Below are 55,678 nucleotides of genomic sequence, written 5' to 3' on the forward strand. Positions count from 1 at the left end.
TGGCATCGGGTTGCACCACAGGCGTATTATTCATGCGCACCTCCTATGTGCATGAACCATGCACATAGTCTGCCATATTTCCCGCACGGACATAGCTTCAGACGGACATTCTGTCCCTGAAATTTTAATAGAAGGAATATGCCCCCGCACGCGGGCAGGCTCGTCCAGTGCCTCAACTGGTGTGAGGCAGTCCAAAACAACGGTCTGAATAATTAATTAACATAATGTTTTCTGGCGCTATCATCCAGCCCCATCAAGACGACTGCGGGTTGCGGTAGTCAAGCTTGACGGCACCGATCGGCGGCGCGAAGCCAGGAATGCATGTCAGATGACCTCAAAAAACCTCGCTGCGAGTGAAGATTACCGCCGCTGGCTGTACGAGTTGAAGCTGCGCGTCGAGCGTGCAACTGCGAACTGACTAAGCTGTACTGGTAGCCAGGGATGGGGAGCCGGCATCGTCGAACAGCTTGCACGTGACCTGAAGGTCGCCTTTCCGGATATGCGGGGTTTCTCGCCGCGCAACCTGAAACACATGCGCGCGCTCGCCCAAGCCTGGCCGGACCCGCAATTTGTGCAGCAGCCTGCTAAACAATTGCCCTGGCGGCACCTTTGCACCTTGCCTGACAAGGTCAAGGACCCCGTCCAACGCGATTGGTACTCCACCAAGACGCTCGAACACGGTTGATCGAGGGCTATGCTCGTCGCGCAGGTCGAAACGGATGCATGTAGCCGGGCTGGCAATGCTGTTACGAATGTCGCCGAACGCCTGCCTCCACACCTCAATCCGCTCTTGCCCGAGAAGCATTGAAGGATCCCCACATCTTTAATTTCCTGGCGTTGGCGGAAGGCGCTCAGGAGCGCGCGGAACCAGCTTGCCGAGCATCCATCAGATCGAGGCCGAATTGCGCCCTGATCTTCCGGGCACCGCGGCACAGTCTTCGTTGATCAGCAGCTTGTCTTTCTGGCCATCCTCGAGGGAACAGGACGGACCATCTCCGCTTGAACCGCCGAACCGAATTGCCCAAGCGTCAACTGGATGATGGGGCGCGATTCTTATATTCGTTGAAAAATTTTGGGCAACTTTGTCTGTCTGCGTTCGAGCCAAATCGCCAATCGACGATCTCCGCAGGTCTTGGCACGCCATCTTCGGCATGGGTTTCTCGTTGTTAACGCCCCCACGCACCCCGATGCGCGTGAAGAAATCCACCATACGGGTTTTCATCAGTCCATGAGGCAAGTTCATGCACCTCATGAAAACTTATCGATTGTTCGCACCCACGCCGGCGCTGAAAATGGCCTCAGCAAAACGGTGTACATGCTCAAGGCTAGTGGACTGGCATCCATCGCGCGTGCATGCGCCCCTGAGCAGGTATCGGGCAATATCCACCGGCACCCCTGCCGGCTCACACCAGACAGGAACGCGACAACCGATGAATTACCCCGACAACCCTGCCCGCCTGGATGAGGCCGGCAATCGCACGACGAATCGGCTGCCTATACCCGATCAAACCTGTGGCGAAGCACTGGTCTCCCTACTCGAGGCGTATGGCGTCGAATACGTGTTTGGGATTCCCGGCGTGCATACAGTCGAACTGTATCGGGGCCTCGCAGCCTCGGCGATCCGGCACGTGACGCCACGCCACGAACAAGGCGCGGGCTTCATGGCCGACGGTTATGCGCGTGTGACCGGCAAGCCGGGCGTGTGCTTCATCATTACCGGACCGGGCATGACGAACATCGCAACGGCGATGGCCCAGGCCTACTCCGACTCGATCCCGATGCTCGTGATTTCGAGCGTCAACGCGCGACGCGAGTTGGGCACGGGAGCCGGACGTCTGCACGAGCTACCGTCACAGCGCGACGTATTCGCGGGTCTTGCGGCGTTCTCTCACACGCTTTTCGATGCCGCCGAATTGCCTGAGGTTCTGGCCCGCGCGTTCGCCGTATTCGAAAGCGCGCGGCCAAGGCCGGTGCACATCGAAATCCCCCTCGATGTGATCGTTGCGCCGGCGCCCCGCGTTCCCGGCCGCCGCGCCGCATTGCCAGCGAGACCCGCGGCGAGTGCAGCCGCCCTCGCCGCGGCCGCCGACCTGCTTGCCAGTGCGCGCCGGCCGCTGATCCTCGCGGGTGGCGGAGCGGTAGGCGCCGCGGCGGAACTGCGTGAACTTGCCGAACGCCTGCAGGCGCCAGTCGCACTCACGACCAATGCCAAGGGCCTGCTGCCCCCTTCCCATGCGCTGCTGGTTGGCTCGACGCAGTCGTTGCCACCCACCCGCGCATTGATCCGGGAAGCGGACGTGGTGCTCGCGGTGGGCACCGAACTGGGCGAAACCGACTATGACGTGGTGTTCGATGGAGGCTTCGCGATCGACGGCCGCCTGATCCGCATTGATATCGACGCTCAGCAACTGGCGCGCAACTTCCGTGCGGACGTGCCTATCACAAGCGACGCACAACAGGCGCTTGGCAGTCTCTCGATGAGGCTGCATGAACGCACGGTGCGCGCCGGGGAAGGCGGCGACTGGGGGGCGGCCCGCGTGGCGGCCGTTCGCGGCGCGCTTGCCGCTACGTGGGATGCCCCAACGATTGCGCAGCGGCGCCTCATCGACACCATCGTCGACGCGCTCCCCGACGTCATCATCGCCGGGGATTCGACGAGTCCCGTCTACGCCGGCAACTTCGTGCATGACGCACCGGCACCGCGCTCCTGGTTCAATTCGTCGACCGGCTACGGGACGCTCGGCTACGGCCTGCCCGCCGCCATCGGCGCCAAGCTCGCGGCACCTGAGCGACCCGTCGTATGCCTGATCGGCGACGGCGGACTGCAGTTCACGTTACCAGAACTCGCGAGCGCAGTTGAAGCGAGAGTCCCGGCCGTCGTGGTGCTGTGGAACAACTTCGGCTATGGCGAGATCCGTAAGTACATGACTGCACGCAACATCGTTCCGGTTGGCGTCGACATTCATACGCCCGACTTCATCGCGCTCGCGCGCGGCTTTGGATGCGCTGCCTGCCAGGCAGACAGCCCCGACTCCCTGGCCGCGCAACTGCGGCTCGCGGCGGTGCGTGATGTACCGACGGTGATCGAGGTCAGCGAAGCCGAATGGTTTGCAAAGGTGCCGGCATGAACGCCGAAACTTTAGCGCGGGCGGCTCTAGAGCCATCAGGCTCGCTGCGCACCCAGCTCTATATCGACGGCTGCTGGTGCGCGGCAGAAACCAGGCGCCGTCTGCCTGTCGTCAATCCGTCGACTGAGCAGATCATTGCCGAGGTCGAGGCCGCCGGCCCCGATGACGTCGATTGCGCGGTACGGGCCGCGGCCCGTGCGCTGCCTGCCTGGAAGCGCACGACTGGTACCGCACGGGCGTCTGTCCTTCGGGCGATCGCGCACGGCGTCGAGGCGCGTCGCGCCTGTCTCGCCTCGCTTCAGTCGCTGAACAACGGCAAACCCTTGGCCGAGGCGCAGATCGATGTCGATGACGTCGTCGCCACGTTCAACTACTACGCGGAGCTCGCGGAACAACTGGCTCAAACCGGCGCATCCGGCGTAGCGATACCCAGCAGCGCCTACCAGGCGCAGATCCGCCGAGAACCGGCCGGCGTAGTCGCGCTGATCGTGCCGTGGAACTTCCCGATGGTGACCACCGCCTGGAAGCTCGCGCCGGCGCTCGCCGCGGGCTGCACCGTGGTGCTGAAACCCTCCGAGGTGACGCCGCTGCCCGAACTGGAGCTTGCCGCCATCATCGAGCAGGCCGGTGTACCTCGCGGCGTCGTGAACGTCCTGACCGGCACCGGAACGGAGGTCGGCGCCCCCCTTGCGGCGCACCCGCTCGTTGCGAAGGTCTCGTTCACGGGCAGCACCGCTGTGGGTACGCAAGTGATGAAGACAGCAGCCGATACGATCAAGGGCGTCGGGCTCGAACTCGGCGGCAAGTCGTCAATCATCGTGTTCGCGGACGCGGACCTCGAGCTGGCCGCCGATCTCGTCATGGCGGGCGGATTCTTCAATGCGGGGCAGATGTGTTCTGCGACGTCGCGCGTGCTCGTCGAGCGATCGGTCCAGGCCGAGCTTGTCGCTCGTCTCGCCGATCGTGCGACGCGCACCGTGGTCGGCGATCCGTTCACGGCAGGTGTGCAAATGGGGCCGCTCACGAATCGCACCCAGTATGAGCGCGTCAAGCGATTCATCGAGCGCGGCAAAGCCGACGGCGCGCGCCTCGTCATCGAGGGCGAGGCGCCGGCCGGTCCCGGATACTTCGTGAAGCCGACGATATTTGTCGACGTCCCGGTCGACAGCGTGTTGTGGCGCGAGGAGATCTTCGGGCCTGTGCTCTGCGTGCGCAGCTTCGACACGGACGAAGCGGCCGTCTGCGCCGCGAACGACACCGAGTTTGGCCTCGTCGCGACGATCGTCACCGGGGACGCCGAACGCGGCAAAAAGATCGCCGGCGAACTCGAAGCCGGCGTCGTCTGGATCAATGCACCACAATTGATCTTTCCTCAGACCTCATGGGGCGGCTACAAGCGCAGCAGCGTTGGCCGCGAACTGGGTCCGTTCGGGCTCGCGGCGTTCCAGGAAATCAAACAAATCCTGATGCCAGCAGCGGAGCCGCCTCGCGCGGCGCAGAACAGCGGCGGCGCATGAGCTTACATCATGGCGCGCATGCAGAGATTTCGTTTGCTGCGTGTTTTTGACCCACCTACAGTTGATTGACCCGCCGCGTTACCGAATGGCGGCCAGAGCGGACACCCAGACACACGATTGATCCAGGAGACAATCATGCAGGACTCCAAATTGACTAGAAGGCAAGCCATCAAGACTTTGGGGGCTGCGCTGGCAGTGTCCGCGCTGCCGATGCCGTTTATCCGCACCGCGAAGGCACAGGAGAAGCACTTTGCCGGCAAGACGCTGCGACTGCTGACGTGGTCCGACGACACCGGTGCTGCCGCCCTGCGCAACATAGCCAACACATTCAGCGCGAAAACCGGCGCGCAGGTGATCGCCGACCGCGCGGACGGCACCTCCGGCATGGTCGCCAAGGTGAAAGCCTCCGGCGATCGGCCGACCTACGATGTGATCACGCTGGCCGGCGTCGGCGCGTCGGGTCTCGGCGAAGCTGGCCTTCTGACGAAGCCGGACCTGGACAAGCTGCCGAACCTCAAGGAGGTCGCGCCGCAGTACCGCACGGGCGCGAACGGATTCGGCGTGGGCTACCTGCTCTGGTCGGACGGGCTGATCTACAACACGTCGACCGTCAAGGCGCCTCCCGCGAGCTACGAGGCGCTATGGGATCCGAAATATTCAGGACGCCTGTTCCTGCCGCCACCCGAATGGGCCGAGGCCGTGGATCTCGCGATCATCGCGGCGAAGATGAACGGGGGCTCGCAGCAGAACATCGAACCTGGGTTCGCGAAGCTCGCGCAACTGAAGGATCGCGTCATGACGCTCGGCGAGAACCCGAACCAGGTGGCCGACCTGTTCCGCACCGGCTCGCTCGATATCGGCGGCATCTATTCCCCGGCGTTCTTCCCCGATCAGATCCGCAAGCCGGAGTACAAGATGGGCGTGACCTACGGCATGAAGGAGGGCTTCGCGACCCAGTTGATGTTCACGGTGATTCCGAAGGCGCACCCCGGTGACATTGACCTGATTCACGCGTTCATCAACCATTCGCTCGATGCGGGCGTCCAGGGCCGCATGGCCGCGGACGTGCTCAACGGTCCCGTGAACGGCAAAGCGATGATCCCGGCGGAAAGCCGTGCGTTCGTGCCCTCGCCCCAGCAGATTGCCGAGAAAGCGGTGCTGCACGACGACAAGGCGCTGGCCGCCGTTCAGTCCGCGTGGATCAAGCGCTATACCGAGCTCTTTGCGGCCTGACGGTCATGCCAACACTCTCTTCGAGCCGCGCGGGCGCAGCGGCTTCCAGCGACGACGCCCGCGCGCAACACGACATGCCGCCTGCGCTTCCCCGCGTGCCGCCGTTGCTGCTGCTCGCGCCCATTCTCGCGTTTCTCGCCGTGCTCGTCGCCGCCACGATCGTAGTCCTGCGCATGAGCTTCGGCGTATCGGGCAACGAGTGGCATACGTGGACGCTGCAAAACTATGCGGACCTCGGCGACACGTACTTCCTGCGCTCGCTGTGGCTCACGCTCAAGCTCGCGTTCCAGAGCATGGTGTGCGCCGTGGTGCTCGCGATTCCGGTCGCGCTGGCCATGGCGCGCACGCAGTCGCGGCTCGCGCGGCGGCTCCTGCTGGCCGGTGTGCTGTTGCCGCTGCTCGTCAACCTGCTGCTGCAGGGTTACGGCTGGCTCGTCATGCTCGGGCCGGCGGGGCTCGTCAATCACGTGCTGCTGTCCGCCGGGGTCATCCAGCGGCCGATACTGTGGCTGTATCGCGAGAACGGCGTGCTGCTCGGCCTGATCCAGACCGCGTTCCCGCTCGCCGTACTGCCGATATCGAGCGCCATGCGTGCGATCTCGCAGTCGTACGAAGAGGCGGCGGCGACCCTGGGTGCCACGCGCTGGCAGACGCTGCGCCACGTCATGCTGCCGCTCGCCATGCCGGGGCTCGTGTCCGGCGCGCTGCTCGTGTTCGCGTATAACGCGAGCGCATTCGCGGTGCCGCTGCTGCTCGGCGGACGCCGTGTACCGATGCTTGCCGTGCTCGTGCACGACCAGGTCGCACCGCTGCTGAACTGGCCCGCCGCGTCGGCATCGGGCGTCGTGCTGATGGTCGCGACGCTCACGGTGATGGCGATCTCGCAGCGGCTCGCACACAGACTCCAACGTCATGGGGAGTCCCGCGCATGAGCACCCTTCGTATTCCCGCGACGATGCCCGGCCGGCTCGGGCGAGTCACCAGTCTCCTTGCGACGATCGTGCTCTTTCTCGCCGCATTGCCGATACTGACGTTGATCACCATGTCGTTCGGCAATTCAGACACGCTCGAATTTCCGCCGCAGAGCCTCAGCCTGCGCTGGTATCACGCGGCGTGGCACACGTTCGTGTCGCCAGACGCGGGGGACGCGCTTTCGATGGGCACCGCGTTGACGACCAGCCTAATCGTCGCCGTCTCGACGATGCTGATCGCAACCGCCGTATCGGTGCCGGCTGCGTATGCGCTGTCGCGCTACCGCTTTCGCGGCAAGGCAATCGTCGAGCAACTGGTCGCGCTGCCGCTCGTGTATCCGCTGGTGATGCTGGGCCTTTCGCTCCTGCTGGTCTTCAATGTGTTGCCGACGGACCTCGGCGTGCTTCGGCTCATCATCGCGCACGTGATCCTCGCCCTGCCGTTCACCGTGAAGAATTGTGCGGCATCGGTCGCGTCAGTCGGCGCCGAGTTCGAGGAAGCGGCATTCGTGATGGGCGCAAGTCCGCATCGCGCACTCCTCGATGTCGTGCTCCCGCTCATGCGACCCGGCATCCTGGCCGGCATGCTGTTCGCGTTCATCATCTCGTTCAACGAATTCACGGTGACGTTCTTTCTGTACAGCATCAACACGATGACGTTGCCCGTGTGGCTCTACAGCCGGACCGTCTCTTCGCTGGACCCGACCGTGTTCTCGTTCGCCGCTGTGATCGTGATGGTCGACTTTGCTCTGATCTGGCTGCTGGAAAAGCTCGTCGGCGACAAAGGCGTCGCAATCTGATCCGCGCCCGTACATGAATGCGCAATAAGGAGTTCTCATGACCCAACTCTCACTCCAGGCCGTCACGAAGCGCTTCCACAACACGTTTGCCGTCGATCACGTCGACCTGAGCGTCGCGGACGGCAAACTGGTCTCTTTCCTCGGACCGTCCGGTTGCGGCAAAACGACGTTGCTGCGGATGATCGCGGGGCTCGAGACGCCGACCTCGGGCTCCGTGATGTTCTCGAACCGCGATCTGACCCACGTGCCAGCGAACCGGCGCGACTTCGGCATGGTGTTCCAGTCACTCGCGCTGTTCCCGCACATGACCGTCGCCGAGAACGTCGCGTATCCGTTACGACTGCGCGGCGTCGAGCGCGGCGCACAGGCGAAGCGCGTCGCCGAACTGCTCGAGATGATCCAGCTCCCGCATATGACCAACCGGCCCGTTACGCAGCTCTCGGGCGGGCAGCGGCAGCGCGTCGCGATCGCACGTGCGATCGCCTCGGCGCCCAGACTGCTGCTGCTCGACGAGCCGCTGTCGGCACTGGATGCGAAGCTTCGCGAAGCGATGCAGGTCGAGATCCGCTTGTTGCAGCAGCGGCTTGGCATCACGACGATCATGGTCACGCACGACCAGCGCGAAGCGATGACGATGGCCGACGAGATCGTCGTGATGGAAAATGGCCGCATTGCACAGGTCGGCAGGCCTCTCGACATCTACCGCGATCCCGTCAATGAATTCGTCGCCGACTTTATCGGTCTCGGCAACATCCTGCCGGTGACGCTCGATGGCACCGACCGGATCGCACTGCCCGGCGGCCGGACGATCGCCGTGAGCGCCGCCTCGCGTGCGCGGGGCCCGGCAGGCGACATCCGCCTGCTGATCCGGCCCGAGGACATCTGTGTGCGCCCCGCGGCTTCGCCCCCGGGGGCGAATACGGTTGCCGGCAAGGTCTTGTTCGTGCGCGATGTGGGCGCATCGATCGAGGCGACGATCGACTGCGACGGCTTCACGCTGACTGCGGCGACAACGCCGCGCGAGACGCCCGACATCGCGATCGGCATACCGGTGCTTGCGGAGTTGCCAGCCCACGCCTGCAGGCTGATTGCGGCGCGCAGCGTCCACTGAACGCTATTTCCCCTCAATAGAGCAGTCACAGGAGCCATACCGTCATGAACACCCCGGCCTTTATCACTCTTCCCATGCAGCGCCTGCTGGCGCGCACTGCAGCCTGCGTGGCGCTTACCGGCATGGCCGGCCTCTGCACGTTCGCCCCGCTCGCGCATGCCGACGCGCTCGATACGATCGCGAAATCGGGCGTCGTGCGCATCGGCGTCTTTGAGGACTATCCGCCATTTGGTTCGATCGGCCCCGACATGAAGCCGCAAGGCTACGACATCGATGTGGCCAACCTGATCGGCAAGGCGCTGAACGCGAAAGTGGAACTCGTACAGGTGACAGGCGACAACCGCATGGCGTACCTCGCGGATCACAAGACCGACCTGCTGCTTTCGGTTGGCCAGACCCCTGAGCGCGCCAAGGTGATCGACTTCTCGCAGCCTTACGCGCCCTACTATCTCGCGGTATTCGGCCCCAAGTCGCTGCCCGTGAAGAATGCGGCAGACCTGGCCGGCAAGACGGTTGCTGTCGCGCGCGGCACACTCGAAGACCTGAGCGTGTCGAAAGTGGCTCCGCCCACTGCGACCATCAAGCGCTTTGACGATCCGAACGGCGCGATCTCCGCGTTTCTGTCCGGTCAGGCGCAATTGCTCGTGGTTGGCAACGACGTCGGCGCAACCATCATGGCGCGTCATCCGGCCAACGATCCCGAACAGAAGTTCTCGCTCTTCAGTTCGCCGGATCACGTCGGCATGAACAAGAACGAGCCACGCCTGATGCAGAAAGTCGACGAGGCCATCGCCACTTCGAAGAAAGACGGCACGATGAATGCGATTTCGCAGAAGTGGCTGCGCGCTCCGCTGCCGACGAATCTTTAATGTTGGACGTGTTTTCCTCCCCTGAAATACGGAAGGCGCCGCGATGACCTATACGTTTGATTTCAGTGACTTCGGTCTGTACGCGGGCATGCTCGCGCGTGGCGTCGAGGTAACGCTTGGCCTCACGGCCGTCTCCACGATACTGGGCGGCGTGGTCGGCATCGTGGGCGCGAGCATTGCCGTCGCGGGACCGAAGTGGAGCCGCGCGTTGATTGCGTCCTATGTCGAGCTGATACGCAATACGCCTTTTCTCGTGCAGCTCTTTTTCGTATTTTTCGGACTGCCGAGTCTTGGGGTACAGATCGACGAGATGCAGGCGGCGGTATTGGCCATGACGGTCAATCTGGGCGCCTACGCGACGGAGATCGTGCGTGCCGGCATCGACTCGATTCCGCGCGGGCAGAGTCAGGCTGCGATGGCGCTCGGCCTGCGGGGCCGCCAGGTGTTCCGCTACGTCGTGCTGCCTCAGGCGCTTGCCAACGTCTTCCCGGCGCTGCTCGGCCAGGTGTTGATCGTCATGCTCGGTTCCGCCGTCGTGTCTCAGATCTCGGTGCCCGACCTGACCTACGCAGCAAACTATATCCAGTCGCGCAATTTCCGCTCGTTCGAGAGCTACGTGATCGTCACAGTCATCTATCTCCTGCTCTCCATCGTGATGCGGCTGTTGATCAACCGGCTGGGCAAAGGCCTCTTTGCTGGCAAGGCGCTTCGCGGCGCGGGCAGCACACCGCGCGGGCGTCTGCGCACACTGCTTTCGTTGCGCGCCCGCGCGGCAGCCTCCCCTCTTCCAACGGAGCGTTCGTAATGGTCGAGTTCACCTTATGGGACATCGCGCGCAATCTGCTGTTCGCCGCGCGCTGGACGGTCCTGCTTTCGCTCGCTGCCTTCGTCGGCGGTGGTTTTACGGGTCTCGTGCTGCTGGCAATGCGAGTGTCGCCGGTGCCGTGGCTGAGACGCGTCGTGATGCTGTACGTCGAGGTGTTTCAAGGCACCCCGCTGCTGATGCAGTTGTTTCTCGGATTCTTCGGCTTGCCTCTGCTCGGTGTCGACGTGTCGCCCTGGCTCGCCGCCACCGTGACGCTCACGTTGTATACGGGCGCTTATCTTGCCGACATCTGGCGCGGGTGTGTCGATGCCATACCGCGAGGGCAATGGGCGGCGTCGGCCAGTCTCGGTATGACGTGGCCCCAGCAGTTGCGCTACGTCGTGTGGCCGCAGGCCTGGAAGATCGCCGTGCCGCCCACCGTCGGCTTTCTTGTGCAGGTCGTGAAGAGCACCGCGCTGACGTCGATCATCGGGCTCACCGAGTTGACCAAGACCGGCACCATGATCACGAACGCCGCGTTCCGTCCGTTCCCGATCTACGCGATGGTCGCGCTGCTGTACTTCGCGATGTGCTTTCCGCTTACCTGGTACGCGCGCTCGCTCGAGCATCGCTACCAGGCCGGCCGGCATCGGTGAAATCAACGTAAAAACGCGACACTGCCTAGCCAACACTCCCAGACGCAGGTTTCAAAATGATCTCTATCAGCAATGTTTCCAAGTGGTATGGTCAGTTTCAGGTGCTGACCGACTGTACAACTGAAGTGAAAAAGGGCGAAGTGGTCGTCGTATGCGGCCCGTCGGGCTCTGGCAAATCTACGCTCATCAAGACGGTCAATGGACTTGAGCCGTTCCAGAGCGGCGAGATCAGGATCAACGGCGAGTCAGTGGGCGATCGAAAGACCAACCTCTCCCGGCTGCGCTCGAAAGTCGGGATGGTTTTTCAGCACTTCGAACTGTTTCCGCACATGTCGATTACGGGGAACCTGACGCTGGCGCAAATGAAGGTCCTGGGCAGAGGGCGTGATGAGGCGGCCGACAAGGCACTACGGCTACTGCACCGCGTTGGCCTGCGCGCCCATGCGGACAAGTATCCCGCTCAGCTCTCCGGCGGACAGCAGCAGCGTGTGGCGATTGCCCGCGCGTTGTCGATGGATCCCATTGCGATGCTGTTCGACGAGCCGACTTCCGCACTCGATCCTGAGATGATCAATGAGGTTCTGGACGTGATGGTAGAACTGGCGCAGGAAGGCATGACGATGATGTGCGTGACGCACGAGATGGGCTTCGCCAGGAAGGTCGCGCATCGGGTGATCTTCATGGATCGCGGGAATATCGTGGAAGACGACCTCAAGGAGGCGTTCTTTGAGCGCCCGAAATCCGACCGCGCGAAGGATTTCCTCTCGAAGATACTGCACTAGCGCGAGCAGGAATATCGACCGGCCGAGGCCGGTCGTCATCTGCTACGAACTGTGTGATTTTTCAGCCCGCGTGGCTTGTGTCTGCAAGAACGGCAACGCCATCTGCCACCCGCACGCCCTGCCCTTCGGCAAGCACGAAGATCGGGTTGATTTCTGCCTCGAGCAGCGTATCGCCGAGTAACGCGATCTGCGAGAAAGCTACGATCGCCGACGCGAACGCGGAAACATCGCCATTCTGCCGCCCGCGACAACCATCGAGCAAAGGCCCTGTTTTCAGCTCGCGAATCATCACGTTCGCTTCGTCGAGCGAGAGTCCCGACCCGCGGTCAACGCGCCACATCGTCGCGTGTTGCTGACGTCCAAAGGCGCCAGCGGTCCTCTTCCTGTGCTTCCCGGGCCGCGCGCTGGCCACGTCAATGTTTTGTCGATTGGCGTCGCGCAATCAGCGCGCTCTCACCAGTGACCGGGAGAATGCGGCCAGCGCGAGTCGACCCGCCGTTGCACTGCGGGCCGCAACGACGCAGCTTCATTCTGGAGCATCACGGGCCTGCGTAACGCGCGGAAGTCAACGAAGCTTTAGTGGGTTGGCTTGACGCAATACCGGGTACCGGCCTTGCGCGTTGACGAGACGCGCATGCCGGGTTGATGCAGTGCAGGCGATCACTCGCGCTTTTAATTATGCGGTGCTTTATAGGCTACGCAATCGACTTCAACCTTGCAGTCGATCACCATGCTCGAAACGACCGCCGCGCGTGCGGGTGGATACTCGCCAAAGTACTCACGAAACACCTTGTTGAAAGAAGCGAAGTCGCGCGGGTCATCGAGCCAAACCCCGCAGCGCACGACGTGTTCCGCACCATAGCCCGCTTCGTGCAGGATCGCGAATACGTTCTTCAGCGCCTGATGCGATTGCTCAACGATGCCGCCGTTAATGACTTCGCCGTTTTCCATCGGCGTCTGACCGGAAACGAATAGCCAGCCATTCGCCTCGACAGCACGTGCAAATGGCATGTGCTGGCCACCCGTTCCTTTACCGCCTTCTACGCCATAACGCTTCACACTCTCACTCCTTCTCACATTGTCTGATTGATGGCCGAGCTGCTTTCAACGCACCCGGAACTACCTAAGCGATAACGCCTTCGCGGACTGTAGAAGGTCTTCGAGCATCGCGGATCGCCTCTCCGGGCTCGTATCGCGACTCGTCATGAAACAGAGCGCCGCAATCGGAAAGCCTGCGCGGTCGCGGACAGGCGCCGCCATGCAGAGCCGAAAGGCATTCGACAAACCCTCTGTGCAGCAATAGCCCTGCTCTTTCGCGAGCTGCACTTCCTGAAAGAACCCGTTAAAGTCGATACGAACCCCGTTGTCGAGGACGAAATCGTCGCCGGGAATTAGCTCCCGGATCTCGTCCGCATTCAGGTGGCCAAGCAACAGGCGTCCGGTCGCGGTCCATGGAATCGGCACCCTCACGCCAATGTCCGAACTAATGTTGAAAGGACGCGCGCTGCTCTCCGACAACACGACGGTATATTTATTGCCCTCGAGCATGCACAACTGCGTAGTCTCCTCATACTTCCTGACCAACGCCAGAATGGCTTGATGAGAGCGGCTGATCAAATCGTTGTGAGTTGCATAGTCAGACCCGTAGTAGTGCATTTCGCGCCCAAAAAACACGCTACCATCCGCGGTGGTCTCGAGCCAGCCAACCCCGGTGAGAATCGTAACCAGTTCATAGATGCTCGAACGAGGCGCACCGGTTGCATCGATCAACTCGCGCATCGTCATTGGCCGCTGGGCTATATGCAATTGCCGAAAAATTTCGACGACGCGGTCTACGCCTCTGGCGCGCGATGATTCTCCAACAGCCATGCATTCACTCCATCAAGGCGTTCGTAAAGTCGATTCACTGAAAACACAGCTGAGTTTACCGTACGCGAACCTTCGCAAGAGCGACGTGCGGGTTTCAGCGTCAATGGTCGAGTACCCTGTGAAGAAACTGTTTCGTGCGCTCGTTCGAAGGATTGACGAAAATCTGCTCGGGCGCGCCCTGCTCGGCGATCACGCCCTTGTCCATGAACACAACGCGGTCCGCGGTCTTGCGAGCAAAGCCCATTTCGTGGGTGACAACCACCATCGTCATGCCGTCGCGCGCCAGGCCGCGCATGACTTCAGTGACCTCGCCAACCAGTTCCGGGTCGAGTGCCGATGTCGCCTCGTCGAAAAACATGATGCCTGGCTCGACCGCAAGCGCTCTGGCAATGGCTACCCGCTGTTGCTGGCCACCCGACAACTGGCTCGGATAGTGCTCTGCGCGTTCCGCGAGACCAACACGGTCAAGCGCTTCCATCGCGCGCTTGCGTGCGTCGGCGGGATTCATCTTGCGAGCCTTGATGAGCGCGAGCGTGACGTTCCCAAGCGCAGTCTTGTGCGGAAAAAGATTGAACTGCTGGAAAACCATGCCTACGTGACCACGAATTTCGCGTGCACGGCGCGGGTCATGAAGCGGAACGTCGTTGACCCAAACTTCGCCCGAATCCGACGTTTCGAGTCCCGCCATGATGCGCAGCACCGTACTCTTGCCGGAGCCAGACGCTCCGATCAGCACCAGAACTTCGCCTGACCGGACATCGAGATTGATTTCCTTCAGCACCCGGGTCGAACTGAACGACTTGCTGACGCCCGTGAGTGAAATGATGGGCCTGGTTTGAGTTTGATCGCTCACGACAGTCTCCTGCGGTCATGGTGGCGCACCCACTGTGAGAGCGGGAAGCACACGGCAAAGTAAATGAGTGCGACGAGTCCGTAAATTTCGACAGGCTTCCCAACCCGGTCCACGATGGCCTGGCCACCGTGCATCAGTTCGGACATACCAATCATGCTGACGATCGACGTGTCTTTGATGAGCGAAAGATATTGACCAACGAGCGGGGGCAGCACAATCCGCCCGGTCTGGGGCAGCACAACTGAGGAAAACGCCTGGACCTTCGAGAGACCGAGAATTTGCGACACCTCCCACTGCCCTTTGGGCACGGATTCGATGCCGGACCGGAACACCTCGGCAATGTAGGCGCCCTGATACACGCTCAACCCGATTACCCCGGCCGCGAACACGTCGATGGCGTACCCGAAGTAGGACACTCCGAAGTAGATGAACATCAAGGTGATGAGCACGGGTGTACCGCGAAACAGCTCCGTATAGAGCTTCGCGATGCGGGACGTGCCCCACGGTCCGAACGACCTCAAAACAGCGGCGAAAAGGCCAATCAGGGTACTGCATACGATGGCCGCCACGGAAAGCAGCAGTGTCGTCACCAACCCTTGCAGCAGGATGGAAAGACTGGTTTTCAGCAGTTCAACGGACATAATCCAGCTCCGATGCGAAGATCAAGCTCGGTTGGTTCGGCGGATCCAGAAGCCCCCTGAACGGGCGCGAGGCCGGATGAGAAGGGGGGGATGAAACATGCGCGCTCCGAGTTGGCTCGCCAACCAGGACAGTGCGTTGCTGAGCACGAGATAGGCGACAAGCGTCACAGCGAACGTCTGAATGTAGAGAAGGGTTCGCGAGTTGATCACGGTCGCGGTTCCAGTCAACTCCGGAAGCGCGATGGCGGACAGGAGCGATGTGCCGAGCAGCAACTGAATCAGGTAGTTGACGATGGCGGGATATACCGCCCGCGCGGCTTGCGGCAGCACGATTTCCGTGAAAATTTGCCTGCGCTCCAGCCCGAGAATGCCGGCGGCCTCCAGCTGGCCACGCGGCACAGACTGGATGCCCGCACGAAACACTTCCGACAGGTAGGCGCCGACGTTGAGCCCCAGCGCAATCACACCAGCCCAGTACGCGTCCAGTGAAATGCCAGCCGAAGGCAAGCCAAAGAACACAATGAAAATCTGCAACAGGACAGGCGTATTGCGGATGATTTCGACATAGCCGCGAGCGAACCATCGAAACGGCGCGACCGGACTGATGCTGGCAAGCGCGGCCAGCAGGCCGAGCGACACCGCCAATACGAACGCAAGCAGGGTCACCTGCAGCGTCAGCCAGCCTGCCCGCAGAAAGTCAGGCACGTAGCCCCATAGTGTCAGCCATTCGTAACTCATTTCCCTCTCCAACTCGTTTGAGTCTCTTGCGCTGCTAGCATCACGCGCCACTTAGAGCTGCGGATTCAGCGCGTAGCGCGGGTCGGTGCCGAACCACTTCTTGTAGAGTTGCGCGTTCAGCTTCGACGCATTGATGTTGAAAAGGAACAGGTTCAGGTAATTGACCCACGCCTGGTCTCCGGACTTGACGCCAAACGCGTTGTACTCGAGCGGAACGAGAGATTCATTGGTGACGGCGAGTTCAGGGTCGAGCTTCGCCTGATAGGCCAGGAAATTGTTGTCTTCGATCATCGCGTCAGCCTGGCCCTGCTTCACGGCGAGGATCGCGGCCTGCGAGCTGTCGTATTCCTGAATCTTGACCGCCATGTTCAACGCCCGCACTTCGTCGCCATTCGTCGAACCCTTGACCGTGGCGATCGTGCGATTGCTCATATCCTTGATGGACTGAATCCCGCTGCTCTTCTTGACCAGCAACGCCTCACTGGCGACGACATAGGGCGTCGTGAATTCGACGACCTTTGCGCGCTCGAGATTGCGCGTGAAATTGCAGAACACGACATCGACCTTGCTCGTCTGCAGGTTCGGAATGCGGTTCGCGCTCGTCGTGTTTACGATCTCGAGCTTTACGCCCATTTCTTTGGCGAGTTCCTTTGCGAGATCCACGTCGTAGCCGTCGGGTTGACCGTCTTTGTCATAGAAACCGAAGGGCGCGAACGTCAGGCAATCGCCAACGCGCAGCGTGCCACGCTGCAGCACGGCCTGTAGCGTCGACGAGGAGGCCGCCCCGGCTTGTCCGGGCGTAGACACCTTGGTGCAGCCCGTCAACGCGAGCAGTCCAGCAAAAGCGAACAGGAAGGCAGTCTTGACGCCGTGTTTTGCAAGTTTCATGTACAGGCCCTAATCGGAGGTGGGTATTCCGGCACGGATGCGTCGGTTCCAGCGCTCTCGGCAGGCCTCGGAACCCACTGGCTTATGCATCCACATTGTCCGATATACCGGACACGTGTCTGATTAACCGGATTAAGGCGCAGTTTTAGGCACTGAAAATGGTGAGGCAAGTGGCCTGAACCCTAATTGCATTTTTATTTTTGTTCGGGCATCGGATCCGATGGCGACCAGGGGCACGGGACGTGGAGGCTATGTCAACCCGGTGCGGCGGCTCCGGGTTGTACCATGCGTTAGATCGTCAGTTCTTCCGGTGAGCGATCCGAGCCGCCTGTAACACCCACTGGACCAGCAGAGGTACCGACGTGAAATGCCACCTGCTCTTGCTGACATTCGCTATTGCCGCCTGCTCGCCGATCCATGAAACGGGTGCCCCGGCTACGCCAGCGATAACGTCTGCTTCCGCCCCCGCCCCCACAAGCGCGACGTCGACAGTCGGCACCGGGATCCTCACCCAGTACCACTGGCAACTCAACGACGCATTCGATAGCAAAGGCAAACGCATCGATGCGTTGTTCGCCGACACGAACAAGCCCGTGCAGTTGGACTTCAGCGCTGACCGGCTGAACGTGCTCAATAGTTGCAACAACATGGGCGCCAGTTACAGCATCAAGAAAGGACGGCTGCAAATTGGCCAGATGGTGAGCACCATGGTGGCGTGCCCGGATCCCGCCCGCGCCGCGCTCGATAGCGCCATTGCACAGCGGCTGCAGGGCAGCCTCAGCATGAACCTGCTGACACGTGGCAACACACCGCGCATGCAGCTAGTTACCGACCGTGGCGACACGTTGAGTTTCACCGGCGTACCCACGGCGCAGACGCGTTTCGGCGGCCCCGGTGAAATGACCTTCCTCGAAGTGGCCGCACAGTCCGTACCGTGCCAGCATCCACTGATTCCGGACAAGCAATGTTTGCTGGTACGCGAACGTCACTTCGACGAACAGGGTTTGGCCACCGGCACGCCTGGTGAATGGCAATCGCTGTATCAGGATATCGAGGGCTATACCCACACCCCTGGAATTCGCAATGTCCTGCGCGTAATGCGCTACACCGTCACTAACTCACCCATCGACGGGCCTTCGGTCGTTTATGTGCTGGACCTGGTGGTCGAATCGGAGAAGGTCGGGAACTAGCCGGCCTTCTCCGATCCATCAAATGCAATCCGTAAATATGCCTTATATTGAAAACTACAATTGATTACCCATCGATACAGCCTCGCACGCGACAGCGGCCGCGTGCGGCCTGGCACACCTGCGGTATCGGTGACCAGCCGGTGCACCGGCGCCGTCCCGTGCTCGACCAAGTTCTGCAGCGTTGTGAGCGAATCCCACGAAGCGTTGAACTCGGTGCCCACTGCGTGCTGCAACCCGGCAATCCCATAGAAACGCACGAACGACTCGAAGCCCATCCTGATCAGCAAGCACTGGTAGTAGATCCCTGTTGCCCGCGTGCTGACGGTCTGGTCCACGGTGCCGTGCGTTGTCAGCAGCTTTGCCGCCATGGGTGTCACGGACGAACTCGTTGCCGATCTGCCGTATAACGCCAGCATCAATATTCCGCCTGATCTGGACGCCTCGTCCGGCACCGTCGTCAAGCTCGCCGATGGCACGACCGCGACGGGCACCTTCAATCAGCATCCATTCATTCTGGCGAACATCGGTCAGTTCGGGAGCTTTTGGCATGAGCGGCGCGGCTCGGCCGTGGTGTTCTTCGCGCTCGTCGGTTTCGATGCGGTGTCCCACCCCCGCAGAGGAAGCCGGACGTCCAGCTATCGCCCCTCGTCGGGCGACTGCACGGTGCTAACCGGCCGTTCGCCCGATCCGGCTCCAGAGCGGCGACTCTCACATCGGCGAACGCGTACTTACGCCCCATTGCCGACAGTCGGCTCGTCGTAGTTTCAAAGGCAGGTACCCGAGGCCGCTTTTCTGCGACCACGAACGCCAGGTTTCAATGCCATCCGTTCGTCACCCTCGAGCAGCAAAAAAACGCCGATGCTACGGCAAAACGCCGTGTGTCGAGGTCGCGGAGGTCGGAGCCGTAATCGAAGTCACAATCATCTACAACCCAGCCGCAGTCGAAATGGGTCATTCAATGTAGAACGCTTCGATTCAATATTAAATACGTACTCCGAATAAAATATCAATGCAAGTAATCCCTGTAAATATCAAGTGGCATGCTTCTGCAAGCGCATACATGTTTTGACGGTTTTCATGCAATCCCCGTACCACGCCAATCGTAGCGGGGGCGCCATGTGATGAATCGGAATCCGTAATGAATTTTTCACACAAATGCTGCTATCGCGACCTAGTGTGTGTTTGGTAGATGCATCGCTGCATGTCCTGGTGGACGGTAGCAAGCTCTGGTTTTGCGGTGGGCAATGCACAGGCGTTTTCCCCTTTTCGCGAGGCTCAGAATGAAAATCAATATCAGACGCTTATCCCGATCAACTTTCAATGGCATGGCAGGCGGTTGCGTCATTGCGTTGGTGTGCTCGATCGGCCCAGGCGCACATGCGCAAACGCTGGGTTCGCTAGTACAGGTAGCTGCGGGCGACCCATTTAGCGGGTGCACGGCAGACAAGGTGAACGCGCAACAGTCGGCATTCGGCAGCGTCCTGTATCCTGCAACCTCAATCGAGCCATGGATTGCGGTCGATCCGACCGACCCGTCTCGCCTCCTCGTCGGCCACCAGCAGGATCGCTGGATCGACGGCGGATCACGCGGGCTTGTCGGCGTCGTCTCCAGCGATGCGGGCAGTACCTGGTCGAATTCGATTCCGTCCGGCGTGACTGCGTGCACCGGAGGCAATTTCCGGCGAGCTTCCGATCCCTGGGTAGATTTTGCGCAAGACGGCACGGCCTTCTTCTTCTCTCTGGTACTGGACCCCGCGCAGCCGACGACTCCTTTCGGAGCCCGAAATAGCGGGATGCTGGTCAGCCGCTCCACCGACCACGGCGCGACGTGGCAGCCTCCCGTTACGCTGATCCGCACCAACTCGCCGCACATGCTCAATGACAAGAACTCGCTCACTGCGGATCCGACCGCGAACAAATACGTCTATGCGGTCTGGGATCAGCTGAGCGTGTTCCCGCCAACGAAGGAAGGCGCCCAACTGCTCGCTCAAAATGACGGTGTTGAGATCGCGCGCCAATTGGCGGGCCTTTCTTCGACATGTGGGACCCCGCCGTGCGCGGGTGGTGCCCCCTTCTCCAAATTCAGTTTCACCGGCCCGAGCTTCTTCTCACGGTCCACCGACAATGGAGTGACATGGAGCACAGCCGCACCGATCTACCAGCCGGGCACGAACGCGCAGACAATCGACAACATGGTGCGCGTGCTGCCTGATGGTACCCTGCTCGACTTCTTCACCGCGATCAACGTCACGCCATCGCCCCTGAGCATCGGCTATATCAAGTCGACGGACAAAGGCGCGAACTGGTCGGGGCCGACGTTCACCAACGATATTCATACGGTCGGCGGCGTGGTCACCGGCGTGGTGACACCTGACAGCGGTCAGCCGATACGCGACGCCGCCATTCTCTACAGTGTCGCTGTGAACCCGGTTTCGGGGGCTATCTATCTTGCCTGGCAGGACGACCGCTTTTCGTCCGGGACCTGCACCACACCCACCGGATCGATTCCGATCGTCGGGATCGTCTTCAGCGAGTCGGATGACGGTGGGGCGACCTGGTCAACACCCGTGATGATCAACAAGACGCCGCCGAACAGTACGAACCCCTGCCGTCAGCAGGCTTACATTCCGGCGATAGTGCCATCGGGCGACGGCAATACGATCGTGGTGACCTACTACGACTTTCGTAATGACACGAACACGCCTGTGGGCTTCGAGGGCAGCGACTATTTCGCGGTGTTCTGCTCGACCGCCACTGTGTGTACGAGCTCTGCCAATTGGGGTAACGAACGGAAACTGACTGACGCCTCGTTCAACATCCTTGACGCACCCGTAGCGGGTGGCCATTTCCTCGGCGATTACATGGGTCTGGCCGCTAGTGGACCCAAAACTATTTACCCGTTATTCGGCGTCGCCACGAGCGCCAACGTGACGGCCGAATTCACCCGCGAGATCACATTGCCGTGAGCACAAACGGCGGCGACTGAAGCAGAGGTCGCCGCCCAGTCTCCCAGGACAGTCAGGTTGCCGGCATTCACGCAGTGGGCAAGGACGCGCGAATTTCTGCGCGCATGTTGGTGCCTTATGCCGAAGCTTTGCTGCGCGATGAGACTTATCATTGAGCATCTGGTGCCGCCGATGGTCCGCCACCTGTCTCCAACCGCTGGCTTGCTCGCGCGGTCGCTAACAGCCGGTGCAGAACCCCGTCTTGCTTATCCGCACCGGGTCGAGAGTACGCATCGGATCACAGTGAGAACTGACATTCATAGAGTCGCACCGGTGTGATTGACTGAAGAGCGACCTGATGCGGCCTTACGAACGGCGACATTTGAACGTCCGCAATCGATGACCCGTCGTCGATCGACTGTACGCAATGGCCGCCCCTCCCCCATACCCGTCCCACTGCGCGTCCGTCGCCTTGCAAGCCAGCAGGCGTCCAGACCGCCGACTCTCCTGGCGTGCATGACGCCTCAAGCTGTTCACCATGCGAATCTCCACATTACAGATCGCTCGTCAGGAGAACCCAGGAGAAATGCTCAGGTCAGAGCCGGCCGCCCTGCCAGGTGAACGGGAAGAGCGCCTGGTCGCATTCGTCCAGCTGGCCCGGCGCGAATGGCGCCAAATACGATGCGTTTGCCCATTCCACGAATGAGGCCAGCCCCGCGTAAACCGGCTTCGGGGACGTGCGACGGTGCGCGTTCGGCAGTTGCCGGGGAATGCCTGCCGCCGAAGGCGCCACCTTTCTAGCGGGCCACCGATTGTTCGTTTCAATCAACCGTCCCTTTGCGCCTGGCACCTCGCGCCAGCTTTGGCCGGTTCACGCATTGCATGATTTTTTCTATCTAAATACAAATTTTACCGACAGAACATCGAATAAATCATGCGCCGTTCGTCCCGATCGAATACACTGATTACGCGTCTCCCGGACGTCGGCACAGCGATCCATCTCCGGATTTTACATGATTTAATTTCCTTAACTGCTGATTTCTTTGTGTAGTCACAAAAAAATCATGCCCCTCGACGATTATGGCCAGCAAAACACTCCAGCGGCTCATGGAAGGCGTCCCCCGAGGACAGCCGCTTGATCCACAGATGCTCCGCGACTGCGGCGTCAGCGCCCAGCAGACCACCTACCTGGTGAGCGCCGGGTGGCTGCAGCGCCTTTCGAAAGGCGCCTACCTCCTTGCGGGTGACACGCCGACGCGCGACGGCGTACTCGCGTACCTCAGCCGGCATGTGAAGGGCCTGCATGTCGGCGGCAGGACGGCGCTCGACTGGCAGGGCGTGCGGCACAACATGAGTTTTCGCGAGCGTGTCGTGCTCTGGGCCCAACGTCCCTACGTCATGCCCGAGTGGGTCGGCGAGCACATGCCCCATACGCTGCAGACGACGCGCCTGTTCGATGACAATCTGCCGGAAGGCTTTGCGATCTCGCCGCTTCCCAACCAGGATCCCTCGATCCTCGTTGCCGAGCCCGAGCGTGCCCTGCTCGAGCTCGCGAGCGATGTCGGCAAGCGCCTCGCAAAAGGACAGTCCCTCGAAGAGGCCATCAATATCGCATCGTCGTTGCGCAACCTGCGCCCAAAGGTACTGGATACCCTGCTATCCCATTGCACAAGGGTGAAGGTCGTCAAGCTGGTGCGGGATCTTGGAGAAGCCAGCGGCTTTGCCTGGGGCAAGGATCTGCAGCGCCACGTCGACAGGCTTGGCCCCGGTAAGCGTTGGTCCAGCAGCCGCAGGGGCACGCCCTCATTGAACCTGAAGGCGTAACGTGCCCACTTCCAGTCAAACGTGACCCGATGAACGATCAGTACCTCAACACCGTGCGCCTTATGCTGGCGATCGCGCCCGACGTTTTCGACACACCGCATTTCGCCATGAAGGGCGGAACGGCAATTAACATGTTCGTGCAGGACCTGCCCCGCCTGTCTGTCGATATCGACGTGATCATGCGCTCGCACGACCCCGACCGGGCCGAAGCACTGGCGATCATCAACACGGAACTTGCGCGCGCAAAACAGGCGATTGAGCGGCAGGGCTATCACGTCACTGTCGCTGGCGCCAGCGGCAAAAACAAGGGCGATGACGTGAAATTGACAGTGGCTTCCGCCGATACCCAGGTCAAGGTGGAAGTGAAATATGTCTTCCGGGGCACCCTGATGCCAACCGTCATGCGCCCGGTCGTTCCGCGCGCACAGGAAATGTTCCGCGTCGACTTCGAAGTGCCCACGCTCGCCGACGCAGAACTGTACGGCAGCAAGCTGGTTGCGGCGCTGGACCGCCAGCATCCGCGTGACATCTTCGATGTGCAGCACATGTACGAGACGTACGGTGGCCTACGCGATGATTGCGTTGCCGCGTTCGTTGGCTACCTCGCTGGCCACAACCGCCCCGTTCACGAAGTTCTGTTTGCGAAGCCACATTCACTGGCGCACGAATACGAGGCAGGATTCGTGGGCATGACCGTCGACGAGGTCAGCCTTTCCCGGCTCGAGGAAGTCCAGGCACAGCTTCACCACGATCTGCCACGCGCGCTGAGCCCGAAGCAACGTGAATTTCTCCTATCCCTCGTCAGACTGGCCCCGGACTGGGCACTGATGCCCTACGCTCATCTGAGCGACATGCCCGCGATACGCTGGAAGATCGAAAACCTGCGCAAACTTCGCACACGCGACAAGCAGCGCTTTGCCGATCAGGAAGCGCGACTCCAGGGAGCATTTTCAGCACTGGATCGCGAGAGCAGACGCGGATAGGAGACCGCGCGTCCCTTACGTCCGCCAAGTCACGAACCGGGCCATGACCTGCCGTTCCGCAAGCGGGGCAACCTGCCGTTTGAATCGCTGCAATACTCAGGCGGAACCTGAACGGATGCGATACGCCCGCCATCGGCCAAAGCCGACGGCCGCCGATCAACGGCTGTGCGGCGGCTGAAGTTCGCTTCACGGACATTCGCAAACCCGTGCCAGCGATTGTCTCCTCTCTATATTGACGAGTGAATCTGCACGGCCAGTTCCCGTCGTTCGCCCGAAGGGCAAGTGAAGCACTCGAACGTCCGTTGCGCACCAGATCTCTGCCTTAATTCGACCTCTAATCCGGTCAGGAAACATTCGTCCCGACTGCGTGGGCAAGCTCCGCGATGACGCGGGATTGGATCAGGAAGTCAAGAAAGGCACGCAGCGGCAGTGAGGTTCGACGAGCGCGTTCATATAACGCGCTCACCGGCACAGGGCTCGGTTCATATTCCGCAAGGATACGTCGCAGTTCTCCCTGCTCACACAATCCCGCAACCTGCCACGATGGGGCGCGGATGATACCCACACCCGCTCGCGCGGCCACCAAGAGTACATCGAGCGCGTTCGCCCAGAGCCGCCCCGTCACTCGAGCAGAATGACGGACACCGGCATGGCTATAACGCCAGTCAACGGGGCCGGGGCTGTCGGAAAAGACCAGGCAGTCGTGCAGACTCAGTTCACTGGGTGAATTCGGTGCGCCCCGGCGTTCGATATATGACGGCGCGGCACAAGTCACCATGCGGACATCGCCAAGCTTCCGTGCGACAAGCGTCGAATCAGGCAAGCGGCCCACGCGGATCGCGACATGAACATCTTCCTCCGCGAGATTCACGCTGCGCTCGACGAGGACCATCTCTACCGACACGCCGGGATGCGATGCGAGAAAGTGTGGAAGCAGTGGCGCGATGAGCATGCGCCCGAGCAACGATGGAGCGGCGATACGCAACCGGCCAGAGGGCTCGCTACTGCTACCACCGATAAGCGTGCTCATCTCGTCGAGATCCGCGAGGATAGCCTTCGCGCGCGCGTAAAACAGGCGTCCTTCGTCAGTCAGCGCTGTATAGCGTGTCGTGCGCCGTAACAACTGGGTGCCGAACTGCTGCTCCAGAGCCGAGATGTGACGGCTTACCGAAGTCAGCGACATCGGAATTGCGCGGGCGGCGGCAGACAGACTGCCGGCCTCGACAACCCGGACAAACACCTGCATGGCATCGAATCGGTCCATCGAAATGTCCTTCCGGAAAACGCAAGACTGCTTGCCGTTTGGCGCGGGTACCTCCTGATTGGGAAATAGTCTACAGTCCGACGCATGCGGTCCGCAAACAGTGGTCCGGTTATCCCGGCCGTTGCGCCGCGCTGTCACGATCCAGGGTAACCAGTCACCGGGGAGTCCAGATGAGGCAATCGCTCTATTGGGTCATGGCGCTCTCGGCCGGGCTCGTTGTCGCGAACAACTACTACAACCAGCCGCTGCTGATCGACTTCGCACATACCTTTGGGACGAGCGAACGTCAGGCCGGCGCGGTGGCCATTGCGGCGCAAGCTGGCTACGCCCTTGGTCTGGTCTTGTTCGTTCCGCTAGGCGACAAGGTCGAGCGTCGCAAGCTTTTCACGATAACGCTGTCGGCGGCTGTGGTTGCCCTTCTTGCGATGGCTGCCGCGCCGACTTTGTCGTGGCTCATTGCGGCGAGTTTCGTGGCGAGCATGACGAGCGTGGCACCGCAACTGCTCACGCCCTATGCCGCGCAACTCGCCGGCGCCGATGGCCGCGGGAAAGCGGTTGGAATCGTGATGCTGGGCCTGCTAGGGGGCATCCTTGCTTCGCGCACCGTATCCGGTACGATGGCTGCGCATCTTGGCTGGCGCGTTGTGTATGTGTCGGCAGCTGCAACGACCGCGCTCGTCGCCGTGATGCTCGCCCGGATACTGCCACGCGTTGCACCAACATTCCCAGGTAGCTATCGTGCATTAATGGGCTCTCTCACACAGCTACTGCGCGAGGAACCCGTCGTGCGGCAGACATCTTTCGTCGCCGCGTTGCAGTTCGCAGCCTTCAGCGCTTTCTGGACGACGCTCGCATTTCACCTGCATAGTCTCGACACCCGTTATGGTAGTGAAACCGCAGGACTGTTCGGTTTGGTTGGCATCGCGGGCGCCAGTGGGTCGTATGCCATCGGCAAACTGACGGATGCGCACGAACCCCGGCGTATCATCCTCGCCGCAACACTCGTGTTCATCGCTTCCTATGGAGTGCTGGCCTGGACGGGCGAGAGCATCGGCGGCCTGATTGTCGGCGTCGTACTTCTCGACCTTGGTTTGCAGAGCGCCCACGTTTCCAACATGGCGCGTAACCTTGGTGTCCGAAATCATGCCATGAGCCGCTCGAATACGATCTACATGACGATCCGCTTCGCAGGGGGTGCCATAGGCTCGGTACTCGGCAATTATGCGTGGAGCGCATGGCACTGGCCCGGCGTGTGCAGCGTGGGTGCCGCTTGCGCCTTCATATCGATGGTGTTACAGATCGTGCCTGATCGCAAAGCACAGTGCGCCATGCGCTGACCGTCTGGATAGGGCGTGCGTAGGTGTGAAAGTGCAAGCGTCCCCATCGACGCGAGATACGCCTCATACTCCAGGTAGAGCTCCGCCGCAGGACGCCTGGCCGGCGTCGTGCGTATTCGGCCGATACAGATGTCGGCCTTTTTTTGCACACGCCGCAGGTCATACTCGGTGGGCGTCTGCGACGCTTCCGCGCCGCAATGTCCGAAGCAGATCCTGGAGCAGCCACTGCGGGCGGCTCAAGCTGAAGGACAGAAGTGGGGCGTTACGACTCATTCAACAGCGATGAGAGCAGCTTCACGCAGGGCCCACCATGTGGGCCCTGCGTGCTGTCGCACAGCAAAGCTTGCAGCCCTAGCGGCGTTGCCGCGCGTGGCGGACACGAAGAATCTGCACTTGTTTGCCCGAAACGCGGTACACGACAATATAGTTAGGCATCACGACCATCTCACGGGTCCCCCTGACGCGGCCCGTCCGGTAGCGGTTCGGGTACGTGGCGAGCGTGGTGGTCTTTTCACGGATGGACTGTCCGAGCTCGACGGCGGCGGCCGGACTGTCCTCGCTCACATAATCGATAATCGACAGCAGCTGTTCCACTGCACGCGGCAGCCACTCGACGATCATGCGCGGCCCTTGCGCGCAGCCTTCTTCGCGGTCGCGGCAAGCTTCGCATCGAGCTGCGCCATCACCTCATCGTGTGGGACAAACGACGTGCCGGGACTGTCGGCCTCGGCAACCGCCTTCAGGACGTCGGCCTCGAACTCGGCTGCGTCGTCGGCGAGCTGGTTGCGCCGCTTCATGTGCGCGCTCTGGTCCGGACGCGTCCAGGCCGGGGCCTTCGGAGCACGCGTGTCCCACTCCTCGAGCGCGAAACGGCCGGTCGCCACGCCGAGATCGCGCACGACCTTCAGGGCCTGGCCCGGATCGCGGAATTCCCGTCGCTCGCGGCCGTTCGAGGTCACGAGTTCGGCCACGCCCGATTCGCGCGTTTCCAGCTCGATATAGAAAGCGCCCTTTTCGGCACGCAGGATCGCCGACAGGACACCACCGGCCTTGACGGCAGCGCTGGCCTGGGCGACATCAAAGGAAACACGTCGCATGATGGCTCCGGGGGACGGGAAGGGTCACGCCTTATTATACTCGTTTCCACGAAATATAATATTTCGTGGTTGTGAGGAGGCCGTGGAATGATCGGAGCGGGCGCAAAGCCTTGCCGGACGGGGGGTGGCGGCCGGTACCTGACATAAAAGGCGTTGTCTGCCGGTTGGCACTCAAGCTGTTGTGGAACCCAGGCCCTTCGTCTTTTCGACACCGCGGCATCCCGCCCGTCTTCCGAGTCACATATCCCGGCGATTCTGCGTGAATGCGACCCCGTTTTAATCGGGGACCAGTGTCGCAGTTCCAGACGACGAAGGGAAAGCCATCCCTCTCCACACCTGTCTGTGGCCAGGTCAGAATGGCGGCCCGTCAAGAGGCGGCACATACCTTGCACCGGTCGGCCCGGTTCCTGAATCCACCAGGGATCCCGCTGCCTGTTCGCGGTTCCTCGACTGGTGCGCCGGGTTGGTCCCGCGACTGCAGAACGCGTCCCGTTTCGATACCAGGGCGCCCTTCCGGAGAAAGCCGTACGAGAACCGCGACAATCCCGTCGATACGGTGTGGGCGGCGGCCCGGGCCGGTCTGGTGTGAGATCCCATCGGCACCCGTATGCCTCCCTGCGCTTCGCCCGGTACAGGTGCAGACGGCTCGATCCTTGCGCTAGTATGGACGGGTAAAAAGGAGGATCGAAGACAACATCGACCTGGTGCTGCCGTCAACTCCCCGCTTTGTCTTGCTGTTCAGCCGCTAGCATCGCCGCGTTCCGACGGAGGTCGAAATGAACGAACAATCCGTGCTCGGTATCATCCATGCGCAGGAACTACTGATGGTGTCCCTCATTCGCATACTTCCGCCCGACGAGCGTCGCAAAGTTTTCGACGAGTTCCATGGCCAGGTCGAGCTGGCCGAAGCGCCGCATCTGAGCGACGGCCATAACCGCGAAATGACCGAAGCGTTCATGGCGCATATCCGCAAGCTGTCGATCTTGCTGGCATCGTTGAGTTGATCGGGCGGAGGTTCGCGCCGCCGGACTTACCGAGCGCAAGCGGGAGAGCAGAGGGCAAGCTTGTGCGCGGCGATCATGAATGCGTCGGCGGTCTCCACCGTATCAAGGACGACAACTCGGCGGCAAAAGTCACGAAACGGGTTTTGTCGCGATAAGGCGTTATGGATACAAGCACACCAGAACAAATAGGATGCCGTATTTAACGAGCGAGTAGAATTGGGCGGCAGGTGTCTGGCTCAAGCCGCCGGTCTGCATTTGCCCCTTGGCGATCATATGCATCAACTCAATGCCGCCGAGCAAAATACGCGCACATCGAAAACTCTTGAAGCCCATCATCGGTTGCGTACACCTCCTGATGTCCGCTCGTCGTACCGATTCGGCCGCTCGATCGCGCGATTGAGAACGCGTGGAGTCGTGGCACTGCCCGCCAAAGCTCGCTCGATAAGGTATTTTGTCCGACCTAAAATCGCTCTTCGCCCACGTACATGCCCGTCGAAACCACCGGAGAGCCGAGTGACAGTCATTGCACAAGTATCCGATATTCACGTCCGTTCACACGGCGCGCTGTACCAGGATGCCGTGGACTCAAATGCCATGTTTTCGGCAGCGGTCGATTCGCTGAACCGCGTGCGACCCAAGCCGGACCTCGTAGTCATCTCAGGCGATCTCACGGACGAAGGTACCGCCGCTGAGTATCTGAAGCTTCGAGAATTGCTTGGCGCGCTGAAGCATCCGTTCGTGGTTTTACCAGGTAATCACGATAACCGTGACCGTCTGCGGGCCGCGTTTTCGGATCACGCGTGGCTACCCAAGGAGGGGGCGCTGTCGTTCGCGATAGACGTAGGCGAACTACGCCTCGTGGCACTAGACACATCCGTTCCAGGGCTACATCACGGTGAACTGGACGCCAACACCCTGACCTGGCTGGACACTGAACTCTCCGGGCATCGAGATCGACCGGTCGTCGTCGTCATGCACCACCCGCCGTTCATGACGGGCATCCCCTATCTGGACGTCTACGGTTTGCGAAGCACGGACGCATTGGCAAAGGTTCTTGCACGCCATGACAATGTCGATCGGATTCTCGCCGGGCACGTGCATCGGTCCATGCAGACGCGCCTTGGGAACGTTCCCGTACTCACGTGCCCAAGCACGACAACGCAGATCGCGTTGCGCGTCGAAGCAGACGCGGAGCCCGCTTCTTATCTCGAACCACCCGCATACCTGCTGCACCGTTGGGCTGGACACGGCCAGCCAGCGGTTTCGCATCTGTGTTACATCGGGCTTTTCGAAGGCCCGTTGCCATTTGCATAGCAGGGTCGATGGACTCGCATCAGCGTCACGGCTCCAGCAGCCGCCACTGACGTATCGCCTATCTGCATCGCATTTCGGCGGACGAAGCAGTCAATCAGCTGCAGTGATTCAAACAGGCAGGAGCAGCTTCACACTGGCGCAGATCAATACAACACCCAGCAAGACACGAATTTGACGAGTCGATAGCCAACGGCTACCTAGATGTGCTCCTAACCAGCTTCCCATGACCACCATCAACGCCAGCCGAACAATTCCATGTGGAAGGTGATTTGTGGCGCTCCAATTGCCGGCCAGCGCCGCTATCGAATTGCAGAGGATGAACAGCGCGGAAACGGATGCAGCCGCACGCATGGTTGACCACCGACAAAAGATCAGGAGCGGTGCGATCAGGACGCCGCCGCCAACTCCGGTTAGCCCCGAAGCAAGGCCGATAATCGCACCGCAAGCCACTGCGACGGGCTTAGGTGGTGGTCGCACAATGTTGTCGCCCATTGGCCTGCGCCACAGCGACAGCGTTCCAGCGATTAAGAGCAGTGCGCCAAGTAGATATTCAAACCAGGTCTTTTCCAGCGTTATATAGCCGCCTAATAACGCCATGGGTACGGCCGGCAAAGCAAACGGCCAGAACGATTGCCAGTTGAAATGCCCGTCTCGAATGAAGCGCCAACTTACGACAAGGGAAACCAGGATATTCAGGACAAGCGCCGTGGGCTTGATGCTGTCAGGCTCGTATCCCACCAGTGCCATTATGGCGATGTATCCCGAAGCCCCAGCCTGGCCGGTGCTGGCGTAAAGCAGCGCAACCACGAGAAAAGCAATGCAGGTCAGCAGTGTTTGCGTATCGACCATCGCATCCTCGGATCGAAAGTATCGCATGCGAAACTGGCTGAACTCGCTCTGCGCCGCATACGACCTTTTCCGGTTGGCGGTAGTGGATCGCGTGCTGGCCGTCGCCATCCGGCAGGCAGCGGACATCAGCCGACGGGATGACGAACATCGCGTCGACTTTCACCCGTTGTTCTGCTTCCGATTGGTCGCGCTCGTTGCGAACGACCATCCGCTCGCGCAAAAGGACTATCTCGATGCCGAGGATTTCCAAAACGAAACCTTGATCACCTATCCTGTGGAGGACGATGCGCTCGACGTAGTGCGCCTGCTGCTGAGGCCGCAAGGAATAACGCCCGCGCGGCGAACCGCCGATCTGACCGTGGCACATTGAGTTGTGCGACTGAACTGGAGCGATCATGCAATCGAAGGAACATTGGAACCACGTCTACGAGACGAAAGCTTCGACCGATGTCAGCTGGTTCCAGGAACACCCGCGTCAATCGATCGAGCTGATCGAGCAATCGGGAGTGGGCAAAGACGCGGCGATTATTGACGTGGGCGGCGGCGCCTCAACCCTCGTCGACGATCTGATCGACAAAGGGTATAGCGCGCTGACCGTGCTGGACCTCTCGGAAGCCGCGCTCGAAGTCGCGCGCGAGCGACTTTGTGAACATGCGCAAGCCGTTTCATGGATTGTCGGCGATGTCACGAAGGCGGAGTTGGCTGTGCACGCCTTCGACGTCTGGCACGATCGCGCCGTATTTCACTTTCTGACGAGCGAGGCGGAACGCGAAGCTTATGTCCGCACTGTGCTACGCACGGTTAAGCCAAGTGGCACGGTGATCGTTGCGACATTCGCGGAAGATGGTCCCGAGCGATGCAGCGGCCTGCCGGTCATGCGCTACAGTCCCGACGCCTTGCACGCGGAATTTGGCGCGCCGTTCACGCTGCTTCGCCAGGAGCGTGAGGAGCATCACACACCATCGGGCGGTATACAGCGGTTCATTTACTGCCTTTGCCGCAAAACGGTCGACTAGAGTGCCCAAGGGTCCTACAGCGGCACCATTCGAATAGTCCGGCCGCGTCGTAGAATACGCCCGCCAATCATTCAACGCACTCGGATCCGGGCGCGTCGCCACGAATAAAATCCAGGCCTGAGCGTGTCGTTGGTTGGCGAACTGGCCTGAGCGGCAGCCGGGCGAACAAACAAAGGCGCGTTATCAGCTTCACGGCCAGAAAGAGCGAAGCGCTCCGTTTGGCTTTGTACAAGGGTGTTCTCCATGCAGCCAGGCATCGGGATAGGGGCGTCTTGCCAGGGTGGCTCGTCAGGCGTGGGAAAGCGTGCGTAGTACGGCACCAACTGATTAGTGAACGAAAGAAACATGCAAACCGTTGCGGTACTCGACTTCGAAACAACCGGGCTTTCGCCCAATCTGGGCGACCGCGCTACCGAGATTGCCGTCATCCTTCTGCGTGACGGCCAGATTGTTGATCGTTACCAGAGCTTGATGAACGCAGGACGGCGCATCCCGTCCGATGTCGTTGCTCTCACCGGCATCACGAACGACATGATCGCATCAGCTCCTCCTGTCTCGAAAGTCATGAGGGAATCTGCAGCGTTTGTTGGAAACCATCCCGTCGTTGCCCACAACGCCGGTTTCGACAAGCGGTTTTGGCAGGCAGAACTGGGACTTCTTGGAGTGACAGCGGAGCATTCATTTGCTTGCACGATGCTCGTTGACAGGCGAGTCTATCCACACGCCCAGAGTCATCGCCTGTCTAGCTTGGCGGAGATGCTTCGGTTACCGAAATCGGGTCGTGCTCACCGGGCGATGGTTGACGCCGAGGTCGCCAGCCATCTATGGTGCCGGTTGCAACATGACATCGCTCAAACATACGGGCTGAAGCGAATCGATCACGCCCTCATGGCTCGATTGCAGAAAACCAGCAAGGCGAAGGTTGCGACATTTCTGGGTTCGCTGTCTAACGACTGAGCCCACTGCGCCGAACAACCTGGACCGCCCCCTCGATCCGTGGGGTGAGGCCTTCCAGAGGCACTGTCGCGTTGTCGTGTTCACGACGCAGTAGCTGATCGAGCGCACCACCCGCTCAGGCTGGCGAGCATTTTCTCCAGTCCGTGCGAACAGCCGCCTTTTTGAGCGGACGTCTGTTGGGAGCTGGGCAGTCAACCATCCTGGGCGGCCTTTTTGTTCCGCGCGCTGCTTGAGGTGGTCCTGAGATGCCACGCGTGTCCCGTTCGGCGAAGCCGCAAAGCGCCGTAACCTGGGTAGCTGCCTGCCTTACCGATACGCAGATGCGTGCAGGCGGTGGGACTACGCGGTTCTTCCTGTTCAGACGCGGCTCTCACGCGCGGCCGCTGCGAAATCGGGTGTACGTCATGGGCTTTCTTCGCTGGCGATGAAGAAACGGCTTGCCAGAAGGCGCTTTCCTGTTGCGAATCGCGAAAACCGTTGATACGCTAAGCGCCAGCTTAAGACAGTGCAGTAACGCGAGGCGTCGTGCACCGTCTTAAGCGGTTCTCAACTTGATAGAGGATTATTCATGGCAACGAAGACCGCAACGAAAGCCCCGAAGGCTGCAAAATCGGCCGCACCGAAGGCAGCACCGAAGGCAGCACCGAAGGCCGCAAAGCCGGCAGCCAGGAAGGCCGCGCCGAAGGCTGTTACTCCGGCGAAGAAGGCTGCGACCAATGGCGTACTCAAGCCGCTGAAGGAAACGTTCACGAAGGCGTCGTTGGCAACGCACGTTGCCGAGCAAGCCGGTGTCGATCCGAAAGCAGCCAAAGCCGTTCTGGCTGCACTCGAAGACACGATTCTGGGCTCGGTGCATAAGAAGGGTGCAGGTGAGTTCACACTGTCGGGCCTGGTGAAAATCGGCGTCCAGGCTGTCCCGGCGAAGAAAAAGCGCTTCGGCAAGGACCCGTTCACGGGTCAAGAGCGCTGGTTCGATGCAAAGCCGGCAACGGTGAAGCTGAAGATTCGCGCGCTGAAGAAGCTGAAGGACGCCGCCGCAGCCTGAGGCCCGTTGCGACGTTGACAGGAAGCCCGCCGAGCGGGCTTTTTGTTTTCAGGGCACTGCCACCGTCATCGAGGCCAATCATGTACTGCTTGCGGGAACCCTAAGCCGCGCGGAACCCACAACAGTGCGCCACAATTGCGGCACGCGTCGGCCTCAACCACCTCAAAATATGCACATCGACGAGGTCAAACTTAAGGGGCAACTAGCGGGCGCGATTGCGACGACGAAGTGAGCGCCGAGTGGCCCATATGTGCCGGCCCATGACCGGACACCCGCTACGATCCACCGTCACATGTTGGGAACCATTGCTGCCGCTATACTTCCCAATGCGCGGCAATATCCACCAGAAACGCGCTTCATGCCGGGAAAGTGTGAGGAAGGGAGATCAGCACATCGACAAGTTCAGGTTTAGCGCCCCAATGCCTACTGGTACTTTCGGAGACCCCTTCGATCTGAAGGACGTTGGACCACGCACTTTCGTGGTTAGAGCAAAGGCGACTGAATGCGAACGCTCGGCTAAGTTTGAGCTTCTGACGGACGAAGCAAGGCGGCTTCATCTAACCTTCCTCGGCTACATCGATTGAGCAATGCTGACTGCGCACCTGCCCCGACTCGGCAGGCAGGTGCATAAGACGGTCATGCTGCTGTGTCGCAACTACGATTCGTGGAGCTTCTTGCAGACAGCCGCCCAGACGCCCGGAGTGCGTGACTCAATGTTTGCGGCAATCAAGGTCGGGGCGCGAAAGAACGCGCGTGGCAGCGTAGTCCCGCAGACGCTGTCCCAATATGCATACTGTCTGCCCGCCACGATGATCGCGCCGCGCTGATGCGCCTCTTTGACCAGTTTCGCGATCACCGCCTTGGACGGTGGACTAAAGCGCTCATCGAAGTTCTCCGAAGCCCAAGGATGAATCTGAGCCATCGCTACGTACCTCGCTATATGCTGCGGCCCGAATCGTTTTACTAGGTCGCCAACCTTTGGCAAAACCCAGTCGTACATTCCTTTCGACGCACCGGGATGAAGCGAAGACATTGGCCACCCTTCTACGCGATACCTGTGATCGTCCAATGTACTTGTCTTACCGTACCCTGGGTTCGCGAGCAGCAAGATCACCTTTGCGTTCTCGATATCTCCATCATACGGATGCGGACCAAGTTCATCGTGAAGCCGATACGCTGCGGCACTCTTCGATCCCGCGATCCGCGCGTTATATGACTCAACTGCCGCGCGGTCTAAGTTCTCATATAGTCTGGAATCAAACATTCAATTCTCGCAGATAGCTTTGGCCGTATCTTCACCATATGAGTCCGGCATGATTGGATCGAAAACCATTTCGTAGCTCTGATATGTTCTCGCCACAACAGACGTCCCATCGGACTTGTATGCTGCATCAGCCTTTGACGCGGATGTCCAGTCGCGACAGTTATAGACCTTACGGGAGATCGCATAGTCATAATGTTTCCCCATGACCTTGCCGCCACTATTGATGCGAATGAAGGCAGTACGGATTGGCCCATTTGTTTCGATCCGTTCGGTGTTGTAGGCCATCATTTCGTTAACCTGTACCCAACTGGCTTGCGCCGAAACGGACACAAGGGACAATGCCGCGATCAGTGCGGCGCAAATCGCACGCGATTTCATGATTTCTTTTCCTTTCTGGAAAACGGGCGAATCCTTACTGGCCGCGCCTGTTGTGCCTGTCGCGCGCGAAACGCGCTCGAATACAGATGACATGTCAACTATATTCTTGATTGTAAGGATTTTGTATGCGACAAGGCATCGCCAGTGAATGCTTAAAGGCATCCGCGCGAAGCATGCGGCAACGCGCCACAGATCGAGCGCTTAATCTAGAAATCTACAGGTAGTCAATGGGTCGCCTTGAAGCCCGCGCGGCTACAGCCTACACGCCTATCCCTCAAAAGGCGGTTCTCCGACAGCAAGCCCCAAAAAGGACCCCACAAACGCTCGCTGAAGACGTGTCGGGCTCAAACAGAGGAGGCCTTTTGAATGTCCGCAAAGGAACGTACAGCCATCCCACAGCCCCCAATCACCGACCGTCCTCTATGGCCGACAACTTGCCGACCAATTCGGCGGGGAGAGTGTCCGTTGCACTCCGGAAGCTGTCATTACGGCGCACGGAGTCAGAACGACGGCTCAGGGTCGTGTATGGAAGTTCGAGGCCGATATGCGTCAGGGTGTCCGCCGAGCGCCGTCGATTTGCTGGTTCCGGCCATTTTGCGACATCGGCTGCGTCACATATCGCCCCGTTGTGTGCCTCCTTTTCACCAATAGTCGCACAAACAGCGCGCCTACCGAAAATGTGACGTGACGGAGAAGGGTTCGAGCGTTCTAAGTGACCCATCGGCGCCGCTTAGTGCGCGACGGCTAACCTCACGCTGACCACCGGACCACGAAAAGGTCCGCAGTCAAGCCCGCGGCCGGCAACCTTCCCAAGCCCGGTGCAAGAGCTCGCGAAGCGGACGAGCTTCCACAGGTCGCGGATTCCAGTACGGGTCGGACATAGCGACATCGCATGCAAGGTCCAGGTCCTCCTCCCGCAAGCCGATCGCCCTCAATCCATCGGGCACTCCAAGCTCGCGATTCAGCTCATAGAGTCCACCCGCGGCATCGCCTGCATCGAGCGCTCGGGCAATGCGCGCCATAGCATCGGCTGCTGCGACACTGTTATATGCAAGCGCGTGCGGAAGCACGATGGCATGCGTCTGCGCATGCGGCAGATTGAACGTCCCACCAAGTGTATGGCACAGCTTGTGGTGCAACGCCATGCCGACGTTTCCGAGAACCGTGCCACAAAGCCAGGCTCCATAGAGACACTCGCTGCGAGCCTCCATATCCCGATTGTTCTTTTTGACACCTCTAAGGCCCTTCGCGAGAGAACGAATTCCCTCCTCCGCCATCATGGCCATTACCGGATTGCCGTCCTTGGCGTACAAGCCCTCCGCAGCATGTGCAATGGCGTTGATGCCACTCACAAACGAAAGCTGCGCTGGCAAACCTGCGGACAGCTCCGGGTCGTAGAGGACCGTCCTCGGCAGAACCTTCTGGTCACGCCCGGTACGCTTCAGGCCCTCTTCCGTTATGCCGTAGATGGGCGTCATCTCTGACCCGGCGTACGTCGTCGGGATTGCAATAATCGGTAGCGACGATTCAAGCGCAATGGCTTTCCCAAGGCCAATCGTCGAGCCGCCCCCGATGGCCACCGCGCAATCAGCGCCGACCTCTTTGGCAAATTCTCGAGCACGGCGAGCGTTTTCTATCGGCACATGCATCTGTGCGCCGTCAAAGACGCCCGCACTCGACGGCCCAAGCAGCGAAGCCACTGTCTCTGCCTCGGCTCTTTGCTGCGGCGTGCACAAAACAAGCGCCCGACGTGCTCCCAGCGTTTCAACTTCCTGCTGGATCAGCTTCATACTCCCCTTGCCGAACACTACGCGCGAGGAATGAGTCGTATAAGTAAAGTCGTACATGGGGTGAGTGTTCCGCTATCTGTCCAGCAGATGGGGGCATCAGACGTAGTCAACCTGATGCCGAGCAATCCGGCAGTCTCCGAGCACCTGCTTTACCCGCAAGTGTTCCGGGTGGGACGCGTAAGCTTCGAGGTCTGCCTGGCTCTCGAACTCGGTGTACAGCACAACGTCGCACGCATAGTCGACCTTGCTTACATCCATACCAACTTCCAGTTTCGTCAGACCCGGAATCCTCCCGGCCAGACTTTCAAATGCAGTCTTGACTACCAGCGCCGTTTCCTTCTTCTGTTCAGGCGTTTCGCCTCGAACGTCCCACATAACGATGTGCTTGATCATGGCCCTTCCACCATTTGATGCCTGGTTCTCAAGCAAGCGACACACCTTGCGAAGTCTCAACTGGCGCAGACTCTGATCTTGTCGCTTGCCACTTCTTCATTTCGGACGCAGGTCCGCCCGCAATGGATTGTTGTGAATCGCACCCGCGAGAGCGCATCGCTCACGCCTTGTTCTTGTTGTAGACATCGACAAACACCGCCGCCAGCAGCACGATTCCCTTGATGACCTGCTGATAGTCCACCCCGATGCCCATGATGGACATCCCGTTGTTCATCACGCCCATGATGAACGCGCCGACAACCGCCCCAACAACCTTACCCACGCCGCCCGACGCCGATGCGCCGCCAATGAAGCAGGCCGCAATCACATCCAGTTCGAATCCGGTACCCGCCTTCGGCGTACCACTATTGAGGCGTGCGGCAAAAATGATGCCCGCGAGAGCGGCGAGGATGCCCATGTTGACGAACGTGAGAAAGCTCACGGCAGGTACGCTGACCCCAGAGAGTCGTGCTGCTTTCGCATTTCCGCCCACTGCATACACGCGGCGCCCAATGGTCGTACGGTTCATCACGAACGTGTAGACCCCAATCAGCACTCCCATGATGACGAGCACCGTCGGCAAGCCACGATAAGACGCGAGGAGGTAGCAAAAATAAACAATCAGACCAGTCAGCACGACATTCTTTGCCACGAACATCGAAAACGAGCCTTTGCCCACACCATGCTTCGCCGCACTTGCGCGATGACGAAGCTCAATCGCGAAGAATGCGGCACCGACCAGGACTCCAAGCACAATGGAAGTGATATGGAGTTCCTGCCCACGGAAGACGTCCGGAATGAATCCCGAGCTGACAGCCGCAAAGCTATCTGGAAACGGGCCAATCGACTGCCCCTGAAGGACCAGATTGGTCAACCCACGAAACACAAGCATCCCTGCCAGCGTCACGATGAATGACGGCATGCGCCAGAACGCAATCCAGTAACCCTGCACCGCGCCGATGAGCGCACCAGTCGCGATACAGATGACGGTAGCCAGCACGTAGTTGACGTTGAACTGAACCATCAATACTGCGGCGAGCGCACCAACAAGTCCTGCCGTTGAGCCAACCGACAGGTCGATATGGCCAGATACAATCACCATCAACATGCCAAGGGCCATGATGACGATGTAGCTGTTCTGAAGCACAAGATTGGTCAGGTTCAGCGGCTCCATGAGCACACCGCCCGTCGCAATCTGGAAGAAAATCATGATGACGATAAGCGAGACAAGCAGCCCGTATTCGCTGGCGCCACGTCTAATCGCGTCGATGAGTTCACTTTTCTTGACCTCGGCTTCCTGCGGAGCCGTTGGCGAGAGAGCTTTACGCATTTCAGATGCCTCCATTTCGCATAATTGCCCGCATGATTTTTTCCTGCGAGACTTCTTCCGACGTGAACTCGCCAACGAATCGGCCTTCGTTCATGACATAGACGCGGTCGCACATGCCAAGAAGCTCAGGCATCTCCGAAGAAATCATGACGACGCACTTGCCCGCCGCAACCGCTTGATTGATGATGCTGTAGATTTCGTATTTCGCTCCCACGTCAATCCCGCGGGTGGGCTCGTCGAGAATCAGGACATCAGGCTCAGAGAACAGCCACTTGCTCAACACGACCTTCTGCTGATTGCCACCGGACAGATTGCCCACCACGTGAGAAACGCCTTGCGCCCGGATGCGCAACTTCCTGAGGAAGTCAGTCGCAACGGTAACTTCCTCGTGCTCGTTCACGACACCGTATCTCGACACGCCAGCGAGATTCGCGAGCGAAATGTTTGTCTGGATATCGTCGTCGAGGAGCAAGCCGTTGCCCTTGCGGTCCTCGGTGACATAGGCCAACCCGGCATTGATGGCCTTCCTTACCGACGACACATCGACCGGCTTACCATGGATGAATACCGAGCCACTGATCTCCTGGCCGTACGCCCCGCCGAATACGCTCATCGCCAGCTCAGTTCGTCCTGAGCCCATCAATCCGGCGATGCCAACGATTTCACCCGCACGCGCGTTCAGGTTGACGCCCTTGATGACCGCGCGGTCCCGTTGCGTAGGGTGTTGAACGCGCCAATCCTTGACTTCAAAAATAATCTCGCCAACATTGGGCGTCCGCTTCGGATAGCGGTCAGACATCTCTCGACCCACCATCGCCTTGATGATGCGGTCCTCGCTGACGGCTTCCGCGCGACAATCCAGTTCGTCGACGGTCGAACCGTCGCGGATAACCGTGATGCTGTCAGCGACCCGGGAGATTTCGTTGAGCTTGTGCGAGATAATGATGGAGGTAACGCCCCGCTCCTTCAGGTCCAGTAGCAGCTTGAGCAACGTATCGCTGTCTTTTTCATTGAGGCTCGCCGTGGGCTCGTCCAGGATGAGCAGACGCACCTCTTTCGACAGTGCCTTCGCGATTTCCACCAGTTGCTGCTTGCCGATTCCAAGAGTGCCAACCGGGGTGTCCGGAGAGTCGCTCAATCCGACTTTCTGCAACAACTCCTTCGCACGGGCACGAGAGCCTTGCCAATCGATAACGCCGCGGCGGGACTGCTCGTTACCCAGAAAGATGTTCTCAGTAATAGACAACATTGGAACGAGAGCGAGTTCCTGGTGGATGATGATGATGCCCACCTCCTCGCTGTCGGTGATGTCGGAGAACGCGCGCTCCGCCCCCTCATACACGACCGCACCTGAGTACGAGCCATGCGCGTAGACGCCGCTCAGAATCTTCATCAACGTCGACTTGCCTGCGCCGTTCTCACCGCAGATGGCATGAATCTCGCCCTTTCTGACCTTCAGATTGACGTTATTCAAGGCCTTCACCTGGCCAAATGCCTTCTGGATGCCATTCATCTCCAGAATTGTGTCCATCTCCGTATCCTCGTATTCCTTGCGCTCGATGCCTGACATCAGAGCGCCGTCATTGGCTCATTTGTCACGGCGCTCCGAGCCACACCGCGGTTACTTGATTTGCGCCGGCGTGTAGTAGCCGCTGTTCACGAGCAGCGGCTGGACGCTGTCCTTGTCGACGAGAACCGGCTTGACCAGATATGTCGGGACAATCTTCGCGCCGTTGTTGTAGCTTTTCGTGTCGTTCACAGGGACGGTCTTGCCGGTCAGCGCGTCATCCACCATGTCAGCGGTAACGCTTGCGAGCTTGCGCGTGTCCTTGAATACGGTCGTAGTCTGGTCGCCCCGAACAATGGCCTTCACATTCTGGACATCCGCATCCTGCCCGGTCACCACAGGCATAGGAGACTGCGCGGAACCGTATCCCACACCCTTAAGCGACGAAATCACGCCGATTGCAATTGCGTCGTTCGGGGTCCACACGGCATCGAGATGGTCCTTGCCATAGAACGCGCTCAGCAGGTTATCCATACGCGACTGTGCAGTCGCGCCATCCCAGTTGCGGGTCGCGATTTTTTCAAACGCCTCCTGCTTGCTACGAATGACGAACTTCCCGCTGTCGATATACGGCTTGAGCACTGACATACCGCCCGCATAAATCATGTGAGCGTTGTTGTCGTCTGACGAGCCGCCGAAGACCTCAATGTTGTACGGCGTCTTGCTCCCTTTCTTTTTCCATGAGTCAACAATGCTCTGAGCCTGCAACACGCCAACACCGTAGTTGTCGAACGTGGCGTAATAGTCGACGTCCTTTGTCTGGCTAATCAGACGGTCGTACGAGATGACCTTGATGTGCTTCTTCTGTGCATATGCCAGAGCGTCGGAGAAGGTCTTGCCGTCGATGGGCGCAATCACCAGCGCCTTCACACCCTTGGCGAGCATGTTTTCGACCTGGTTCACCTGCGTGGGAACGTCGTAGTTCGCGTACTGCAAGTCGGCCGTGTAGCCCTTCGCTTTCAAGGCATCGACCATGCTCTTCCCGTCGGTGAGCCAACGCGATTCGGTCTTGTCCGGCAGCGAGATGCCGATGACGCCCTTGTCCTGGGCGTAGGAGGACGTCGTCATTGCAGCAAACCCGACGCTGAATCCAACAGCAACCACAACACGCTTGATGATGTTCATCTCTGTCTCCTAAATTAGGACTACATATTTATTTGAAAAGTCCGAGCGATTTGGTCACTGGCCGCGTTCGGCGGCCAAGTGTCTCTTACTCAATAAAGACTTCCGCCCCAGCCTGCTTCGAAGAGGCGAACATGGCCTCGATGACGCGACTGATGTTGTATGCCTGCGTAGCGGGAACGACTGACGACGTACCGTTACGTAATGCGTCGAAGAACGCGTTCGATTCGCGGTCGAAGTAAACCGGGTTACCGATTTCTGCAATATCGGGCGAATACTCCGTCTTCTTCGTGGCCCAGATTTCCGGGAAGCTCGTTTCTTGCCACTCGGTCCAACCCTCCGGGTAGTCACCCTTACCGGCGTCGTAGATTTTGTAGCTGGCCGGCAAAGACCGCGAAGACATAATCCCCTCAGTGCCATATGCCGTGATGTCCCAACTCTCTGTCCATGGCAACACGTCCCACGACATGAAGTCGATGGTCACAATCTTGTCTTCATAATTGAGCACGGCGCCGGCCGCATCTTCGCGGGACTCGTCACCATGAAAGTTCGGGAACTTCGTGATGCGCGCATTCACCGACCGCGGCGTACCAAAGTGGAGAAGAATGCGGTCCACCAGGTGGCAACCAATGACGAATACAGCGCCACCGATATCACCCGGCTGCGTCATGTGCGCAGTGCCAGCTTCATCGTGCGAGCAGCCGCCGTGCGCGCGCACCTGAACGACTTTGCCAAGGCGCCCGCTCTTCAGGGCTGCCTGCATTGCGTCGACCGACGGCGCAAAGCGCCAGCAGTAGCCAACCTGAAAGAGCCCGCCCGTGCGCTCGACGGCTTGCGCGATACGGCGCGCGTCTTCCGAGCTGCGCCCCGCCGGCTTCTCGCACAGCACAGCCTTGCCAGCCTCGAGCGCTTCGATGGTGAGGTCCGCCATCTTGTCGCTCTTCGAGTGCACGAGAACGACATGCACGTTGTCGTCGGCGAGTATTTCCTCTTTCGTACGAACCTCGAGTCCCAGCGCATCCACGAACGGCTTCAGCAACGGGCTGGTGTCCCAGGCACCGAGCATCCTGGCATCGGTCCGACGTTGAATCGCCTTGACGCGCCCCGACGTATGGGGGTGCGTGATACCAAGGCATGCGACGCCTACCGTTTCACCGGGACCAATCTTTCGTGTCATGACGAATCTCCTCCAGCTGAATGGTTATACCTTGACCGCTTTGCCGGACGTCGCTGATTCGAGCGCGCATTCGGCGAGACGCAAAGCTTTCAGGCCATCGTCAACCGACGTCGGCAGCGGCGTGTTGTTGTTCAGTGCATCGACGAACGCCTGCAGCTCGCCCTTGTACGCCTCAACATAGCGCTCGAGGAAGAAGTTGAGCAGCGGCTCGCGCACGTCGGTTGCGTCCTTCGTCCAGCGGCGGATAGTCGAAGGGCGCAGGTTTTCCTGAAGGAGCATGCCCGTGGAGCCCGACACCTCCATCCGCTGGTCGTAGCCGTAGACAGCTTCGCGGCAACAGTTGATGTGGCATTGCTTGCCGGACGCCGTACGCAGCTGGACCATGACCGTGTCGAAGTCGCCCAGCTCCGCGAGGGACGAGTCGACGAGGCGGCTTGCCATTGCCATCACTTCCACAGGTTCTTCGCCGAGCAGCCAGCGAGCCATGTCGAGGTCGTGAATGACCATGTCTCGGAAAATCCCACCCGAATGCTCGACATAGTCGCGCGGAGGCATGCCGGGGTCACGGCTCGAGATGACGACCTGGCGAACTTCACCCACGTCACCCGCATCAATTGCCTTGCGGAAGGCCTGGGAGGTTGGGTCGAAGCGGCGATTAAAGGCGAGCATCACGCGGCCTCGCTGACGCTCCACTTCTCGTGCCGCAGCCAGTGACTTGTCCATCTCGAGGTCAATGGGCTTCTCGCAAAGAACCGCCTTGCCGCGCGCCACGGCTTCGAGCATGAACGTGATGTGTGTGTCCGTCGGCGTGCCAATGACCACCGCGTCGATATCGCTGCGCTGCAGGACGGCCATCGGGTCCGTTGATGCTTCGCAGCCGAGGCGTTCAGCCAGCGAGTTGGCCGCACTGGCAAACGGGTCGGCCACAACGACGAGCTTGGCGTTCGGGATTGCGGCGGCGTTTGCAGCGTGAATGCGGCCGATGCGGCCAGCGCCAAGTACGGCTATACGAATCATGTTTGTCTCCAGAGATGATTGGTTTGAGCGATGAGTGCGTCAGACGGTGGCGCCTGCCTTCGTCGAGAACTGGGCGATAGTGGTGTCGTAGGCACGCCTGGCCATCTGCTCGAGCGGCAGCTTTCGGAACGGTTCGGAAATCAGTTCGACGCCGTAGTACGGCAAATCGCAGCCGGCCTGTTCAAGTGCCGCGACAAACGCGCGACAGTCAGCCACCCCTTCACCACACAGCTTCCGATTGAACGTGGAGTCGTCCAGCAGCGTACCTTTGACCTGTGCAGCGACATCGTCGAGCTCGACGCCCTTAATGAAACGCGCCGGGATGTTCGCGACCTCGCTGTAGGGGCTACCAAAGCGGGCAACGTGCCAATTGTCGACCATCAGTCCGCCGTTCGGCTGGTTAGCACCTTCAGCAATCTTCAGTGCGTCCCCGATGTTCCGGATGACCGAAAATGGCATGAATTCGATTGCGACCGTTGCACCGACCGCAGCGACGTCTTCGCAGAGCTTCGCGAATTCGTCCGTCATACGTGGGAAGTCGGCCGGGCTCTCGTCGAAAGGACTCGCCCCGATTTTCAGGTTGCGCATGCCAAGCTCGGCGCCCAACTCGATGACACGGCGACGAAAATGGTCTGACCTGGCACGCGGCTCGCCGTCGAGGTACCAGTCCATGAGGATTTCGAGTTCGAAATACTTCATGCCCGTGTCCTCAAGAATCTTCTTCACGCCGGCGACGCCGTGCTGTTCGACGCTGTACTCGAGGTCGTCGAGGATGAGGCCAATGCCTCGCCAGCCAGCCCGCGACGCAGCCTCCGCGCGTTCACGCAACGGAAACGGACTGATTTCCGTCGGCGCGCCTGGGTAGACATCGCCAGCAAGCGTCCAGTACGCGGCAAGTAGTTCTTTGCGTTTCGCGCTCATTTGAAGGTATCCAGTGTCTCAGGTTAAATCGGAGTGTTTGGTGGCGATGACTCTCATCGCGCTCACGGACGGCGCGAGGGTGAAGTCCCACGCCACAGACCAGAACGGCGCTGCGCATCCAACCTGTCTCGCGACCTCGAGGTCATCGACCTTCTTGAAGTCGGCGATTAGCTCGCGCTTGACGCCGAAGACCGCGTCTTCAGGGAGGTACGGGCAGTCGGGCGTGAAGATGTGTGTAATCACGGGCTCATAGCCGGGCGCGGTTACGATGAAGTGCAAATGCGCGGCACGGTTGGGGTGGCGGCCCATTGCGCCAAGCAGCTTGCCGACTGGGCCGTCTGCGGGAATCGGATAGTGACGTGGCTTGACCGATTTGAACCAGTAGCGCCCTTCATCGTCCGACGTGAACACGCCTCGCAGATTCGAATCCGGCTGGATGCCCTTTTGTTGAACGTCGTAGAAGCCATCGTCGTTCGTCTGCCAGACTTCGAGCTTCGCTTCCGGAATCGGATTTCCGGCTATGTCGGTGACTTTTCCTGAAACAACGAGCGGCTCACCTTTCCCATCCAGGCAGATGTTTGCGCCGTTTTCATACGCTGGCGCGTCCGCGACGTAGAACGGCCCGAGAATCGTATTCGGCGTCGCACCACTCGGACGGCGATGGTTAATAGCGTCAACCAGCATCGAGACACCGAGAATGTCCGACAGCAAGATGTACTCTTGCCTCCACTCGTTGCACATCTGGCCCGTCTCGGTCAGGAATCGAATTGCCGAGAACCACTCTTCGTGTGTCGGCTCGATTTCCTTTACCGCTTCGTGAATGTGCTTCACGAGCACGGACATGACCTGCTTGAGCCTGGGGCTGATGTCCTGTCCCATGCGCGCGTTCACTACGTCCGCTGAGTGTTCTTCTTCGAAATACGGAGAGGAGGTTTGCGAAACAGAGGTAGTTGCGGCCTGATGCATTGAGTGTCTCCTTCAATGTTTCTCTACAGCTTTGAAGGAAGTCTATATTCGCTATTGCCGGCAAAACAGAGCTGAAAAGGGAATCTCTTTCGCACTTGGTGGGAAACTGTCCCACGTATTCCGCGCCCAATAAGTCAGCACGTGACTACTCCGTCCAGAGCCGCTCGAACTCGTTCTTGCGAAAGCGTTCGAGGAGCGCATCAATGAAGAGACGAACCTTGACAGGCATGTGCGAGCGCGTCTGAAACGCTATGTTCATTGTGAGGCGAGGCAGGTCCCATTCATCGAGTACCGGCATGAGCCGACCTTCCTGGATGTCGTCGTACACGATGTACTTAGGCTGGACGAGTATCCCCATGCCATCCAGCGCCGCAGCTCGCAGGATTTGTCCGTCATTGGATTCAAGCAATGGCTTCACCTTGACAGCGACACACTCGCCGTCGCGCTGGAATGCGAGGTCGCGAGGATTGTCGGCGAGCCCATAGTTCAGCAGCTTGTGCTTGCCAAGCTCTGCCGGGAATCGCGGTGAACCATGTGCTGCGATGTAGCTCGGCGCGGCGGTCAATACGCGCCGCGTTGAAGCAAGCCTTCGCACGGTAATGTTGCTGTCCGCTTCGAGGACCTTGGTTCTGACTGCAACGTCAATCCCGTTCTCGATGATGTCGTAGTAGCGATTGGCAGCGACAACATCAACAGTGATGTCCGGATAGCGCGCCGTAAACTCCGGAAGCATGGGTGCGATATGCAGCATGCAAAAGGAAAGCGATGCCGTCACCCGGAGCAACCCACTCGGCCGCACCGTTGCATCCTTGACCACCAGTTCAGCTTCGCCGAGGTCTGCAAGGATGGATTTACAGCGCCGATGGAACTCCTCCCCTGCTTCCGTGAGGCAAAGATTCCGGGTTGTCCGTCGCACGAGTTGCACACCAAGGCGACTCTCGAGCGAAATGAGATAGCGACTTGCAGCAGATATGGACAGGTCCACAGCCTCGGCCGCCCGACTGATGCTACCTGTCTCGGCAACCTCGACGAACAGCTGAACTTCCTTAAACTGGTCCATCTTTCCACACCATCCCTGTCATCCGCGTGTTCGGCACGGGGTCACGCGCGCAAGCGCTAGTCGCTGACCCGCTCGCTGCCGTGCCCGGTTAGAAGAATACGTCAGCACTAACGTGAATAGCGCTGACAAAATCCATCACAAATCCATCAAAACCGGGGAATACCCTACCCCAATAAATGCGGCCGAGTCGCATCCGGGCATCAATATGAGACCACAGACTTCAACCGGTACGCCCCGTCTATGCCCCCTGGTAAGGCTTTGCGCCGCTCGCAAGCTGTAAAGCCTCGCCCCCTTGCCAGCTACACGCTTGTTCAAACGCGCAATGCCTCCGAGCTGTTTGCGCCTGGTCGGCCACACCGCGCTGCTATATCATCAAACAATCAAGAGGACATCAGTTGAGAGACCCACGTCATGGCCCATCGCTTTCTAATCAAGGAGATAGCCCTCCAGGCGGGGGTAGGCGTCGCTACGGTTGACCGCGTACTTAACAACCGCGGGACGGTTCGCGAGCAGACGAAGAAGCGCATTGAGCAAGCCATCAAGGAACTCGAGAAGCAGGAGCTCTATTCGGCATCGGCCGGACGAAAGCTTATCGTCGATGTCGTTGTCGAAGCGCCTGCCCGGTTCGCTGAAGAAATCAGGGATGCTCTGGAGGCTGAACTACCGACTCTACAACCAGCCATCTTTCGTCCACGCTTCCTCATGCGCGAGACAATGACCACTCCAGAAGTCGTTGAAGCGCTTCGTGCAATCGCACATCGTGGCAGCCACGGGGTCTTCCTGAAGGCACGTGACGTACCTGAGATTTCTGATGCAATCGGCGACCTCAAACAGCGCGGCATTCCTGTTGTCACGACATTCACCGATATTCCGCTGTCAGGTCGCATTGCCTATGCTGGTCTGGACAATCGGGTCGCGGGTGCGACAGCGGCATACCTCCTCGTGCATTGGCTAGGTGGCCAAACAGGCAACGTCCTGATTACGATGAGCGACGAGCGCTTCAGAGGCGAGGAAGAGCGCGAGATAAGCTTCCGGCGTTCATTGCGGGCCCGACATCCTCAACTTACCTTGATTGACGCGAGCGGTGGTCACGGACTAGACGAGACCACGGAGAAGCTCGTCCATAAGGTCCTCAGTGCGAAGACTGACATTCTGGCGGTCTATTCGATGGGCGGTGGCAATCGAGCAATCTTGCGAGCACTCGATGCACACGGGAAGACGCCAAAATGCTACATCGGGCACGACCTGGACCGGGACAACATAAAACTGCTGCGTGAGGGCAAGATACAGGCGATTCTGTACCACGAACTTCGGCAAGACATGAGAGCGGCGTGTCAGCACATCATGCATTTCCATAAGATGTTGCCGGCCTCGGCAGTCTCACATTCGTCGTCGGTGGTTGTCGTGACACCGGAAAATATCCCCGACCACATCGCCGCTAGATTTCGATGACAGGAATACGTCCGTCACAGGCGACCAACGCTCCACGCAACGGAGAGAGCCAGGGACACACTCCCCGCCCTCTCTCGTCGCGAATTCAGAATTGGGTGGCGATTCCTGCAATTACGCCGAACTGGCCCTGACCGAAATTCGGATTGGTGCTCGACGGGTTGCCGTTTATCGGGTCGTTGTTTGAGTTCGCGCCATAGAGCCCACTATTGAGTCCAAGATTGGATGTCGCGCTGTTGTGCAGATAGGCGAATTCGGTATAGAGGAGCGTACGCTTCGACAGCGAATAGTTTGCGCCCAACGTGAACATCGTGGCGTTGCCGTTTCCGTTGTTGGCATTTGCGTGATACACGGCTCCGGAAATTGCTAAAGCCGGCGTGGTCTGCCAGATTGCGCCAACCCATTCGTGATTGACTGCGGTCGGCAGCGATGTCCCAGTCGGGAGCGTGGTCGGCGTCGCGCTGCCAAAGTACCCCTCGTTTGAAGCGTCCGGCGCACTCAGATGCTGATACCCGACGTAGGCAATCACTGGCCCGAACGCATAGCTCGCTCCCGTCAGAATGGACCTCGACGTCAGATACACGTTGCTGAACTGGCCATTTGGGTCCCGGACTTCGTCGTAGGTTGCTTGCCAGAACAACCCGCCCCGCTGGTACGACAACTTGATACCGTCTGACCGACCTTGCGCACTTCCGAGGCCGCTGGAGGCACCGAGCTGACCGGGCGCACTCCCCGGATTGCCTGCGTTCCATGTCGACGAATTGGTCAGGTCATATTGCCCCTGAAGCGTGAACCCAGCAATCTTCGGCGAGAGATACTCGACTCCGTTCGCTGCCTGCGAGAAAATCCGGCCTCGCACCAGCGTACCGATTGAATACTTCTTCGTCTGCTGTGGGTCGACGTCACCGGAATATTGGCTGATTTCAGCCGACCCCATATTGCCGAATTTGACTTGGCCCCAGGTATCATTCTGCAAACCGACGGTCGCCTGGCCCTCGAAGAAGCTGCCGTTCGCGAAGCTTCCGTTTTGCGTGTTGAGTCGGGACTCCAGCTGGAAGATAGCCTTCGTGCCGCCGCCCAGGTCTTCTGCGCCTTTCAGACCAAATCGCGATTGTGCCCAGCCACCACTCTGCGCGCTAAACGCGTTTCCCTTCGGCAAGCCAGTTTCATACTGGAGCCCATTGTCGACAATGCCGTATAGCGTCACGCTGCTTTGAGCATTTGCGGAAACTGCGGCCACAGCCGTCACTATCGCAAACAAGGCCTTCTTCATTGCGTCTCCTTTATATAGCAGTACATAATTTTAGTTATCTAAGACGAGGCATATCCTCGTCTCAACGATTCGCACACACTTCTAAGTGACCGCCCTCTTCAGCCGTCTTTATTGTTTTGGCGAGTGTATATTCGCGAGGCGCGGCGACACAGAGCTGCGCGAGGAATCTATTTCCCGGAAAGTGGGAAAATGTCGCGCCGATACTAGAGATTCGTCAATTGACGGTCTTCTGGCAACTGAGGGCACGGGATCCCGCCGTCTGCTGTGTTCGCAGGTGCGGAGCTTCGGTATATCGAGTGCCAGGGACCGATTGGAGATGAGTCCCGGTGAACTTGCAGAGCACCGCGAAGCTTGTGCTCGAAAACACGGTTCTCTACGCGCGACTGCTTTTGCTCCATGGGCGACAGGTCGACGTCCAGTCGCTCGTCGCGCCATTTACCCTCAAGGGCAAAAAGTAACGAGCTACCTGTCTCGGGTCGCACCCAGCCGTCGAGCAGTCGTGGGCGCGGTGTCACCCATACAAATCGGATTTGTCAGCAGCCGGCCAAGAGGAGTCATCAGTTGCGGCCGCAATTTGGACATTCGCGCGACTGCTGCGCTAGGTCAGCGGTCATTCGATAACCGAGGATGCGCGTCGCGTCGCCGCGCAGAAGCTGCTCGGTACGCCACCCGTCAGCCAGACCTCCTCCGACGCCTAGATCATCGTTGTGCGCCCAATCGGCGTCAGCCAACGAGGCGCGTAGATGCAGCCTCCGTGCCCTGCCTACTGCCCCGTCGTGATGACCTGCGGCAGTACGGGATCCGGCGGATAAAATAGCTTCGTCGCACCGGACGACGTATCAATGACCTCCAGACCAATGGCAATCTGGCACTGCAACGTCTGGGTCACGGGTTGCACGACGGGGCGCACCAGGATCTGGTTCAGGACGCCGGGATTGTCGATTGACCCCGGGGCAAGGGTGGTATTTCTCACGTCGAGTGATGCGGACGCCCCTGGGCTGAGCGAAAGACTGGAGACGAGCGGCTGTCCGTCTGCGTTGGTGACGGGCTGGCCCTGCGCATCAACGTAACTCAACTGGACCGGACACGAGGCGGTGCCCGTCGAGACATTGACCGCGCTGAGCCGGGCGAGCTGACCGGCACCTAACCCCGCGAGCCCGTAGGGGTTGACCTGAGGAACGACCGGCCCCGGGGGAAAAACCGGCACTGGGGGGAATATCGGATCCGGAGGAAATACCGGCCCTGAGGGGTATATCGGATCCGGCGGATAGGCGACCAGCGTGGCGCCCGAGGCCCGGTCGATCAGGTTCGCACTCGCGCGAAGCAGGCATAAGGGAGAGTTGCTCGTGACGACGGGGCGTACCAGCGTTCGGGTCGTGAGTCCAACCGCACTATCGGACGCCGGCATGTCAATAGACGCGGCGGCACCCGACGCGAGCGAGATGGACGTGGTTGGCGCGCCATTCACCGCCAGCGGATGGTTCTGGTCATCCACAAAGCCGATTGTCACAGGACAGGTTCGACCACTTCCGAGGGCCGGCGTGACGTTAAGCACGCTCAGCCGCATGCTCTGGCCAGCGACGAGGCCCATCACCGCGAACTGCGGGCGGAACGGGGCAAACGGCTGGAAAATCGTCGGGTCCTGCGGTTGAAACACCTGCGTTGCGCCCGTTGCGCCATCCAGCACTTCCAGCCCCAGCGCAACCTGGCACTGTGCGGCCAGCAGGGGTGGCGCGCCGAGCCGTTGAACAACCGGAGTCAAGCCTGTAGCACCTTGTCCCCCGATTGAGGGCTGCAGTTCCAGCGTCGTGGAGGCGCCCGGTGTGAGGGCGGCCTGCGTCACGAGCGGAAGACCATCGGCATTGGTCAGCGCCTTCCCGGCTGCATCCACATAGCCAAGCTGGATGAGGCACGAATCGCCTTTCACCGCTGTCGTGGAGATATTGCTGGCGGTGAAGCGCGCAACCTGACCGGGGCCAACCCACTTCAGTCCGAACAGATTCAGTGGTCCGAGGGAACCCGGGGGCAAAATCGGCTGAGGGGGATAGGCCACCCGCGTGACTCCCGCTGCGCTGTCGAATATTTCCGTACTGGCGCTGAGCACGCAGGCTGCAGAATTGCTCGTCACGACGGGGCGTATCGGGAAGCGTCCACCGAAGCCAGTGGCATTGGCCGGTGCCTGAAAGTCAAGAAACGTTGACGCTCCCGACGCGAGCGATACGGAGGTCGTCGGAACGCCGTTGACCGGCAGCACCTGCCCCTGGCCGTCGACGAATCCCAGTGTGGCGACGCACGACGTCGGCGAAGACTGCTTCGCGGTGAGATTGACAACACCCAGCCGCAGGGTTTGCCCCGCGACCAGTCCCGTCAGCGCGAAGGGGGATTCAACCGTCACCACAGAAGACGAATTGCCGTTTGCGAGGCCGGGCAACGGAATCGACAGCGCGCAGAAAAGCAGTATCGTGAAGAACGGGATCCTGTTCGTTGGGCGACGCTTGACAGGCGGGTGGAAAGACAGCCACCCGGCCGGTTCGCGATGCGCGCGAGCCGCTCCTCCGGATGGCATTCGGGAACCCCTGCAGGGGGGCTGCAATCTTGGGTACAGAAAGAAGTCGGGATCCATAATTTACCCCTTGAAATCAGGTTGACTGATGCGAGAGGCACCCCTGCGGGATGCCAGCCCAGGCACGTAAGCTGCCCCGCCACCTGTCGACGACCTGGCAGCCAGACAGTTAATTTGCAACGACGCTTTTTATAGGAATACGAACGATCGTCGCGCACCCAATGCCAATGGCAAAAAGCCGCGGGAAGGACGGGCAGTGGACTTGAAGATGTTTGCTTTCGCGGGTTTTGCGCGGCATTCGAGGATGCGTGGCGGCACCGAAGCGGGAGTCGTCCGGCGAAAGCACCATGCATGGACAGTGCTCGTCGCGACATTGATTGTCGTACTTCAGGGAACTGCAGGTACCCCCAGCGTTGGGGGGATCTGGGGCGGGCAGCCCGGACTACCGCGCGGCGAATATCATCTGATGCGCTTGCCGTAGCCTGAGCGCGAGCCCATCCACGCTGTGGGTATCCAGTCGTTGATAGATCTGCCGGACGCTGTCTGTGACGGTACTTTCCTTAACATTGAGGTCCGTCGCCACAGTCCGGTAGCTGGATCCGCACGCGAGGCGCGCGGCGATGAGCTGCTGGCGGCCACTCAGTCCCGCGACGTGGGCACCCGAAAGCATCTGCAGGATCGTCGGCTCCTGATGCTGGCAGGACAACACGCACCCTGCATCGCTCTCGAGCGGATAGGCTCGCCATACGAAGCGCCCCCAGCGGTTCGCGATCTCAGTCACCGCAGGTTGTCCACTGCGGCCGGTGGTCGCAAGCTTCAGGCGAACAACCAGTTCGTTAAGAACCGGGGCAAGGCACGACATGGATCGTCCGTGCTCCGTGGTGCAATCAACGGTTTCCAGAACGAGCCGTTGCGCAGCACCGCTCTGGTGCAGGATGCGGCTATTCCAGTCCACGATCAGGACGCAGGACAGGTCGCTATCGCCGAAGGACACGCTTGGCAGTGGTGGATGCCGGATTGCGTGGCCAAGGTGTGCGCCAAACACATCGACCGCCCGGTACTCGGCATCTGAGAATGGCCGGCTGCCCCGCTCGCGCACGAGAATCATCGAACCCCAGCCTCGATCGCCCTGGCGCGCCACCACGTGAATGAAATGCCGACCGTTACAGGGAACGAGTACCTCGTCGTGGAACTGACTACGGCACAACGCGCTATCGACATCGGCTGAGTTCCGGAAACTGTGACGCAGGGACATCCAGTCAGTGAAGTCGCCGATCAGGCTCGACACTTCGCCCGTACGCTGCAATTCCTTGTAGGCGGGAAGGGTCGCATAGGCAGCAGGGCATTCGCTGAAAACCCGTGCGAGCTGGAACTGTTCGTCGGCCCAGATAAAGTGCCCAAAATCCGCACCCACGATCTCCCGCGCGGTGCGAAGAATGGAGGCGATGACCGTTTCGCTGGGCAGGCCCAGGGCGCAAAGGTGCCGGAGATAGGCTTCGGCCCGCGTGCGGCTCGAGTTACGCATAGCGGTGTTCCTCGACCGACCGCGTGTGAGCCACTGTCGAACAGTGCCCTAGTGATTGATGGACAGCGAGTGGTATTTGCTGTTGGCCAGGCTTGCTTGCGTCAAGGGAGGCAGCGGATTCACGCTATTGCCCGCAAGGGACACTGACGCTGACGACACCGATGCGAAAGAATTGCTCTGGTCATAGTGTTCCGTAATGGTCGTCTTTGTGCTGGGTGACACGCCGGGTGAATAGCTCTGTTGCACCTGTCCGCTGCTTTGCGTCACAGGACCTAGTTGCGTCAAGGTGAGTTGAAACGTCAGGTTATCCGTGCTGAAGAGGACGTCGGTAGCCGTATAAATGGTGACCTGCATGGGAACCTGGGCGGATGCCGTCGCGGCCTTTGGCACCTGACCAGCATTGACCCCGCCCGCAAATGACAGATTGATGCCATCCACCTCGCCCGTCTCCTGAATATAGACCCCCTGGCATGAGTCGTAGCGATTTATCTGGACGATGGCGGAGTTGACCACCGGATTATTCCCGTTATTGTTGACGTTCTTTTCTCCGGAAGCGGCGAATGAAATGGACAACCCGGAATAGCCGCACGCGTCGTAAGAGATTCCTGATGCTTGTCCCTGGGCACCGATCGAGGAAATAGAAATGTTGTCATTCGTCGCATTCGCGCCCGAAAGTAGCCCAAATAATCCAAACACAGCAACGGCCGTGCGACCGGCCAGGGTATACACAATCGCACGCGGGCAGGTTTGCAAATGACGTCGCATGATAACCTCGCGGAGGTGACAATAAAACGTTCTGGAAATTGAAGACTCGTGGGTAAATGCGAATTGCATGAGTTAGCGTAGTTGGCAAAATTGCGCCACGCAGACAAAGGGCAGGTCGAATCCGCCACTGAAAATTAAAGTGAATACTTCATTCGTTTCTCACTTATTCAGCATTGCGAAGGAAGGGTATCGTGTAGATTGCAAGTCATCAGCGAAGGCGATTTACCTCGCGTGAAACCGCTTTCGCTGCAGGCAGGAAACCGGGACCGCTGTCGAGGTGTACATCACGCTGCTGGCGCTCGCCGAATAGACAGGCTTGAGTGAGTCAGCGCATCCAGGGCGTCTTACCGGATGGAAGAAGGAGCAGTCACCATGTGGCGAATTCTGCTGATACAGGGCGCAAACATGATTCACCTGGGCAAGCGTGAACCCGAGATATACGGCAAGACGACGGCGAGCGAACTCGACACCATGCTCCACCAGCACGCACACTCGAAGGGTTACGAGCTGGAGATTTTCTACACCAACGTCGAGGGAGAGGCGATCAATCGCATCTATCAAGCCGTTGAAGAGAGTGTCGACGGCCTCGTCATGAATCCTGCAGGCTTCAACTATGCAGGATATGCACTACGCGATTGCGTAAAGGGCGCAGCGCTACCCTATGTGGAAGTACACATGACGAATGTCGAAGCACGCGGAATCAGGTGTTTGATTGCCCCGGTCGCGGATGGCGTGATCTTCGGTCTTGGGGTTCATAGCTACATTCTTGGATTGGACGCCATGCTCTATTTGCTCTCGAATTCACCCGCGGGCACGCGCAAGAGTCGCGGCGGCCAATCCGGACAGGCGTGAGCGGTGGGTCTCTGAAGCAGCATTCCCCCTGGTGAGTCAAACAGCGGCAAGGACGTGTGCTGGACGTAGGCCCCGGGCGGAAGCGCCATTCGTCGGGGGTAGCGTTCATACCGAGATGGATGACCGGTTAGACCGAATACTTGTCCGCGAGTGGCCGTACCGAGCGGCCGTTTGACTCCGAGCACCTGCCATTACGCCTCTGACGACTCGACCGTCGGCAACGGGTCGGTTTCGGGCCACCGCGTCGGGCAGTGCCCGGCCGATGCACGTCGTTCGACGCTCTGCCAGTCTGGTTCCGCCAGCATCCCTGAGCGGTCACTCACGGATCGGCGCCGACATCGGAGGTGTGTCGGCCAAATCAAAGCAGACGCACTCCGCGATTTCCGCGGCGGATCACCGCGAGCGGATCTGACAAATTCACTCACTCGGCACTGGGAAAACGTCGCTGACGCGACACGCGTCGCTTATCGTGGCCATGCGACCGACCATCTGCGGATAGCGAAGGGATTGAGCGGGCAAGTGCAGCACGGCGAGCTCGCCG

52 protein-coding genes and 2 pseudogenes are annotated in these 55,678 nt (G+C 59.8%); 25 read left to right on the forward strand and 29 right to left on the reverse strand.

All coding sequences use genetic code 11. The annotated features are described in order from the left end of the window. Positions 1–478: 478 nt before the first annotated feature. From U5A57_RS37515 to U5A57_RS37565, 11 genes are all read left to right on the forward strand, one after another. Entirely contained in the window at positions 479–685 is a 207-nt protein-coding gene (locus U5A57_RS37515; protein WP_321917083.1) for a DUF1016 N-terminal domain-containing protein, read from the forward strand. A gap of 745 nt (positions 686–1,430) precedes the next feature. Continuing rightward, positions 1,431–3,128 (forward strand): 5-guanidino-2-oxopentanoate decarboxylase, encoded by a 1,698-nt coding sequence (locus tag U5A57_RS37520; protein ID WP_321916996.1) that lies wholly within the window; start codon positions 1,431–1,433, stop codon positions 3,126–3,128. Next, a complete protein-coding gene (locus tag U5A57_RS37525; RefSeq protein WP_321916998.1) occupies positions 3,125–4,645 on the forward strand; it encodes an aldehyde dehydrogenase family protein in 1,521 nt (506 codons plus the stop codon). The genes U5A57_RS37520 and U5A57_RS37525 overlap by 4 nt, the downstream gene beginning before the upstream one ends. A 135-nt stretch (positions 4,646–4,780) precedes the next feature. Next, complete coding sequence (locus U5A57_RS37530; RefSeq protein WP_321916999.1) at positions 4,781–5,878, forward strand: ABC transporter substrate-binding protein; 1,098 nt, start codon at positions 4,781–4,783, stop codon at positions 5,876–5,878. 5 nt (positions 5,879–5,883) lie between these two features. Continuing rightward, positions 5,884–6,810, forward strand: coding sequence for an ABC transporter permease (locus tag U5A57_RS37535; RefSeq protein WP_321917001.1), 927 nt, complete (start codon positions 5,884–5,886; stop codon positions 6,808–6,810). Beyond that, positions 6,807–7,649: an ABC transporter permease gene (locus U5A57_RS37540; protein WP_321917002.1), complete on the forward strand. Its 843-nt coding sequence runs from the start codon at positions 6,807–6,809 to the stop codon at positions 7,647–7,649. Before U5A57_RS37535 ends, U5A57_RS37540 begins: the two co-directional genes overlap by 4 nt. Positions 7,650–7,686: 37 nt before the next feature. After that, entirely contained in the window at positions 7,687–8,760 is a 1,074-nt protein-coding gene (locus tag U5A57_RS37545) for an ABC transporter ATP-binding protein (RefSeq protein ID WP_321917004.1), read from the forward strand. A 44-nt stretch (positions 8,761–8,804) separates the two neighbouring features. Further along, positions 8,805–9,629, forward strand: a complete 825-nt coding sequence (locus U5A57_RS37550) for a transporter substrate-binding domain-containing protein (protein ID WP_321917005.1) — start codon at positions 8,805–8,807, stop codon at positions 9,627–9,629. 43 nt (positions 9,630–9,672) lie between these two features. After that, entirely contained in the window at positions 9,673–10,434 is a 762-nt protein-coding gene (locus tag U5A57_RS37555; RefSeq protein ID WP_321917007.1) for an amino acid ABC transporter permease, read from the forward strand. Further along, on the forward strand, positions 10,434–11,090 hold the full coding sequence (locus U5A57_RS37560; RefSeq protein WP_321917009.1) for an amino acid ABC transporter permease: 657 nt from the start codon (positions 10,434–10,436) through the stop codon (positions 11,088–11,090). Before U5A57_RS37555 ends, U5A57_RS37560 begins: the two co-directional genes overlap by 1 nt. Before the next feature lie 56 nt (positions 11,091–11,146). After that, positions 11,147–11,872 (forward strand): amino acid ABC transporter ATP-binding protein, encoded by a 726-nt coding sequence (locus U5A57_RS37565; protein ID WP_321917011.1) that lies wholly within the window; start codon positions 11,147–11,149, stop codon positions 11,870–11,872. A 61-nt stretch (positions 11,873–11,933) separates the two neighbouring features. On the opposite strand, the pseudogene U5A57_RS37570 reads toward U5A57_RS37565, so the two are convergent. The 7 genes and pseudogenes from U5A57_RS37570 to U5A57_RS37600 all read right to left on the reverse strand — a co-directional run. Beyond that, positions 11,934–12,191, reverse strand: a pseudogene (locus tag U5A57_RS37570) (acetate--CoA ligase family protein); the annotation flags it as partial. A 353-nt stretch (positions 12,192–12,544) separates the two neighbouring features. Then, positions 12,545–12,931: a RidA family protein gene (locus tag U5A57_RS37575; protein ID WP_321917012.1), complete on the reverse strand. Its 387-nt coding sequence runs from the start codon at positions 12,929–12,931 to the stop codon at positions 12,545–12,547. A 60-nt stretch (positions 12,932–12,991) separates the two neighbouring features. After that, positions 12,992–13,741, reverse strand: a complete 750-nt coding sequence (locus U5A57_RS37580; protein ID WP_321917015.1) for an IclR family transcriptional regulator — start codon at positions 13,739–13,741, stop codon at positions 12,992–12,994. A 100-nt stretch (positions 13,742–13,841) separates the two neighbouring features. Next, entirely contained in the window at positions 13,842–14,594 is a 753-nt protein-coding gene (locus U5A57_RS37585) for an amino acid ABC transporter ATP-binding protein (protein WP_321917016.1), read from the reverse strand. Beyond that, the gene (locus U5A57_RS37590; protein ID WP_321917018.1) at positions 14,591–15,235 is read right to left on the reverse strand and encodes an amino acid ABC transporter permease; all 645 of its coding nucleotides are present in this window, start codon (positions 15,233–15,235) and stop codon (positions 14,591–14,593) included. The genes U5A57_RS37585 and U5A57_RS37590 overlap by 4 nt, the downstream gene beginning before the upstream one ends. Positions 15,236–15,256: 21 nt before the next feature. Next, positions 15,257–15,973: an amino acid ABC transporter permease gene (locus tag U5A57_RS37595; RefSeq protein WP_321917019.1), complete on the reverse strand. Its 717-nt coding sequence runs from the start codon at positions 15,971–15,973 to the stop codon at positions 15,257–15,259. A 51-nt stretch (positions 15,974–16,024) separates the two neighbouring features. After that, positions 16,025–16,861, reverse strand: coding sequence for a transporter substrate-binding domain-containing protein (locus tag U5A57_RS37600; RefSeq protein ID WP_321917021.1), 837 nt, complete (start codon positions 16,859–16,861; stop codon positions 16,025–16,027). Between the two features lie 362 nt (positions 16,862–17,223). Here U5A57_RS37600 and U5A57_RS37605 point away from each other — a divergent pair, with 362 nt between their 5' ends. After that, the gene (locus tag U5A57_RS37605; RefSeq protein WP_321917022.1) at positions 17,224–18,051 is read left to right on the forward strand and encodes a DUF4377 domain-containing protein; all 828 of its coding nucleotides are present in this window, start codon (positions 17,224–17,226) and stop codon (positions 18,049–18,051) included. Here the strand turns inward: U5A57_RS37605 and U5A57_RS37610 are convergent. After that, positions 18,048–18,419: a tannase/feruloyl esterase family alpha/beta hydrolase gene (locus U5A57_RS37610; RefSeq protein ID WP_321917024.1), complete on the reverse strand. Its 372-nt coding sequence runs from the start codon at positions 18,417–18,419 to the stop codon at positions 18,048–18,050. The two genes, U5A57_RS37605 and U5A57_RS37610, sit on opposite strands and share 4 nt — an antisense overlap. Between U5A57_RS37610 and U5A57_RS37615 the strand changes: the two genes are divergently transcribed. The 4 genes from U5A57_RS37615 to U5A57_RS37630 all read left to right on the forward strand — a co-directional run bounded on the left by U5A57_RS37615 (position 18,418) and on the right by U5A57_RS37630 (position 23,803). Then, on the forward strand, positions 18,418–18,813 hold the full coding sequence (locus tag U5A57_RS37615) for a hypothetical protein (protein WP_321917026.1): 396 nt from the start codon (positions 18,418–18,420) through the stop codon (positions 18,811–18,813). The genes U5A57_RS37610 and U5A57_RS37615 overlap by 2 nt on opposite strands. Before the next feature lie 518 nt (positions 18,814–19,331). Next, entirely contained in the window at positions 19,332–21,017 is a 1,686-nt protein-coding gene (locus U5A57_RS37620; RefSeq protein ID WP_321917028.1) for a sialidase family protein, read from the forward strand. A gap of 1,059 nt (positions 21,018–22,076) precedes the next feature. Continuing rightward, on the forward strand, positions 22,077–22,820 hold the full coding sequence (locus U5A57_RS37625; protein WP_321917029.1) for a type IV toxin-antitoxin system AbiEi family antitoxin domain-containing protein: 744 nt from the start codon (positions 22,077–22,079) through the stop codon (positions 22,818–22,820). Positions 22,821–22,849: 29 nt separating this feature from the next. Beyond that, complete coding sequence (locus U5A57_RS37630; protein WP_321917030.1) at positions 22,850–23,803, forward strand: nucleotidyl transferase AbiEii/AbiGii toxin family protein; 954 nt, start codon at positions 22,850–22,852, stop codon at positions 23,801–23,803. Between the two features lie 343 nt (positions 23,804–24,146). On the opposite strand, the gene U5A57_RS37635 is transcribed toward U5A57_RS37630, so the two are convergent. Further along, a complete protein-coding gene (locus U5A57_RS37635) occupies positions 24,147–25,067 on the reverse strand; it encodes a LysR family transcriptional regulator (RefSeq protein WP_321917032.1) in 921 nt (306 codons plus the stop codon). A 170-nt stretch (positions 25,068–25,237) separates the two neighbouring features. On the opposite strand from U5A57_RS37635, the gene U5A57_RS37640 reads away from it, so the two are divergent. Beyond that, positions 25,238–26,404, forward strand: coding sequence for an MFS transporter (locus U5A57_RS37640; RefSeq protein WP_321917034.1), 1,167 nt, complete (start codon positions 25,238–25,240; stop codon positions 26,402–26,404). Between the two features lie 351 nt (positions 26,405–26,755). Here U5A57_RS37640 and U5A57_RS37645 read toward each other — a convergent pair whose 3' ends face one another. Continuing rightward, a complete protein-coding gene (locus U5A57_RS37645; RefSeq protein ID WP_321917036.1) occupies positions 26,756–27,025 on the reverse strand; it encodes a type II toxin-antitoxin system RelE/ParE family toxin in 270 nt (89 codons plus the stop codon). Beyond that, on the reverse strand, positions 27,022–27,501 hold the full coding sequence (locus U5A57_RS37650) for a hypothetical protein (RefSeq protein ID WP_321917038.1): 480 nt from the start codon (positions 27,499–27,501) through the stop codon (positions 27,022–27,024). The genes U5A57_RS37645 and U5A57_RS37650 overlap by 4 nt, the downstream gene beginning before the upstream one ends. A 776-nt stretch (positions 27,502–28,277) precedes the next feature. On the opposite strand from U5A57_RS37650, the gene U5A57_RS37655 reads away from it, so the two are divergent. Next, the gene (locus U5A57_RS37655; RefSeq protein ID WP_321917039.1) at positions 28,278–28,505 is read left to right on the forward strand and encodes a hypothetical protein; all 228 of its coding nucleotides are present in this window, start codon (positions 28,278–28,280) and stop codon (positions 28,503–28,505) included. Positions 28,506–28,664: 159 nt separating this feature from the next. Here the strand turns inward: U5A57_RS37655 and U5A57_RS37660 are convergent. Then, positions 28,665–28,862, reverse strand: a pseudogene (locus U5A57_RS37660) (hypothetical protein); the annotation flags it as partial. A gap of 156 nt (positions 28,863–29,018) precedes the next feature. Here U5A57_RS37660 and U5A57_RS37665 point away from each other — a divergent pair. After that, positions 29,019–29,819: a phosphodiesterase gene (locus U5A57_RS37665; RefSeq protein ID WP_321917041.1), complete on the forward strand. Its 801-nt coding sequence runs from the start codon at positions 29,019–29,021 to the stop codon at positions 29,817–29,819. Between the two features lie 108 nt (positions 29,820–29,927). On the opposite strand, the gene U5A57_RS37670 is transcribed toward U5A57_RS37665, so the two are convergent. Next, positions 29,928–30,668: a sulfite exporter TauE/SafE family protein gene (locus U5A57_RS37670; RefSeq protein WP_321917043.1), complete on the reverse strand. Its 741-nt coding sequence runs from the start codon at positions 30,666–30,668 to the stop codon at positions 29,928–29,930. Between the two features lie 25 nt (positions 30,669–30,693). On the opposite strand from U5A57_RS37670, the gene U5A57_RS37675 reads away from it, so the two are divergent. The 4 genes from U5A57_RS37675 (at position 30,694) to U5A57_RS37690 (ending at position 33,686) form a co-directional block, all read left to right on the forward strand. Then, a complete protein-coding gene (locus U5A57_RS37675; protein WP_415774705.1) occupies positions 30,694–31,038 on the forward strand; it encodes a LysR substrate-binding domain-containing protein in 345 nt (114 codons plus the stop codon). Between the two features lie 25 nt (positions 31,039–31,063). Further along, positions 31,064–31,684 carry a class I SAM-dependent methyltransferase gene (locus U5A57_RS37680; protein ID WP_321917045.1) on the forward strand — a complete coding sequence of 207 codons (621 nt, stop codon included), beginning with the start codon at positions 31,064–31,066 and terminating at the stop codon, positions 31,682–31,684. Between the two features lie 345 nt (positions 31,685–32,029). Next, positions 32,030–32,641 (forward strand): 3'-5' exonuclease, encoded by a 612-nt coding sequence (locus tag U5A57_RS37685; protein WP_321917046.1) that lies wholly within the window; start codon positions 32,030–32,032, stop codon positions 32,639–32,641. Positions 32,642–33,209: 568 nt separating this feature from the next. After that, entirely contained in the window at positions 33,210–33,686 is a 477-nt protein-coding gene (locus tag U5A57_RS37690) for an HU family DNA-binding protein (RefSeq protein WP_321917047.1), read from the forward strand. Positions 33,687–34,341: 655 nt separating this feature from the next. On the opposite strand, the gene U5A57_RS37695 is transcribed toward U5A57_RS37690, so the two are convergent. From U5A57_RS37695 to U5A57_RS37750, 12 genes are all read right to left on the reverse strand, one after another. After that, complete coding sequence (locus U5A57_RS37695; protein ID WP_321917050.1) at positions 34,342–34,950, reverse strand: hypothetical protein; 609 nt, start codon at positions 34,948–34,950, stop codon at positions 34,342–34,344. Next, entirely contained in the window at positions 34,951–35,421 is a 471-nt protein-coding gene (locus U5A57_RS37700) for a hypothetical protein (protein ID WP_321917052.1), read from the reverse strand. It lies immediately after the preceding gene. Between the two features lie 692 nt (positions 35,422–36,113). Beyond that, on the reverse strand, positions 36,114–37,175 hold the full coding sequence (locus U5A57_RS37705) for a maleylacetate reductase (RefSeq protein WP_321917054.1): 1,062 nt from the start codon (positions 37,173–37,175) through the stop codon (positions 36,114–36,116). A 39-nt stretch (positions 37,176–37,214) separates the two neighbouring features. Further along, positions 37,215–37,511 carry a Dabb family protein gene (locus tag U5A57_RS37710; protein WP_321917056.1) on the reverse strand — a complete coding sequence of 99 codons (297 nt, stop codon included), beginning with the start codon at positions 37,509–37,511 and terminating at the stop codon, positions 37,215–37,217. Positions 37,512–37,671: 160 nt separating this feature from the next. Beyond that, positions 37,672–38,880 carry a multiple monosaccharide ABC transporter permease gene (mmsB, locus tag U5A57_RS37715; protein WP_321917058.1) on the reverse strand — a complete coding sequence of 403 codons (1,209 nt, stop codon included), beginning with the start codon at positions 38,878–38,880 and terminating at the stop codon, positions 37,672–37,674. 1 nt (position 38,881) lies between these two features. Further along, on the reverse strand, positions 38,882–40,411 hold the full coding sequence (gene mmsA / locus U5A57_RS37720; protein ID WP_321917085.1) for a multiple monosaccharide ABC transporter ATP-binding protein: 1,530 nt from the start codon (positions 40,409–40,411) through the stop codon (positions 38,882–38,884). A 90-nt stretch (positions 40,412–40,501) separates the two neighbouring features. Then, positions 40,502–41,572, reverse strand: coding sequence for a multiple monosaccharide ABC transporter substrate-binding protein (gene chvE, locus U5A57_RS37725; protein WP_321917061.1), 1,071 nt, complete (start codon positions 41,570–41,572; stop codon positions 40,502–40,504). An 85-nt stretch (positions 41,573–41,657) separates the two neighbouring features. Next, positions 41,658–42,746 carry a Gfo/Idh/MocA family oxidoreductase gene (locus U5A57_RS37730; protein WP_321917063.1) on the reverse strand — a complete coding sequence of 363 codons (1,089 nt, stop codon included), beginning with the start codon at positions 42,744–42,746 and terminating at the stop codon, positions 41,658–41,660. Positions 42,747–42,770: 24 nt separating this feature from the next. Next, a complete protein-coding gene (gene iolG / locus U5A57_RS37735; RefSeq protein ID WP_321917064.1) occupies positions 42,771–43,763 on the reverse strand; it encodes an inositol 2-dehydrogenase in 993 nt (330 codons plus the stop codon). 39 nt (positions 43,764–43,802) lie between these two features. Beyond that, positions 43,803–44,684: a sugar phosphate isomerase/epimerase gene (locus tag U5A57_RS37740; RefSeq protein ID WP_321917065.1), complete on the reverse strand. Its 882-nt coding sequence runs from the start codon at positions 44,682–44,684 to the stop codon at positions 43,803–43,805. 18 nt (positions 44,685–44,702) lie between these two features. After that, a complete protein-coding gene (locus U5A57_RS37745) occupies positions 44,703–45,650 on the reverse strand; it encodes an intradiol ring-cleavage dioxygenase (RefSeq protein WP_321917067.1) in 948 nt (315 codons plus the stop codon). Between the two features lie 145 nt (positions 45,651–45,795). Continuing rightward, complete coding sequence (locus tag U5A57_RS37750; protein WP_321917069.1) at positions 45,796–46,710, reverse strand: LysR family transcriptional regulator; 915 nt, start codon at positions 46,708–46,710, stop codon at positions 45,796–45,798. A 411-nt stretch (positions 46,711–47,121) separates the two neighbouring features. Here U5A57_RS37750 and U5A57_RS37755 point away from each other — a divergent pair, with 411 nt between their 5' ends. Then, positions 47,122–48,162: a LacI family DNA-binding transcriptional regulator gene (locus U5A57_RS37755; protein WP_321917070.1), complete on the forward strand. Its 1,041-nt coding sequence runs from the start codon at positions 47,122–47,124 to the stop codon at positions 48,160–48,162. 85 nt (positions 48,163–48,247) lie between these two features. Here the strand turns inward: U5A57_RS37755 and U5A57_RS37760 are convergent, their stop codons facing one another. The 4 genes from U5A57_RS37760 to U5A57_RS37775 form a co-directional block, all read right to left on the reverse strand. Beyond that, positions 48,248–49,432 (reverse strand): porin, encoded by a 1,185-nt coding sequence (locus tag U5A57_RS37760; RefSeq protein ID WP_321917072.1) that lies wholly within the window; start codon positions 49,430–49,432, stop codon positions 48,248–48,250. Positions 49,433–50,195: 763 nt separating this feature from the next. Continuing rightward, complete coding sequence (locus tag U5A57_RS37765) at positions 50,196–51,998, reverse strand: hypothetical protein (protein WP_321917074.1); 1,803 nt, start codon at positions 51,996–51,998, stop codon at positions 50,196–50,198. 439 nt (positions 51,999–52,437) lie between these two features. Then, positions 52,438–53,520 (reverse strand): LuxR C-terminal-related transcriptional regulator, encoded by a 1,083-nt coding sequence (locus tag U5A57_RS37770; protein WP_321917076.1) that lies wholly within the window; start codon positions 53,518–53,520, stop codon positions 52,438–52,440. Between the two features lie 48 nt (positions 53,521–53,568). Continuing rightward, a complete protein-coding gene (locus tag U5A57_RS37775; protein WP_321917078.1) occupies positions 53,569–54,354 on the reverse strand; it encodes a hypothetical protein in 786 nt (261 codons plus the stop codon). A 303-nt stretch (positions 54,355–54,657) separates the two neighbouring features. Between U5A57_RS37775 and U5A57_RS37780 the strand changes: the two genes are divergently transcribed. After that, positions 54,658–55,137, forward strand: coding sequence for a type II 3-dehydroquinate dehydratase (locus tag U5A57_RS37780; protein ID WP_321917080.1), 480 nt, complete (start codon positions 54,658–54,660; stop codon positions 55,135–55,137). The last annotated feature ends 541 nt before the right edge of the window (positions 55,138–55,678 follow it).

The organism is Paraburkholderia sp. J11-2 (assembly GCF_905220185.1).
Taxonomy (GTDB): domain Bacteria; phylum Pseudomonadota; class Gammaproteobacteria; order Burkholderiales; family Burkholderiaceae; genus Paraburkholderia.

Bases quoted from the DNA above. Each gene is read 5' to 3' on its own strand.
- U5A57_RS37530 (WP_321916999.1), top strand. From the start codon at position 4,781: ATGCAGGACTCCAAATTGACTAGAAGGCAAGCCATCAAGACTTTGGGG.
- U5A57_RS37540 (WP_321917002.1), top strand. From the start codon at position 6,807: ATGAGCACCCTTCGTATTCCCGCGACGATGCCCGGCCGGCTCGGGCGA.
- U5A57_RS37700 (WP_321917052.1), bottom strand. From the start codon at position 35,421: ATGTCATCTGTATTCGAGCGCGTTTCGCGCGCGACAGGCACAACAGGC.
- U5A57_RS37705 (WP_321917054.1), bottom strand. From the start codon at position 37,175: ATGTACGACTTTACTTATACGACTCATTCCTCGCGCGTAGTGTTCGGC.
- U5A57_RS37545 (WP_321917004.1), top strand. From the start codon at position 7,687: ATGACCCAACTCTCACTCCAGGCCGTCACGAAGCGCTTCCACAACACG.
- mmsB (WP_321917058.1), bottom strand. From the start codon at position 38,880: ATGCGTAAAGCTCTCTCGCCAACGGCTCCGCAGGAAGCCGAGGTCAAG.
- U5A57_RS37625 (WP_321917029.1), top strand. From the start codon at position 22,077: ATGGCCAGCAAAACACTCCAGCGGCTCATGGAAGGCGTCCCCCGAGGA.
- U5A57_RS37565 (WP_321917011.1), top strand. From the start codon at position 11,147: ATGATCTCTATCAGCAATGTTTCCAAGTGGTATGGTCAGTTTCAGGTG.
- U5A57_RS37755 (WP_321917070.1), top strand. From the start codon at position 47,122: ATGGCCCATCGCTTTCTAATCAAGGAGATAGCCCTCCAGGCGGGGGTA.
- U5A57_RS37680 (WP_321917045.1), top strand. From the start codon at position 31,064: ATGCAATCGAAGGAACATTGGAACCACGTCTACGAGACGAAAGCTTCG.
- U5A57_RS37780 (WP_321917080.1), top strand. From the start codon at position 54,658: ATGTGGCGAATTCTGCTGATACAGGGCGCAAACATGATTCACCTGGGC.
- chvE (WP_321917061.1), bottom strand. From the start codon at position 41,572: ATGAACATCATCAAGCGTGTTGTGGTTGCTGTTGGATTCAGCGTCGGG.
- U5A57_RS37520 (WP_321916996.1), top strand. From the start codon at position 1,431: ATGAATTACCCCGACAACCCTGCCCGCCTGGATGAGGCCGGCAATCGC.
- U5A57_RS37635 (WP_321917032.1), bottom strand. From the start codon at position 25,067: ATGGACCGATTCGATGCCATGCAGGTGTTTGTCCGGGTTGTCGAGGCC.
- U5A57_RS37675 (WP_415774705.1), top strand. From the start codon at position 30,694: ATGCGAAACTGGCTGAACTCGCTCTGCGCCGCATACGACCTTTTCCGG.
- U5A57_RS37630 (WP_321917030.1), top strand. From the start codon at position 22,850: ATGAACGATCAGTACCTCAACACCGTGCGCCTTATGCTGGCGATCGCG.
- U5A57_RS37525 (WP_321916998.1), top strand. From the start codon at position 3,125: ATGAACGCCGAAACTTTAGCGCGGGCGGCTCTAGAGCCATCAGGCTCG.
- U5A57_RS37580 (WP_321917015.1), bottom strand. From the start codon at position 13,741: ATGGCTGTTGGAGAATCATCGCGCGCCAGAGGCGTAGACCGCGTCGTC.
- U5A57_RS37590 (WP_321917018.1), bottom strand. From the start codon at position 15,235: ATGTCCGTTGAACTGCTGAAAACCAGTCTTTCCATCCTGCTGCAAGGG.
- U5A57_RS37760 (WP_321917072.1), bottom strand. From the start codon at position 49,432: ATGAAGAAGGCCTTGTTTGCGATAGTGACGGCTGTGGCCGCAGTTTCC.
- U5A57_RS37655 (WP_321917039.1), top strand. From the start codon at position 28,278: ATGAACGAACAATCCGTGCTCGGTATCATCCATGCGCAGGAACTACTG.
- U5A57_RS37640 (WP_321917034.1), top strand. From the start codon at position 25,238: ATGAGGCAATCGCTCTATTGGGTCATGGCGCTCTCGGCCGGGCTCGTT.
- U5A57_RS37560 (WP_321917009.1), top strand. From the start codon at position 10,434: ATGGTCGAGTTCACCTTATGGGACATCGCGCGCAATCTGCTGTTCGCC.
- U5A57_RS37770 (WP_321917076.1), bottom strand. From the start codon at position 53,520: ATGCGTAACTCGAGCCGCACGCGGGCCGAAGCCTATCTCCGGCACCTT.
- U5A57_RS37615 (WP_321917026.1), top strand. From the start codon at position 18,418: ATGGGTGTCACGGACGAACTCGTTGCCGATCTGCCGTATAACGCCAGC.
- U5A57_RS37645 (WP_321917036.1), bottom strand. From the start codon at position 27,025: ATGATCGTCGAGTGGCTGCCGCGTGCAGTGGAACAGCTGCTGTCGATT.
- U5A57_RS37620 (WP_321917028.1), top strand. From the start codon at position 19,332: ATGAAAATCAATATCAGACGCTTATCCCGATCAACTTTCAATGGCATG.
- U5A57_RS37595 (WP_321917019.1), bottom strand. From the start codon at position 15,973: ATGAGTTACGAATGGCTGACACTATGGGGCTACGTGCCTGACTTTCTG.
- mmsA (WP_321917085.1), bottom strand. From the start codon at position 40,411: ATGGACACAATTCTGGAGATGAATGGCATCCAGAAGGCATTTGGCCAG.
- U5A57_RS37600 (WP_321917021.1), bottom strand. From the start codon at position 16,861: ATGAAACTTGCAAAACACGGCGTCAAGACTGCCTTCCTGTTCGCTTTT.
- U5A57_RS37775 (WP_321917078.1), bottom strand. From the start codon at position 54,354: ATGCAATTCGCATTTACCCACGAGTCTTCAATTTCCAGAACGTTTTAT.
- U5A57_RS37765 (WP_321917074.1), bottom strand. From the start codon at position 51,998: ATGCCATCCGGAGGAGCGGCTCGCGCGCATCGCGAACCGGCCGGGTGG.
- U5A57_RS37650 (WP_321917038.1), bottom strand. From the start codon at position 27,501: ATGCGACGTGTTTCCTTTGATGTCGCCCAGGCCAGCGCTGCCGTCAAG.
- U5A57_RS37670 (WP_321917043.1), bottom strand. From the start codon at position 30,668: ATGGTCGATACGCAAACACTGCTGACCTGCATTGCTTTTCTCGTGGTT.
- U5A57_RS37550 (WP_321917005.1), top strand. From the start codon at position 8,805: ATGAACACCCCGGCCTTTATCACTCTTCCCATGCAGCGCCTGCTGGCG.
- U5A57_RS37745 (WP_321917067.1), bottom strand. From the start codon at position 45,650: ATGCATCAGGCCGCAACTACCTCTGTTTCGCAAACCTCCTCTCCGTAT.
- U5A57_RS37690 (WP_321917047.1), top strand. From the start codon at position 33,210: ATGGCAACGAAGACCGCAACGAAAGCCCCGAAGGCTGCAAAATCGGCC.
- U5A57_RS37555 (WP_321917007.1), top strand. From the start codon at position 9,673: ATGACCTATACGTTTGATTTCAGTGACTTCGGTCTGTACGCGGGCATG.
- U5A57_RS37750 (WP_321917069.1), bottom strand. From the start codon at position 46,710: ATGGACCAGTTTAAGGAAGTTCAGCTGTTCGTCGAGGTTGCCGAGACA.
- U5A57_RS37695 (WP_321917050.1), bottom strand. From the start codon at position 34,950: ATGTTTGATTCCAGACTATATGAGAACTTAGACCGCGCGGCAGTTGAG.
- U5A57_RS37685 (WP_321917046.1), top strand. From the start codon at position 32,030: ATGCAAACCGTTGCGGTACTCGACTTCGAAACAACCGGGCTTTCGCCC.
- U5A57_RS37610 (WP_321917024.1), bottom strand. From the start codon at position 18,419: ATGGCGGCAAAGCTGCTGACAACGCACGGCACCGTGGACCAGACCGTC.
- U5A57_RS37730 (WP_321917063.1), bottom strand. From the start codon at position 42,746: ATGACACGAAAGATTGGTCCCGGTGAAACGGTAGGCGTCGCATGCCTT.
- U5A57_RS37710 (WP_321917056.1), bottom strand. From the start codon at position 37,511: ATGATCAAGCACATCGTTATGTGGGACGTTCGAGGCGAAACGCCTGAA.
- U5A57_RS37740 (WP_321917065.1), bottom strand. From the start codon at position 44,684: ATGAGCGCGAAACGCAAAGAACTACTTGCCGCGTACTGGACGCTTGCT.
- U5A57_RS37535 (WP_321917001.1), top strand. From the start codon at position 5,884: ATGCCAACACTCTCTTCGAGCCGCGCGGGCGCAGCGGCTTCCAGCGAC.
- iolG (WP_321917064.1), bottom strand. From the start codon at position 43,763: ATGATTCGTATAGCCGTACTTGGCGCTGGCCGCATCGGCCGCATTCAC.